Genomic DNA, 57,671 nt, shown 5'->3' with positions numbered 1-57,671 from the left:
CCTTTTCAGATGGTTCCAACAGTTATTATGTGTGTTTATCTCAGTGCAAACATACCTATAGCTATAGCTTGTGTATGGATTAGTAATCCCATTACATGGTTACCAATATATTTTACTAATTATATTTTTGGTAGTTTTTTGCTTGGGTTGAATATTAATGTGGTAGATTGGCGCGCTTATGCAAATTATGTAATGCAAAATATTGATCAGTTTTGGCGACCGTTATATTTAGGTAGCGTTATTGGGGGATTAATATTAGGAGTAGCAGCTTTTCTATTAGTTTATTTAATTAAGTTCTTGAGAAGAGGTTAGCCTTTTTTTTTTATAAACTTACCAAAAAGTCTTTGTAATAGACCTTTTTGCTTATCATTAGGTTCTTCAATAGAGGTGAAATTTTGTTTTTTCTTTAAAATCTTTACTTCTACTTCTTGTTCTTCTTCAGATTGAGCAGCATCGTCATTTAAATTTTGTACATGGTGATCCTTTATATGAACATATTCTTTATCTTTTATCTCTAGGTTTTCACTTTCATAAGATAGTTCAAGATCAGCTGTTTTAGGAACCTCTGATGATTTGGTTGAGAATTTATTTGGTTGGATTATATAAGCACCATTCTCATTTTTCTTGATAAATCCTTGTTCTGTCAATCCTCTACGATACTTGTAAATCGTACTTTTAGATACACCAAAACTATCTGCTAATTTAGCAGGACTTGTATTGTTTTCTATAGCTTTTAATATAGCTTTCTTAATATCTAGTTCTTTTGAAGCAGGGATTCTCATATTATGTAGCAACTCATCTGTATCTAAGGGGTTATTATAACGTAGCTTTTCATCTTATACAACTTGTCCAGCGGCCCAACCAGAAGCCCAAGCCCACTGAAAATTATAACCTCCAAGCCATCCTGTAACATCAACAACTTCACCAATAAAGTATAGGCCTTTAATCTTGTTGGATTCTAATGTTTTTGACGATAGTTCGTCACAGCTAATACCGCCTAGTGTTACCTCTGCAGTACGGTAGCCTTCCGTAGCCTGAGGATATATAGTCCACTCATGTAACTTTGCATGAAGAGTATTTATATCATTAAAAGATAAATCACAGGCTCTTTTATTTAGTATGCCATCATCAAAAAAAACAGCAACAAAGTTTTTAGGAAATAGTTCTGATAATATGTTTTTTATAATTGATTTTGATCCTTGTGCTTTTTTTTGACTCAAGAATTCATTGATATGTGTATTCGGTGATAGATCAATTTTGATAGGTTCTCCAGTATTCCAATATGATGATATCTGTAAGATAGCTGGTCCGCTTAATCCTTTATGTGTAAAAAGGATATTTTCATCAAAATGTGTTTTATCATTAGATACTCTGCAGAAAATAGAGATTCCTTTTAATTGAGTAAATTTCTTCTGATCTTTTTGATTGAAGATAAAAGGTACTAAACCAGCTCTTTGAGAGTTTACTTTTAGCCCAAATTGTTTTGCTATTTTATAGCCAAATCCTGTAGCTCCCATTGTGGGGATTGATAAGCCTCCAGTAGCAATAACAAATGATTGAGATGTATAGTTATTATCCTGTGTAGTAATATGAAATAGCTCATCTTGTTTCTTTATACTTGTTATTGAAGTATGTAGCTTTATCTGAGCATTATATTTTTTACATTCATCTAAGAGCATATTAACTATATCTTTGGCTTTATTATCACAAAAAAGCTGACCTAAAGTTTTCTCATGGTATGGTACATTATAATCACTTACTAAGGATATAAAGTCCCATTGAGTATAGCGAGATAGGGCCGATTTCATAAAATGTTGATTATCAGCTATATATCTATCAGAAGCGATATTGTAGTTAGTAAAGTTACAACGTCCGCCACCAGACATAAGTATCTTCTTACCAACTTTATTAGCGTGATCTAGTACAAGTACTAAACGGTTTCTTTTTGCAGCTTCAATAGCACACATAAGCCCAGCAGCACCTGCACCGACTACTATCACGTCGAATTTACTATTTGGTATAGTCATTATAGAAAAATATACTTTATTTATAGTTATATGAAATAAAGTATATCAGTTGTTTGAATTTTTTAGGAAAAAGAAATAAAAGAAAAGTATTAATATCTACCTTGTTGGATCATTGCTTCAGCAACTTTTTCAAAACCAGCTAAGTTAGCACCAGCAACTAAGTTGTAGCCAAGGTTATATTTGCTACTAGCAAACTTACAAGCATGGAAAATATTTGCCATGATTTGTTGTAGTTTAGCTTCAACTTCTTCAGCTGTCCAAGATAAACGTGCTGAGTTTTGTGACATTTCTAAACCAGAAACAGCAACACCACCTGCGTTAGCAGCTTTACCTGGAGCTAGGTTTATACCTTTTTTCATTAGGAATTCGATCGCTTCGTTAGTTGTAGGCATGTTAGAAGCTTCAACAACGTACTTAACGCCAGATTCAATAAGTTTTTTAGCTTCTTCAACATCTATTTCGTTTTGAGTTGCCGCAGGGATAGCAATATCAGCTTTTACACCCCAAGGCTTCTCACCTGGGTGCCAGCTAGCATTAAACTCTTTAGCATAGTCTTGCATAGTTTTCTCACCATTACGGATTTTTAGCAAGAACTCAATTTTTTCTTCAGATGTGATACCTTCAGGATCATGAACAAAACCTTTTGAACCAGAGATAGTAACAACTTTACCACCTAATTGAGCAACTTTCTTACATACACCCCAAGCAACGTTACCATAACCAGAAGTAACTACAGTTTTACCATCCATAGTTTCACCGTCATGCTTAAGCATTTCATCTAAGAAGAAAACAGCACCATAACCTGTAGCTTCTGGGCGAATTAAGCTTCCGCCAGATTCAAGAGATTTACCAGTTAATACGCCGTTTTCAAAAGAGTTTCTTACTCTTCTATACTGACCATACATATAGCCAATCTCTCTACCACCTACACCGATATCACCAGCAGGAACATCTCTATCTGGACCAATATGACGTTGAAGTTCCATCATGAAGCTTTGGCAGAAGTTCATGATTTCTTGGTCAGTTTTGCCTTTAGGGTCAAAGTCAGCACCACCTTTACCACCACCCATAGGAAGTGTAGTTAGGCTGTTTTTGAAAACTTGCTCAAAACCTAGGAATTTGATAATTCCAGAATATACGCTAGGGTGGAATCTAATACCACCTTTGAAAGGGCCAATAGCACCATTGAATTGGTATCTGAAACCTCTATTTACTTGAACATCACCATTTCTATCAGTCCATGGTACTCTAAAAGAGATGCCTCTTTCAGGTTCAACCATACGAGCTAAGATATTTTCTTCAATATACTTAGGGTTTTGTTCTAATGCTGGCTTAAGAGTAGAGAATACTTCTTTCACGGCTTGAATAAATTCTTTTTCGTGACCATCTCTTTTTTCTACTTCAGCAATTACGCTATCAATGTATTTTTGAGCATTCATTTATGCATCTCCTTTGTGATTTGAAGTTTATGAGAATACTTATAATATAAAAAATCTCTTTACATTAAGTAAAGAAACTTAATATATAAACATTCTATTTTGTATAGTGCAATTTCTAACTTAATTAGTTTATTAACTAACCAAGCCTTATTAGATAAGATTGTATAATATTTTCGAGGTAATAAAAATCAAATAATTAAATTTTAGGTGTAAAAAAATTGTAAATTATACATTATTATTTAGTCTTGATTATTTGATATGATTTTTGTTAGACAGGTAGCAAGTGAAAATATAAATACACTTTTAGCTCTTATCTACAGAATTATTGATTTTTATAAATATATTTTGACGTCTAAACCTTTTCTAATAGCGTTCCAAAATTATTTTAAATTTAGATATTAAAGAGGATTAGGGTGACATATCAAGAATCGCTTAAATTGATAGAAAAGGCTCAGCAACTTATAGTTGTAGTAACTGATGATTGGCAAAATACTCAAGCTAGGTTATGGTTCTTTAATAAAGATAATCAAAATTATTGGTTGCCGATTAAGTTAGCTATTCCAGCTGTGATTGGTAAAAAGGGTTTAGCATGGGCAGATAAGTCATTGCAAAAAATAGTAGATGCTCAGTTAAAGGTAGAGTCTGATAATAAGTCTCCAGCAGGGGTTATGAGAATTGGTAAATCTTTTGGTTTTGAAAATAAAGAGAACAATGATAAAAATTATATTCCCGTGAAAACAGGGATAGAGTGTATAGATGATAGTAATTCAAAATATTATAATCAGATTATTAACATTAATGAAGTAGAGAAAGACTGGCAATCATCTGAGAAAATGTCTGAGATAATTTTGTATAAATATGGTGTTGAGATCCAGTATAATAAAAATCCTACTAAGCCTAAGAAAGGGTCTTGTATTTTTATGCATGAGTGGAGATCTCAAAATATAGGTACAGAAGGATGCACTGCTGTGTCAGAGAAAGATATTAAAGGTATTGTACAATTATTAGATTATGGAAAATATCCAGTATTAGTCCAGTTACCTCAAAAGATTTATAATAAATTGCAAGAGTTATGGAACTTGCCGAATTTGCCTCAAGGAAATTAAAATGAAAGATTACCTTATTTTTGATAATAAAAAATTACTAGATTATATACAAAAGAACTGCCTAAAAACACCTTGCTATATCTATGATACCCAATTGTTAGAAGATACTTTTTATAGGGCAAAACAGGCATTAAATAGAAGCTTTAAAGATGCAGAGATTCACTATGCAATAAAAGCAAATCATAATCGTGAGATTATTAATTTTGTTAAAAAGCATGGTATGGGTATAGATTGTGTAAGTGGTGGTGAGATAAAAAGAGCTTTAGAGTGTGGAGTTGATCCTAGTCGTATAGTATTTGCTGGAGTGGGTAAAGCAGATTGGGAAATCAATTTAGCTATTGATTCGGATATCTTTATTTTTAATTGTGAGTCAATACAAGAAACAGAAGTTATAAATGAGATTGCTAGAAATAAATCAAAGCAAGTAAATATTTGTTTGAGAGTAAATCCAAATATAAGTGCTCAAACACATCATTATATTAGTACAGGAGAGTTTGATGATAAATTCGGTATTGCGTTTGTAGATGTTCTTAAATGGTTAGATGAGGATTTTGCAAATCTTAAGAACATTAACTTAGTTGGATTACATTATCATGTAGGCTCACAAATTTTAAATCATCAAGTTTTTCAATCTTTAGCTATTACAGCAAATAAACACGTTAAACAACTACGGCTAAAAGGAATTGATATCAAGCATATTAATTTTGGTGGTGGATTAGGAGTTGATTATGATAACCCTAAAGAGAATATTATTGCAGATTTTGAAAGTTTTTTTGAGAGCTTTGCTAATTTTTTTGAATATTGTGATGATGTGAAATTGCATTTTGAGCTAGGTAGGTCATTAGTAAGTCAGTCTGGAATACTTTTATCACAGGTGTTATTTAATAAAACAACCCAAGAAACGAACTTTCTTATAATTGATGCTGGAATGACTGAACTAATTAGACCTGCTCTTTATCAAGCTCAACATAAAATAGTAGGACTAGTAAATGATACACCTAATAAAGAGCGCTACCATGTTGTTGGGCCTATTTGTGAGTCAAGCGATGTTTTTGCTAAATACTATCCATTACCCAAATTAAAAAGAGGTGATCTAATAGCTATATATTCAGCAGGAGCTTATGGTAAAGTATTGGCCAGTGAGTATAATTTAAGACCAGAAGTTAAAGAATATTTTATATAAGGTTAATATTATTATGAGTTTATCTAATAAGAAAATTTCTATATTATCGTTAACGATGTTAAACATCTCAGCGATAATTAGTTTAAGTTCTATTGCATACATGGCAACGATTGGTCTACAAAGTATTTTCTTTTATCTAATTGCTGCAATTACATTTTTACTACCAACATCATTAATATGTGCAGAACTTAGTAGTATGATTACACAAAATAACGGTGGGGTGTTTAGCTGGGTTAAGGCTGGCTTGGGTGAAAAAGCTGGTGTGCTTGCGATGTGGTTAGAGTGGTTTAATAATGTAGTGTCATTTCCTAGCTCTGTAACGGCATTAGTTGCGACCTTTGCTTATATTGGTTTTCGAGGTTTTGCTGAAAATACTCATACGAGTTTTTCATTTTGGCTAGTAATGGTTGCGGTCTTTATCGCAATAAGTTTATTTAACTGCTTACCTTTAAGAAAGGTTGTGATACTTAATATCGTGGGTGCTGTATTTGGTATGATAATTCCAGGAATACTGTTGATATTGGGAGCTATCTACTTTGTTGTATCAGGACATAGTAATTTAGAGTATCATGGCGTGGGTGATATTCTACCAGCCTTTTCTCTAGGTACTTATGCTCTTTTAGTTAAGACTTTATCCTCATATTCAGGTATCCAGTCAGTAGCTTTCCATATGACAAATATTGAAAAGCCTGAGAAAAATATTCCTAAGTCAATATTGTTAGCGACAGTGATAATTGTTTCTTTAACTATTTTAGCAACTGTTGGGTTAGATATTATTATTCCTGTAAAAGATGTGAATGTTTTAAATGGTTTAATACAAGGCATTTCACAGGTTCTAAACATAATTGGGCTAGGTGATGTTAAACCTTTAATAGTGGTGATGATAAGTATAGGGATGTTGGCGGCTCTTAGTACATGGGTACTAGGTCCAGCTAGAGGTATGCAAACAGCAGCAGAACAGCAATTATTTCCAAAGATCATGGCAGGTAAAAATAGATTTAATATGCCAGTTAATATGCTTGGAATCCAAGTCTGTATAGTTATTGTGCTATCAACGGCATTTTTAATAATGCCATCAGTATATGCAGCTTTTGCCTTGCTAGTTGCTATTACGTCGCAATTTACAGTAGTTGCTTGGATTATGGTATTTGTCGCAGCTATTCGACTTAGATTTACTCAACCAGAGACACATAGAGTGTTTTATATTGGTAAAAGAGGTTCTAATTGGTTATTGGTAACTATATCCGTAGTAGCAATATTTATGTGTGCATTAGGCTTTATACTTGGGTTTTTCCCTCCAGGGTTTTCTCATGTCACAGATATCCTTCGTTATACTTCGATTTTAGTTGTTGTGGATATAATAATTATCGCAATTCCACTTGTATGGATTTGGTTGCATAGAAAAAGGATTGCGTAGAAATTTGTAGAATTATTTAGAGTGAGGGTATAAATATGGCTTCAGACCATTGTTTTACTCTTTAATAAGTTTAGCAATTTGAGAAATGATTTTATTATTATTTAACCAATTAAAGTGACCAGCCTCCATATGTTGTAAATTGATTTTATTTAAATCAATATAGTCATCTAAATAATTACATATAGTTGATTTAACATAATGAGATTCGGCAACTTCATAAGTATCAATGACTTGCTTAGTAGCACTAGGATTTCTTTGTAAATCAAAACCTTCAACTTCATTAGCCTTAATAAAATTGATTCTTGTATTTTCTAAGTTTAGATCCGATACATTTGGGCTATAATGATAGTTTATTTCATCTTCCAAATGACATTTTAGTTCTTTAAGGTTAGTCGAGTTGACGACTTTCTTAAAATTAAAGTATGGATCAATAAGAGTAATACTCTCAACAGAAAATCCTTTTCTTAAGAGATTTAGGGCTACTTCAAAGGCTAAAGTTCCGCCAAAGCTCCAACCAAATAATATATAGGGTCCTTTAGGGTTTATTAATAACATTTCTCGAACATATGACTCAGCAAGGCTTTCATAAGTTATTCTTTCTTGGGCCGTGCTATTAAGTGCACCGGCATATAGATAATAATTGTTAAAAAGTGTACATCTGTAGTCATCTAGCTTTGTAACAATATTGTTTATATAACTTTCTGCTCCACCATCACCTGGAGGTAAGAAGAATACTTGTTGAGGTTTATCTTTATTAAACTCGATAAATTTTTCATAATCAATAGAATCACTTTGACTAAAATATGTATTCTTATGATTTATATTGTTAGAGCAGAATTCCATAATCTTGATAACATTAGATTTTAATGTATCTATAAATCTAGCTGAATAATTTAACTCTAAAGCAGATTCAATATACATACAAAGACAATCATTTTGATCAATTAAAGCATTAATGCTTATAGTCATCGGCTCTTTATTATCTGGGTGAATAACCTGTCCGACATCTTTTAGAGATATTTTCCAATCTGTTTCGGATTCATTTTGTAGCTTCCCTAAGTAGTTAAAGACTATAGTAGGTAGTTCATTATTTGGTAAAGCATTCTTCATATATTTGAAAATACCATATCCAATACCATTATTAGGTATATGTCTTAGATCTTCTTTGACATTTAATATAGAGTTAGCAAGGCTGTTATTATCTATATTGACTTTAAACGGAAATTGAGTTGTAAACCATCCTATAGTATTACTAACATCTATTGATTTATCTATTTGTTCACGACCGTGACCTTCTAAAGTCACTAAATGTTTACTACTATCGCCAAATATTTCTCTCATAGTTAAGCCTAATGCTACTAAGAGTATTTCATTAGGCTTTGTTTTAAATAGTTTGGCTGAGTTAGAAACCAGCTTTGAAGTATCTTCTGAACCTAATTTAAAACTAAAATGCCTATGCTTTTCAATAGTATTTATAATAGGCATATTACATGTGGCTCTATATAAATATCGCCAGTATTCAATTTCGTTCTTATGCTTGTCAGCATATGTATTCATAGTATAAACCCATTGATGGTAGCTACTGGTTTTTTTAGTTAACAATTCTTCCTGATAATATAGGGTCTTAAGATCTTCAATAAATATATTCGCAGAAACAATATCTGTTATAAGGTGGTGTAAAGATAACCAAATGAAGTTGTCTTTGCTAACTGTATCTTCAATATAGGCAATATTCCATAATGGTGTTTTTTCTATATTAAAGTTAGTTTGCCATTCTGTCATTTGATACTCTAAACTTTTACTAGTAGTATCATTTATATAATGTTTAATATCAATATCATTGATTTTTTCTAGATATTCTTGATTCCATTTTTGGTTTTCATCTTGTATAAATCTTACTCTGAGAATATCATGATGATTCACTAGCTTATGCAATGCTAACTTTAATTTATCCAAATCTAAATTAGGCGTTTTTACTTTATACGCTTGATTCCAATAATGTATGTTATTAAAGTTTTGTTTAAAAAACCATGACTGGATTGGAAGTAAGTCAAACCTACCTTTCAATATTCCTTGCTCAGAAATAGTGCTATAGTTTTTTTCTGAATTATTTTTTAGATGTTTTGCAAGGTTTTTAAGTATCTTATATTCAAAAATATCTTTAACACTACACTCAAGTTCTAACTTTCTTAGCTTTGAGCTTAGTTGGATACTCAAAATTGAATCCCCACCAATTTTAAAGAAGTTATCATTTATGCTAACTTTTTCAATATTTAATATTTCTTGCCAAGTTGAGCATAATAATGTTTCTAATTTATTTCTTGGTGCTTGATACTCTTCTGTATCGATATTTTTAGGGTCTGGTAGGGCTTTATGGTCTACTTTACCATTAGTTGTAAGTGGAAGCTTATCAAGTTTTATAATAGTACTTGGAACCATATATTCAGGTAGTGTCTTAGATAGTTCTGCTAATATGCTATCTTCAGTTAGCTTAAAGGAGCTGTCTGAGACATAATATCCTACAAGATATTTAGTATTTCGTTGCGCATGACTTTTTGCTAGTACTATAGACTGCTTAATTCCATTTATATTTAGAATTTGACTTTCTATCTCACCAAGCTCTATTCTGAATCCACGAATCTTAACCTGGAAATCATTTCTACCGACATATTCGATATTACCATCAGGTAACCATCTTACTAAATCACCAGTTTTGTATAGTTTGGTATAACCATTAGCAATATCAGCTTCTGTAGCAAATGGATTATTGATAAATTTCTCATCTGTTAGGTCTTGTCTATTTAAGTATCCTCTAGCCACACCAACACCAGCTATATGTAGTTCACCAGTAACACCTATAGCAACAGGCTTAAGGTTGGAGTCAAGAATATAAGAGCGAGTATTACTTAAAGGTTTTCCTATAGGCATATTCTCTCTTCTAGATTTATAGATATGTTGTATACATGTTACAGTCGCCTCTGTTGGACCATATGCATTAACTAGATTTATTTCTGTTGTATATAGTCTATTTGCTAGTTCAATTGGAAGCATTTCAGCACCCACAATTATTCTTTTTAAACCTCCTAAATCTTTGTTATTCAGTGAGTTTATAAAAGAAGGAGTTAGATCTACATGAGTAACATGATGCTGATGAATTAAATCTTTCAAAGGTTGTTTTAATTCGGTTATATTTTCTCCTAATACTAGTTTTGATCCTGAGGCTAGACTTAGTATAAAATTCTCAACAAAAACGTCAAAAATATATGAAGCCAGTAATAGTACAACCTCATCATCACTAAATGATAAAGACTCTCTTTGAGCAAAAAATAGATTCACAACTGATTTATGTTGAATCATAACGCCTTTAGGAAGTCCAGTAGTACCGGATGTATAAATAACATAAGCTAAGTTATTAGGTTTGGTATTTAAATTAAGAGATTTATTATCTTGTTGAGATATTATATCTTGATCGATGATAATGCTATGTATATCAAAGTCATTGAAAGTGTGTTGTATATGCCTTTGGGTTATTAATACAGAAGCATTAGTATCATTGATGATATGCTTAGCTCTTTGTTTAGGAAGTTTAGGATCAATAGGAACATAAGCAGCACCAGCTTTGATAACAGCTAATATGCTAATAACAATATCTAAGCTTCTATTAAGGCAAAGAGGTATTAATGTATCAGCTGTAAGTTCTTTATTGTTGATATGTTTATATTGTTGTCTTATATATCTAGCTAGTTGATTTGCTTTTTGATCTAGCTGCTTATAAGTAAGCTCTTGGTTATCATATACAACAGCGATATTGTTAGGGGTTTTTTCAACTTGTTGTTGGAAGAGATCGGTTATAGTTTGCTGTGTTGGATAGTTAGCATCTGTATTATTCCAACCATATACTATTGTTTGGTATTCTTCTTGAGTCAGTAACGTTAACTGATTATGACTCTTGTTAATATCCTGGCCAATTTGGTTTAATAATAAGATTAATTTATCAAGATGCTGTTGAGCTTTACCTTTGCTTAATATTTCATCAGAGCTACTTAAGTTTATTATCAGCTTATTATCATGTTCATATCCCATTATTCCAATAGGGTAGTCAAGTTTTTCAATAGCCTCTTTAAACTGAGCATCTAGCTGGTATTGTTTTTGAGGTTTTTTCTCAGGTACAGGATAATTTTCAAAAACAAATAAACTATCAAATAATCGTTGAGATCCATCTTGTAAAGAAGATAAATCAGCGTATGAGTTATTATTCATATCGATAATATTTTTATGGATAGAATTTAACTGCTCTTTAATACTCAAATCATTATCCCAATCAATAACTAAAGGTAAAGTGTTAATATATAATCCAACACTGTTTTCTATACCTTCAATAGGGATATCCCTACCAGATATTGTTGTGCCAACAATACTTTGTTTATCTTGAGTATATATTGTTATAAGTTTGTGCCATACAAATTGAAGTATGGTATTTAGTGTTATCCCTTGTGTTATACAAATGTCTTTTAATTTGCTATATAGATCTGCCTGAATAGTTATAGATTGTGTATAAGGTTTTTCAAGAGAGTGGACGCTTTTTATATTCTTATTTTTATCTATAAGAATATTTAGGTTGTTTGGTTCAATGTTTAAGAGTTTATCTTGCCAATACTTATTAACAAGGTCTTTATTTTGTTGAATATATAGCTGAGCATTTATATAAGAGTTATCAGGAGTTATGGTTAGATCATTATTAAGACAGATATTGATATAATATTGATGTACTTGATCAAGTAAGATAGGTGTACTCCATCCATCATTTATTATATGATGAACTGACTTTAATATTGTATAGTGTTCTTGATTTTGTTTTATGATATATATTCTTAGAGGAGTTGGTTTTGTTAGGTCAAAGGCTTTTTTCCTATCTTCTAGCTGAATATCTCTAATGATACGATCTTTATTTTTAGATTGTGTAAGATCTATAAAGTGATGCTCCAGAACTCCTTTATTATGTATTATTTGAATTAATTCTTCTTCCCAATTAAAGCAAGTTCTTAAGATAGGGTTTGTTGCTATTGCAAGATCCCATGCTTGTATATATTTTTCTATATTAAGTTGTGATTTGTAATCAAACATTAGCTGGATTCTATAAGCATCATCATCTTTTTGAGATAAGCTATGGTAGATAAATCCTTGTTGTAAACTGTTAGTAGGTAAAATATTTTCAACATTATCAGAGTATATTCTATCAAATAGATCAATACTTAAATTGATATTGTAGTCACTAGGAGTAAAGAAGCTTTGATTCTGTGAAACAATAGTAGATGTATGCTCAATAACTTTTTGCAAGTTGTTAATTAAGCTTTCAGCTATATTATTTGTAATTGAACTTCCAAGCTTAGTAGCTACATTGAATTTCAATTGTCCTTTCGAGATCAAACCATTGATGTTTATGAAGTTATAATCATCGTTATCTAGATGCATGCTTAGTCCACTATTTTCTGCGACTACTTGCCAGTTACTATTCTTGTTATCGAATTGTCCAAGGTAGTTAAAGCTAATAGGTGGTAGTTTGGTATAACTTTCAACCACCCCAAATCCTATACCTTTTTCAGGGATAGATCTTAGGTTTTCTTTAATGAACTTGATACTATCTTGAACACTACCTTTAGTTTCAAGAATAACTGGATACATAGTTGTGAACCATCCTACTGTGTGGTTGATATCTATATTGTCAGCTATATTTTCTCTACCATGTCCTTCAAGTGTTATAGCATTAGTAGATTGCTTAGCCCAGTCTTCTAATGTATAGGCTAATGCAGTAAGTAATAAGTCATTTATCTCTGTATGATATGCTTTATTAGCTTGTTGTAATAGTATTTCAGTATAGTTTTGATTTAATGAGACATTGGTAAATGAGATTGGTTGTGATTTAATATCATATTTTGGAGTTTTTGATATGATGTTAAGCCAGTATTCGTTATCAGTTTTATAGTTACTAATAAGTCTAGAATATTGTCTAAAGCTGGTTGCTTTAGATAGTAATTGCTCTTGGTTATAAATACATTTAAAGTCTTCGGCTAATATTCTCCAACTAACTCCATCAACTATTAGATGATGTAATGCAAAGTAAAGTCTTGCACTACCATCTTCATACCCATATAAATATCCAACCTTGAATAAATCACCATCCTGTATATCAAAGTTACTTTGCCATGAAGTAAGAGTAGTTTCGATATCTTGTTGAGAAAGGTTAGATATATCTAGAGTTTTGATAGTAGGTATTTGTATATTTTTTTGATACAACTGAGTATAAGTTCCATCAGGTTGTTTTATAAATCTAGCTCTTAATATGTCGTGGTGTTTAACAAGCTCAGCTAATACATTAGGTATCTTTTTAATATCTAGTATAGGAGTTTTAATAATGAAAGACTGATTCCAATGATTATACTTTTTAAACCTATCAAGGTTTACCATATCGAAGAACCATTTTTGTACAGGAAGAAGGGGGATATTACCTTCTAATATTCCTTCTTCTTTAAGAATATTTTGTTTTTGTTTAGTTTTGGATATATGTGATTCAAGGTTTAAGATATTACGATTATCAAAAATATCTTTAACACTACATTCAAATCCTAATTTTCTTAGCTTTGAGCTTAACTGGATGCTCAATATTGAGTCGCCACCAATTCTAAAGAAGTCATCTTTTATACCGATATTTTCAATATTTAATATTTCTTGCCATATAGTACAAAGCTGCTTTTGTAACTCTGTGGAGGCAGCAAGATAGTCATTTTTGCTTATCTCTAGAGATGGTTCAGGAAGAGCCTTGCGATCTAGTTTACCATTTACAGTTAATGGCATTGATTTAAGGTGAATGAATATGTTAGGGATCATATAGTCAGGAAGGGTTCTAGATAATTCAGTTATTAGGTATTGATCATCTAGTTTTGAATCACAAGCATAATAAGCTATTAATGATTTTATATTTTGTTTTTCACTGACAAGCACACAAACTTGCTTAATCCCATCGATATTGTTTAATTGGTTTTCTATTTCACCAAGCTCGATTCTAAGTCCACGGATCTTAACCTGGAAATCATTTCTACCGACATATTCGATATTACCATCAGGTAACCATCTTACTAAATCACCAGTTTTGTATAGTTTGGTATATCCATTAGCAATATCAGCTTCTGTAGCAAATGGATTATTGATAAATTTCTCATCTGTTAGGTCTTGTCTATTTAAGTATCCATTATCTAAATCTACAGCCCCTAAATATAATTCTCCTAGCACTCCTACAGGAACAGGTTGACTATTTTGGTTTAATATATATGTTTTTATATTATCTATTGGTTTACCAATAGGGATAATAGTATCATCTAAGCCAATATCATTGAAAGATGTAACATCTATCGCTACTTCAGTAGGTCCATATAGGTTATTTAACTTAACCTCACTAAATAGTTTTTTAAACTCTTTTGCAACACTAACAGATAAAGCTTCTCCACTAGTAAAAACATCTTTCATACAAGTATGAGATATTTCTATAGAGTTAACATAAGATAAGAATGCAGATAGCATACTAGGAACAAAGTGTAACTTAGTTATATTATTACTAAGTATTAAGTTATATAGGTACTGAGGATCTTTATGTCCTTCTGGCTTTGCTATGTGTAATTGGCTAGATGATATTAGTGGCAATAATAACTCCCATACAGATACATCGAAGATATAAGGTGTTTTTTGTAAAACATTATCATCGGTGTTGAAATTATATTGACCCCTTTGCCATACTAACCTATTAACTAATAATCTATGTGTGATAACAGCACCTTTTGGTAGTCCAGTAGTACCACTTGTATATATAACATATGCTAAATCTGTTGAATTATTATATGGTTTTAGGTTTGAGCTATCTTCATGGGAATATATATAATTATCCTGATTAGTCTCTAAATCGAGAGATATTAACTTAGCATTTTTTACTATCTCGATTAATTTATTTGCTATATGGTTTTGAGTAATAACTATTTTTGCATCAGTATCTGTCAGTATATGTTTAAACCTTTCAGCTGGGTACTCAGGATCCATAGGTACATATGCTCCTCCTGATTTCATAACGCCTAATATAGCAATAACCATCTCAAAACTTCTTTCCAAACATAATGGAACTAAAGTATTTGCTTGAAACTTTTGCTTGGTGATATTTTTATATTGTTTACGTATATATCGAGCTACCTGATTACTTTTTTCATTAAGTTCTTTGTATGTAAGTTTTTGATCTTCGAATACTAAAGCTATATTATTTGGATTCTTTTCTACCTGTTCTTCAAATAGCTTATGGAAAGTTTTATTATTCGGATAATCAACAACTGTTTGATTCCAATCATATACTATTTTTTGGTATTCTTCTGGGCTTAAAATATTATAATTTAGTAATTTCCTATTCTTATCTAATAGTTGTTTTAAAATTAATCTATAATGTTGAGAGAATGCTTCTATAGTTTCTCTTTTGAATAAGCTTGTTGCATACCTTACCTCTAATAAGAATTCCTCGTTTGAATCATTGACAAAAAATTCAATATCAAATTTAGAAATATTGTATTCAGGGGTGGTTACTTTAAATAAGTTGTTCTCAATTGGAGCAAAACTCTGTAGACCAAACATCACCTGAAATATAGGGTGCTTACTTTGATCTTGTTGGACATTTAATTCAGCAATTAGTTTTTCTAATGGTATGTTTTGATATTTTTGTACTTTTGCAAGGTTGTTTTGGACTTGTTTTATAAGATCTTTACTTGTTTGCTCAGGATCTATAATTTCTCTTAATACAATACTATTGGCAAAAAAACCTATTAAATCGTGAAGTTGGCTATGATCACGTCCAGCAACGGGAGTCCCTATAACTATATCTTTTTGGCTTGTGTATTTATGTAAAAGTATAAAAAAACCGCTAAGTAAAACAGAGTATAGAGAAGAATTTTCATCTTTAGCTAACCTCTTTAACGAGTTTGATATTTCTATCCCTAAATTAAGTTCGATTAAATCACCCTGATAACTGATTTTTGAAGGTCTTGTGAAATCTGTTTGTAAATTTAAAGTTTCATAATTTGATAATTTCTCTTTCCAAAAATTTAAGTATTTTGCTAACACATCTTTACTTAAGTACTTCTTTTGCCATATTGCAAAATCATTGTACTGTATAGAAAGTTCTGGTAAGTCTAATGAGCTAGATTGGCTAGTGTAATATTTAAGATGTTCTTTGAACTCTCTCAGAAATATATCAATAGACCATCCATCAGAAACTATATGATGAAAGTTTATTAGAAGTTCTATTTGACCTTCTTTATGATATAAAGAAGCTCTAAAAGGCAGATCATTGCTAAGATCAAAATGTCTGTTTATATCACTTTTAAGTTGTTGAGCTAAGTTGTCAGTTGATGAACTATATTCATCTATAATAATAGCTTTATCAGAATACCTTTGAAAACTACTTCCTTTATCATCTTGTTTGATTTGAGATGTTAGAACTTTATGTCTAGAAGCTATTGATACTATTGATTTCTTAATGGCATTTGTACAAATGCTATTTTTAAATATTAATAATAAAGGGATATGATAAGCATTAGTTCCAGATTCATACTGCTCTATAAACCATAGTTTTTCTTGAGCATATGAAAGGATAGCAGAATCTTTATTTAGTTTTGGAATGGTTGTATTCCTAGTAGTTTTACTTTCTAAAAAGTTAGCTAGTTTAGATATTTGTTTATGTGTAAGAATATCGGCTAAACTAACTTCCCTAGATAAATCACTTGCAATTTGAGATGCTAACTTCATTGCCAGTATGCTACTACCGCCTATTTTGAAGAAATCATCAATAATTCCTATCTTGCTTACACCTAAAATATTCTCCCATATTTTACAAAGTTTTTTCTCTAGTTTAGTCGTCGGTTTTTTATATGAAGTTCCGATAGGCTGATCTATATCAGGCAAGCTTTTACGGTCTAATTTACCATTTACAGTTAATGGCAGATTATCTAGTCTTATAAGAGCATTAGGGATCATGTAATCAGGTAAGTACTCAGCTAGAGTTTCTTCTAATACACCATCATTTAATTCTTTTGCATTCTCTGTTGTATAATAACCTACCAAATATAACTCTTTTGTTTGTGCATTTTGTTTTGCAGTTACTACACTTTGTTTTATTTGAGGCAAGTTATTTAAAACGGCTTCTATTTCTCCTAATTCAACTCTATAGCCTCTGATTTTAATTTGAAAATCATTTCTCTCAATATATTCGATGTTACCATCAGGTAGCCACCTCACACGATCTCCAGTTTTATAAAGGTGTGTATAACCATTTAGCTTATCTTCTTTAGATGCAAAATTATTATTAATAAACTTTGAAGCAGTTAGAATATCGTTATTTAAATAACCTCTAGATAGACCAGCCCCACCAATATATAATTCACCAGTCACACCTACAGGTACTGGTTGAAGATTATCGTCAAGTATATAAACTTTTTCATTATCTAGAGGCTTACCTATAGGTAGTATTTCTCTTTGAGTATATTTCGTATTTAAGAATATTGCAGTACTACATACAGTGGTTTCTGATGGTCCATAGGCATTTATTATTTCTATACCATTGCTTAAGATATTTTCAGTATCTTTTGCGTATATTTTTTCGACACCTGTAAAAATAGTTTTTAAGTCTTTGAGTTTATTTTTTGCTAAAAATAAAGAGAGCTCTTTAATATAAAAAGGAGGTATATAAGCAAACTGTATTTTTTTTGAGTCTAAATATCTAAAGTAAGATATAGGGTTAAGCCTAGTTTCATCATTTAATATATGTAACTCTTTAGAGAAACAAATACTTGAAAATATCTCAAATACAGAAACATCAAAGAAATATGAAGTCCATAATACAGTTTTTTTTGCATTAGAGAACAGTGTTTTATCAGATAATGTTTGGATGATATTTTTATGTTCAATCATTACCCCTTTTGGAGTACCTGTGGTTCCTGAAGTATAAATCACATAAGCTAAACTTTTAGGATTATTAATAATATTTAGGTCAGAACTATCAATATCCAAGTTAGAGAAAATGTCAATTACATAGGTGGTAGTTATTTGCTTGATTTTTACTATTAAAGCTTTTTGTGAAACAATAAGCTTCGCTTGAGTATCAGAAAAGATGTGCTTTAGTCTTTCTTTAGGAGCATTAGGATCGATAGGTACATATGCGGCACCTGCCTTTATGACCCCTAATATAGCAATTACTGTTTCTAAGCTTCTTTCTAAGCATATAGGGATTAGTGTGTCTGGTTTGATTTCTTTATTTGTAATTTGTTTATATTTTTGTCTTATATATCTAGCTAGTTGATTACTTTTCTCATTTAACTCTTTATAAGTTAGCTTTTGATTTTCAAAAACCAAAGCTATTTTACTTGGGCTTTTTACCACTTGTTGTTCAAAGAGCTCTTGTAAGGTTTTATTATCTGGGTAATTTTGAAGAGTCTTATTTTTGTTATATATAATATTTTGATACTCTGAACTATCTAGTAAAGAGAATTCTGTTAAATTTATAGATCCATCATCTAAAAGAATATTTACAAGTTTATCAAAAGAGTTTTTAACTAATTTAATAAATCCTTCAAAAAAAATATTTTTTTTGCAGATAAGTTTAAATTTTAGATTTTCTGGTGAATATTCGTCATATAATAGTGCTAAGTCACTAATAGATTCATCCGACCATGACATGTTCACTGGTTTGATGTTGAGCTTATCTAATGAAAACTCCAAAGAGTTTAAATTTGCCTGCCCCATGCTAACATTTAGAGAATTATCACTAATTTCATTTTTTAGCTTTCTTTGATCACTTATAATATTACTTAGAGAGTAGTCTTGGAATTTTCTTGTTAGTTTACGTTGGTTCTTTAGGCTTTCTAAAAGCTCATTAAATGTGGTTATCTTCTCCAAGTTTATTTTTAAAAGGATATTGTTTACAAAACATCCTGTTACATTTTTAAAACCTTTTGGGCGAGTATCTACTGGATAGCTTATTAAAAAGTCTTTTTGGGCGCTAAGCTTCGAAACTATCAGAGCATATATCGCTGAGATAAGTATAAATGGAGTAACTTTATAACTTCTTGCTATAGATTTAAATTTTTTAGTCTTTATCTCATCAAAGTTGAAAAATAAATAATCTGCAAGGTTGTCAGCTTTCTTATTTATATTGCTCTTATAAGGTAGGCTAACATTTAGAGGCGTATCACCGATAAACTCTTCCCAGAAACTTTTTGCTTGTTTATTAAAATCGTCTGTTAATATTAACTTTTCTGCGGCAACAGCTTCGGTAAAAGATTCAAGATTATATGAAATTTCTTTATTAAAGACAATATTATTATAGTTTTGGGAGATTTGATTTACTATTTGTACTTGGCATGTAGCATCTTGAATAATATGATGGGCTGAGGTTAATATAAAATAGTGCGTGTTTTTATCAATTTCTATAATATAAAAGTTGTTTAAGACATCTTTTGTTAGATCAAATTTTTTATCTAGTAATTCTCTTAATATTTCCTCAATATTTTTTCTAGTATCATCTTCTTTAAGAGTTAGTTCTATATAGAAATCATCTATACTGTAATCTCCGTAAAAACATTTTTCACCATTTTGAGAGTACCTGGCATGGAAAACCTCATTATCATTAATAAACTTTTGACATGCTTGTTTTAAAGAATCTTTTTTGAGATTGCCTTTGATTTTGTATACTAAAGAAAGGTTGTATTTAGTGCTGATAGGGTCAATTGCCCACTCTAAGAAGAATCTTTTTTGGTGATATGATATTGGTAAAAATTTTTTCATATAAAAGTTTCCTAAATCTAATATGTCCCATAATACATACTACATGATTTTGTCTTTTATATAACCAAATATAATTAAACATTGATGTGCAATTTTGCAGATAGTTGAATTTAATCTGATATTTTTTAGAGTTATTGTGGTTTTAAAAATATAGTAATTTATTTTAAGATAAAACTCTTCTTATACACTTAAGACATTGATTCTAACCTTAATAAAAGCACTTTCTTCTCTAATCCGCCAGTATAGCCACCAAGCTTACCATTAGCATTAATCACTCTATGACAAGGTATGATTATAGGTAGCAGATTTTTACCATTAGCATTTGCAACAGCTCTAAAAGCAGTTGGTTTGCCGATATTTATAGCTTCTTGCTGATAACTAATAGTTTTTCCATATGGGATTTTTAGTAATTCTTGCCAGACTTGTTTTTGAAACTCTGTACCTGTTAGTTTAATTGGGATAGAGAACTTTTTTAACTTTTTACTAAAATATTGATCTAGCTCAAACTTGACCTTTTCTAAGATATTATTTTTCTGAAAGCTTAACCTTGCAGAATATGCTTTAAGGAGTTTTTCTATTGATTGAATTTTTGAGTCTTTTATATGACAGCAAGTATACAGATATTCATTATCAGCTATGGCTATTATTGTTCCAATTGGAGTCTTTATTTCTTGGATAAAAAAATTGTTTTTAAAGTTGTCTTTGTTTATTTTCTTCAAGGATTCTTTAAGTTTATCTTCTAACATACTTTAAATTATCTAAAGATTTTATAGTTAGATAATAATTAAATTTATATAGATAATCTAGCTTATATGAGTTTCATGGAATATTTATCATTTGATTTAACCAAGTTCATACTTATCATTTTATTGTAATAATCCTTTTAATCTTATCAGTCTTTCAATTAAATAGAATCTATACTATATTAGTTATTGTAGGCAGTAGTCTATCGTTGTTGTGAATCTTATAAGTTTGAAAAACATAAGGAACAAGTAAATGAAAAAAATATTAAATAATATATTTATAGCTTACGTGAGTGGTTTGATTAGTGCATGTGTTTTGTACTTTGCTTTTACCTATGCAAAGCAGCAAGGCATATTACTTGATGACACTTTTAAATATACTCTATATCGTTTGATGGTGTGGGGAGGCGTTTGGTCAATACTTTTTGCTTCACCTGTGCCTAAAAACATATTAATTAAAACGGTGATTATTGGAGCAGCCGTAATCCTTTTCAACTTTTTAGTACTTATGCCACATGCTGGTCAAGGATACTTTGGTGTTAATGCTGGCGATGAAGTAATTAGAATGAATATAGTTTTTAACTCTGCATGGGCTTTAGTTGCAGGATTTATATATAGGGTTGTTGTTATCAACGAAGTTTAGTAATCAATAACTTAGTATCTTAACTCATCTTGTCTGGATGTGCTTTTTTCACTTTATATCATTAAAATAGCGTTAATAAATATTGCTATTTAGTTTTATCTAGTTGTAAATAATTGTCTATATAACTTGTATTTATTAAAAGAGTCCTTATATCTAGTATTAGGATATTTATAGTAATTATGTGTGGCATCTTTATAAAGGTGGTGCGCGACTTAATTTAGGAGTTATATAATGGCAGATTATTATTCATTACTAGGGGTGAGTAGAGATGCCTCAGAAGCTGATCTAAAAAAAGCATATAGAAGATTAGCAAAGAAGTATCATCCTGATGTTAATAAAGAAAAAGGCGCTGAAGATAAGTTTAAGGAAATCCAAACAGCATATGATGTTTTAGGAGATAAAGAGAAAAGAAAGCTTTATGATACTTATGGGGAAAACTGGGATAAAGTTCAGCAAGGTGGTTTCGGCGGTGGTGGCCCTGGTGGCGGCTTCTCTCAAGGTGGAGGCTCTCAGAGCTTTAATTTTGAAGATTTAGGTGATATCTTTGGAGATCTTTTTGGCGGCGGTGGCGGAGCTCGAGGTTTCGGTGGAGGTCAACCAAGAGCTAGAAAGGGTGAGGATATAGATATATCATTACGCCTAAATGTTGAGGAAGCTATAAAAGGCGGTAAGAGATCAGTTTCTTATAGTTATCAAGAAGCTGGAGCTAACGGTATGCCTACTATGCAACATAAGAATGTTGATGTAAATATACCAGCTGCGATAGGTAATGGTAAGAAGCTTCGCGTAAAGGGTAAAGGTAGTACTGGTGTTGGTGCAAATGCTCCAGCAGGTGATCTGTATATAAAAATAGAAGTAGTGGATTATAAAAATTATAAAGTTGATGGTAATGATGTTTATGAGCATATAAATATTGCGCCATGGGAAGCAGCTTTAGGTACAACCCTGGAAATTGACACTCCTTATGGTAAGAAAAAAATGAAAGTCCCTGAAGGAAGTCAATCAGGGCGTAAAATGCGTATAAAAGGAAAAGGTCTTGGTACAGGAGATTTTTATATAGTTTATGATGTCAAGCTACCTCTTGCAGATACCGATGAGAAAAAAGAATTTTACAAGCAAATGCAAGAAAAAATGAACTTTGATCCAAGGGCTTAATTACTTTCTTTGCAGCCTTCTCCTATTTCCAAATTCAATTATAAAATAACTTGTAAGTATTAATATACCGCCAATAATGGTCGATAAATATATTTTCTCATCATTAATTACTCTACCAAAAAAAGTAGCAAAAATAGGTTCAAATGAGAAAATTACGGCTACTTCTGCCATGCTTAGATATTTTTGATATGTGTTTTGTAGGTAATAGCACACAATCGTTGTGATTGAGCAGAAAATTAAAGAGATTACCAAAATATAATTAAACTGTAAATACATGGAATGTATATCTGAAATAAGAGGAATAGGTATGCCAAAAATAATTTGTAAAACTATAAGTAAGCGTAAATCTTTGAAGATTTCAGTATCTTGGTTTTTTCTAGTTTCATAGCTTAGATAAACTACAGATAGTGCATAGACTAAAGCGCATAGTATTGACCAAAGATATCCTATAGTAAAGTTATCAAAGCTAGCTCCAGAAAGAGCATATATACCAACTAAAGATATAAACGATGCTAGTACACTATAGATGGTTAAACGATCAAGCTTAAAGATACTACCAATAAAAGGGATCATAATGACACTGAGAGCTGTGAGAAATGCAGATTCACTTGATGATACTGTGTATAGGCCATGAGTTTGGAAGTAAAAACTTAAGCCTTCTAAAGATCCAAAAATGGCTCCAACCTTTAGTAGGTATTTTTTATGCTTAAAGTTTGATTTTATGATGATAGGTATAAAAAATAGTAGTGAAAGGCCAAGTCTAAATGCTACAAATAATCCAGGTGAGATATAAGCTAGAGAAATTTTAATAAGAGGAAATGTTGCTCCCCAGAATATAGTAACTACAAAAAGAGCTAGCATTGCTTTTCGTTGAAGACTCATATAAAAAATTTTTTAGAAAAAATATGTAGATAGTTTGCAGAGATTTTACATTAAGATCAAGGAGTAAATTGCATGATATTTATTACCACAATAAGTTAAAAATATGTCTGATGATAGTTGTTATTTTTTTGATTGATAAGTTCGTTTATTTACATCGAATAATTAAACTTGCTATAATCTAATGTTTTTGAAATTAAATTAGTAAAAGGCATTTAATGAAAGAAGTCTCAGTTGTAAAGCAAATAGGCGCAGTAGCTATAATAGCAGGAACCGCAGTAGGAGCAGGAATGTTAGGTATTCCATTTGCTGTCGCTGCAGTAGGGTTTAATTATGCTGTAATGGCTTTATTTTTAGTTTGGATAATTATGTATGCAACGGCTTTATTAATTGTTGAGGCAAATATATCTCAGCCATTAGGTACAGATATGGATTCAATAGCTAGTAATATACTAGGGAAGGCTGGTAAAGTATTGAATTTAGTCTTTTATTTATTACTGTTATATTCATTACTTACTGCTTATATATTCATGGGTGGACAGCTTTTTAATTCGTATATATTTAGTTGGGTTCATTTAGAAAATATTAATTTAGCAAAAATCTTATTCTGTCTAGTTTTTGGATTCTTTATATATAAAGGGATTAGCGTGGTTTTTAGAGTTAATGAGTTATTTTTAAGCCTAAAAATTTTAGCATTTATTTTATTTATAGTTTTTGTAGCACCTAGTATAAAAAGTGCTCTCTTAGAGAGTGACTCGTTAGGTGAAGGGTATATTTGGTTTGCGATACCTATTCTTGTTACTTCTTTTGGTTTTCATATTGTTATACCTGCTATTAGGAATTATTTTGAAAATGATAAGGTCTTTAAGAGAACCATCGCAATAGGAGCACTTACACCACTAGTTATTTATTTAGTATGGGTCGTTGCTACTTTGGGAACTGTTAGCTTATATGGTCATGGAGGCTTTATTGAGCTTAGTAGAACAGGTAAAACACTTGCCGCAGCTTATCAAAATTTAGGTCAGCATAGTTCATTAGTTTTTATAAAATTATTTGAGAATTTTGCGATTATTACATCATTTTTGGGTGTTGCTTTAGCGTTATTTTCTTTCAATAGAGATTTATATAGTATAAATATAGATAAAAAAGTAAAAAGAGCAGTGGTCCTTGCTATAACTTTAGTGCCACCATTGATATTCGCAATGTATTTTGTAAATAGCTTTATAGCAGCTTTGGGATATGCAAGTATATTCGTTGCAGTCTTGCTAATAATCCAGCCAGCTATGATGGTTTGGGTAGTTAGATCAAAAGAATCTAGAAATACTCTTGTTAGTAAGGCGTATTTGCTGGTAATATTATTAAGTGGTGTTAGTATTATAGGATTGCAATTATTGGTAGCCTTTGATAGATTACCACATATATAAATTTCATTAACTTTTAAATCTTTAAATTATTTCTATGAAGAAACCTAGCTTTGATATTAAAAAGAAACCTAATACAGCAAATAAATCTACGAATTATAAGTATAATAAAACACCTAGTGTAGAAAGCTTTAGCGCTGAAAAGTTAAACCAATTTTCTGAAGAGTTAGTTGAGTTATTTAAACTTATCCAAGCCGTTAGATACGATAGAGTAAATCTACAAGAGGAATATAATCAGTACCGTCTAAAATTAAACAATGATAGAATGAATTTAGAATCTGAAGTTATAAAAATAAAAAAACATTATGATTCTAAAATATCAGCTTTGCAGGAAGAGTATAATTCGGTAAAATCTAATAATATTAATGAGCTAACAAAAGTTAGACAAAGCTAATAAATTACAAAGTTAATCGGACAGTCGCGCTTTTATTAAGTGAGGAAAGTCCGGGCTTTATAGAGCAAGATGCCAGATAACGTCTGGGGGGCGTGAGCCTACGGAAAGTGCAACAGAAAATATACCGCCTTAATCTTTTTAAGGTAAGGGTGAAAAGGTGTGGTAAGAGCGCACCGCGCTGGTGGTAACATTCAGTGGCATTGTAAACCCCATCTAAAGCAAGACCAAATAGCGTCACTAATGCGTTGCTCGCGCAGTGGCAGGGTAGGTCGCTTGAGTTTACTGGTGACAGTAGGCCTAGATAAATGACTGTCTATTACAGAACCCGGCTTATAGATTAACTTTGTATTTTTTTATAAAAAAGTGGGTATTTATGCAAGTTATTGACTCTAAACTTTTAGATAGTGATGGTCGTATAAAAGACGAGCTATTAATATCTGAGCTTAAAAGTTTTTATAGTGATGAAAAGTTTGAAATCATAGCTAAAGCATTAGATCTTCTAAAAGCTAAAAATGCAGAATCAGTACGACATCCCACAGGAATAAATTCTTTTTTATATGCTATTGAAATGGCATATGTACTCTTTAGAATTAAGGCTGATGAAGAATCAGTTTCAGCGGGTATACTCTATGAGTTATATAACTTTGGAGATCTTACGGATGAGGAGGTTGAGCAAGTAACTAACTCTACAGTAGTTAAAATCCTACAAGGTACGCGTAAAATGTCGGCAATTAGAATGTATCGTTCAGATAATATTTCTCTTGAACAAATTGATACATTTAGAAAAATGCTACTGACAATAATAGAAGATGTTAGGATTGTATTAGTTAAGATTGTTGATAAGTTATGTACTATTCGCCATCTAAAATCTTTAAATGATAAGACTCAACGTGTTATTGCTCGAGAAACATTAGATATATATGCACCTTTAGCAAATAGGCTTGGTTTAGGCGCTATCAAGTGGGAACTTGAAGATAGGGCGTTTTTCTTTTTAGAGCAAGATAAGTATAAAGAGATTGCTAAGGATTTAGGAGTTACCCGTAAGCAAAGAGAGAGCTTCTTAAATGACGTGATAACTAGGCTAAAACAGGCTTTGAAAAAATATAGTTTAGATGATGCAATCCAAGGAAGAGTTAAGCATATATATAGCATATATAAAAAGCTAAGAAAGAAAAATTACAAAAGCCTTGATGATTTATATGACATTACAGCAGTAAGAGTTATAACCCATAATATAGATGAATGTTATAAGGTTTTAGCTGAAGTTAATAATCTTTTTTCTCCAATACCTGAAGAGTTCAGTGATTATATAGCAAATCCAAAGCCAAATGGTTATAAATCTATACATACTGTTGTACATTGCCAAGATCAGAATATTGAAGTTCAAATTAGAACTCATAAAATGCACGAAGAATCAGAGTTAGGATTTGCTGCGCATTGGCGTTATAAAGAAGGTGTTAAATTCGATGCATCATATGAGGCTAGAGTAGCATGGTTAAGGTCTCTTCTTGAGTGGGAAAGAGAAATTAATGATGATGATAGTGATATTGCTAAAGAACTTAATAGTAGGCTCTATATTTTCACTCCAGCAAATGAGTTGATTGATTTGGCAGAAGGATCAACGGTTTTAGATTTTGCATACTCTGTGCATACAATGGTTGGACATCGTACTAAAGGAGCTAAATTAAATGGCAAAATAGTACCTTTAACAACCAAACTCAGTACAGGAGATAAAGTTGAGATCTTGACTCACAAAGAACCTAATCCAAGCAAGGATTGGGCATCTGAGGGGCTAGGATATTTATCTTCAGCACGCAATAGATCTAGAGTTATCAAGTGGTTTAATGAGCAAAATAAAGAAGATAATATTGCTCTAGGAAAAGATAGGCTTCTTAAAGAGCTTAAGGGCTATGATCTTAGAGAGATTGATTTTGTGGAAGTTGCATCTAAGTTTAATATGAAAAGTAGCGATAGTCTATTTGCATCTATTGAAAATGGTAATGTAAGAATAAATAGTATTATCAATCATATTATTGATACATATTCAGCAGAAGAAAAGCTCATTAAAAAGAGATCAAAATTAGTGGCTGGTAGGCCAAAGGTCTCAAAAGTCTTAGTTTCAGGCTTTGATGGGATGAAATATGAGTTAGCTAAATGTTGCCAACCTACTTATCCTGAGCAAATACAAGGTTATATGAGTGTATCTAAGGGAGTTATGGTGCATACATCGAACTGCCCCAATTTAAGCCATTTAAAAAAGAAGAGTCCTGAGAAATTCATACATGTAGAATGGGAAAAAGATTAGTTTTTTATGAACTATGTGCTTTATTATTTTGTGACTGGGCTAGCCAGCCGTTTCTAACAAAAAATGTAACCTCATTTACTGAATGAATATTCATACCATTTGAGGTTTGCCCTGCAATACTTAACTCAATTTGTCCTGGTGTTGGACGAGGTATCTGCCATTGGCCATTTTCAAATGTTGCGGGTATTGTTGCACCATTTGCCATAAATATAGGTTTATCATCAGCTGAGATTGCAGGAGTAGTAACTATTGGGATATGTTCCTCCTTAGTGAAGATATTCGCATCTTGTTTAGGGGATATTATCTTAACATCTAAGTCACTATTTTGATTTTCATTACCTAAAGTTTGCATATTTTTTTCAGCTAAAGTTGAGTTTGAAAGTTTCTGTATATCTGATTGATTAATATTTACTTTCTTTGCTGTAGCAACTTTAGAAATATTTTGTTTGCCTTCAGGATTTATAACTGTTGGTTTACCAACTTCTATAACTTTATAATCTATGTCGCCACTTGGCTTTGTTTCTGAAAATACAACATTCCCAGTTTCTGATCTCCAGGAATATACTTGAGATGTCCCGTTATCTGCAAAGGCAGTACTTGAACATGTTACAAATATCAAACTAAAGATTACTTTATTAAATTTTGACATTTATTAGATTTACCTAGTAATAGCTATAGTTTAAGTATATATAAAATTGTGAATAATCAAAAGTATTTGTAAATTAATTCTATCTACCGAAGACTTGTTTTCTGTTAAAATTAGTTTCTTGAGATGAGTTTATGGTTTTGTGATCTTTAGTACTACCTCTGACAGAGATACTAACTGGTCCCGGGTTAGGTCTGTTGACTTTCCATACACCGTTTTCAAAGTGAGCTGGGTATGGTATTCCATTTATAATGAAAATAGGATGATCTTCCGCTGTAAGAGTTGGCTCTAGTACTATTGAAAGTTTTTCATTATGAACAAATCTATTCTCTCCATTTGCAGGGGAAATTATTTTTACATTTAAAACACCATTTGATTTCTTATTATTATCAACAGAGTTTGTGCTTGTTTGTTCTTGGATATACATGTTGTTTTGCTTAAGTGAAGCAAGTTGTTGCTCTGCAGGAGACTTCGAGTGGACTTGATTTTTAAAGTGTACGCCAACCTCTTCATATTCTTGTTTAAAAACAGGAGCTGATTGTGAAAACACAGTACTACCATCTTTTGCTTTCCATGTGTAAATAGTGTCATTTGCATAACAAAAATTTGCGACAAGACTAGTTAGTGTTAGTGTCAAAAAAAATTGATAATACTTCATCTTAGCTCTTTAATTTAAAAAAACTTTATATTTATCATTATATATGTTTTTATATTAAAATCTATGAAGTAGGTTCTTTATAACTATTGGAGAAATATGATTACTTTAAACTATGTCATTTATGATTGTATAGCAAATATCTGTTTACTAGCATTTGCATTTTCAGCTCTTAGAAGTATCAGGTTTGCTTGGATTTTAGTTTTTGCTAGTTTGGTAATAAAGGTTTTTATTTATGGTAAATATGGTTTAACAAGTTCTTTTATATATTTATCTGCTCAGATGTTTACGGCTATCTTTGCAGGAGTTATTTGGCTTAGAGAGCCTAAATATGCTCCAGTAACAAAACAAAAAAAATTAGTAGCCGTGGTTGTAACGTTAGTTGTTTTACTTATATGGGTAGGAGTTATGTATAAGTATGTAAATCCATTCATACTTAACTATAAAACTTTATTTGGTTTTGATTACTTGTGCTATATGTTATTTGTAGTAGGTGCTATTTTGTTGGCTCTTAGAATGTCTATAGGTTTATTATTCACCTCTGTAGTATTTATAAGTTATGCGGTAAGTTATGGTAACTCAGCAATTATTATGAAATCAGCCCCTACAAATTTCCAAGAATTTATTCCTTATTATTGGGTTTCAGCTATTAGTTTATTTATTGCAGGTATCTTGCTTGTGGCTTCTTATACGGATGTAAAGAGAAATAAAAACCTATAAACTGTAAATATCAAATCGATTTGTTTTTCCCTTGAGTTGGGAAGAAGGTTTTTTATTATAGAGAAATTCAGCATTTATAGGTCTTTTGACAATTACTTTATTTGCTTTTTGTGTTTCTAATATATTTTTTAAGAGTAGTGTATTTTGGTCTTCATCATTAAATGCAACTTCATGTAACACTTGCATTGCTTGTTTAACTTTTGCACTTTTTCTACGTGGAGGAAACATTGGATCAACATATATACAATCATATGTCTGTTCAGTATTTAGAATATGCTTATTACTATCTAGATTAAGTAAAGTGATGTTTTGAGCTATATGTGATATTGATTCAGTTTTACAAGCTCTGTGTAAGGCGTCACAAAGAAGTAGATAGATATAAATATCTTTTTCTATAGATATAACTTGATGTCCTCGTGCAGCTAGAGTAAAAGTATCTCTACCTAATCCTGCTGTGGTATCTAAAATTTTTAATTTTTCTTTTGATCGACCTTCAACTGCTTGTACAACACTACACTTTTTTGATTTTGGATCTATTCTATTGGCAATTTCATTACTATTAAAATCAATAAATAACTCTTGGGTTTTATTTGAGAGTCTTAGTATCCCAGCATCACAGTAAAGATATTTATCTGCTTTTGACTGGTTATATTCAAAGTTATTTTCTATAAGCCAATTAATATGCTCTACTGTTGCTTGATCAAGAGTATTTACTGTCATTATTTTTTCTTTGCTCGAGGGTGAGTACTATCAAAAACATCTGCTAATTGTTGGAAGTTTAGATGTGTATAGATCTGTGTGCTAGATATATCAGAATGACCTAATAAATCTTTTACAGCAAGTAAGTCTTTAGATGAATCTAATACATGACTAGCAAAAGAGTGTCTAAGCATATGTGGATGTATATGTTTAGTAGCATATTTTTGAGCAAAGATTTCTAATCTTTTTTGAATAGATCTGTTTGTTAGGTGGCTTCCATTTTGGGAGATGAAAAGATAATCAGATTGAGGATTAAACGAGCTTCTAACATCGAGCCATTTCTTTAGGTTTGCTAGCGTTTTAGCACCAAAATATACAACTCTCTCTTTGTTACCTTTTCCAACTACTCTAACACTTTTATCTCCTATATTGATATCTTTGATTTGTATTGAAGATAATTCACTAATACGGATGCCACAACTATATAGAAGGTCAAAACTAGCGATGTCTCTAGCTTCGATGTCATTACATGGTGCTATATCAAGTAAATATGCTAGTTCATCTATATTTATTGCCTTCGGGAGTTTCTTTTCTCCTTTAGGAGCTTTAATTCCAAGAGTAGGGTTTTTAACTATTGCTTCATTATTTAGTAAGAAGTTATAAAAGCTTCTAATAGAGCTAAGTTTACGTTGTATAGTTTTGCTTGAGTTTCCTTGAGCATGAAGTTTTTTTATCCATGTAGAAATATCATTGTAACTTAAATCTATTAAACTTTTCTCACCTAGAGAATTATTTAATTGGATTAGATCCCTTTTATAGTTGTTAATAGTCTCTTTTGAGTAGTTTTTAAGATACAACAGGTTGTCGAGAAAAGTATTTATATGTTCTAGATTTGTCATTTTAAATTACAACGCATAATATAACTATTACACCAGATATAAAAGAAATTAGCCACAAGCTTTTATACCTAGATACTTTATAGTTAAAGTTTTCACCAAGGTTATTGATTTTAAGAGCCATAAGAGAAGGCATAATCATTAAAAGTACAGCAATTGATAAACCAACACATGTCATAGCATATATAAATATGTCAGGATCAAGCTGATTTATAATTAATGGTACGGCAAAGGTTAGAAGTGTGGCAATTGAATAGCCAATAATTTTTTTTGTTTTATATAGTTTATAAGTATCAAGGTTAAAGTGAAATAATGATAAGTTAACACTTAAAAAAGATGTCATAATCGCAACATATGTAAATATATGCAATACAGCTGAAGTGACAGGTGTTTTGACTTTATCACCTAAAGCCATTAGGATATCTCCAATGTTAGCTTTATCAACAGGTATATGGTTAAATATCGAGCCCATAAAGCTTACAGATCCATGTAATGGTAATACTCCTAAAATAGTCGAGACCCATATTATATATAGTATAAGAGGGATAATACTGCCAATTATTATGACTTTTTTAATATCTCTAGTATTTTTGCCAAGATAGTCAGATAAGGCAGGTACAATGATATGAGATGTAAAAGAGGTTGTAAAAACTGGTATAGCAATAACTAGAGATACTCCAAGATCGACCGGAGCAACAAATAAGTTTTTTGCCTGTATATATTTATTAAAAACAACACATAATATGACTAAAACAAGTATTTTTAAGATTATGAAAAATCTATTAGCATAATCAACAAACCTTGTTCCAAGCACTACAATACTTCCAAAAATAATTACAAAAAGTAAAGAAGATATATTTTCATTAATATCTGGGAATGTTGTAGATAGTGATGATGCAGCAGCAGAAATATAAGCAGTACTTATAAAATACATCAAAACAAGAAAAGCTATGCTAGCAATAACGCCGCCAGCTTTACCTAAATATTTCTCTGCAATCGTTTTAAAACTACTACCATAAGGCATGGAACAAGAAATATCGGCTATAACAATAGCCGTGTAGGTCATTATACTCCATATAAGAACTATGAGTATAGAACCAATTACAAAACCAAGTTTTGCTGTGATTATAGGTAAAGCTAAAATGCCACCACCAATCATGGTGCCAACAATAATCATTATAGATCCTAGAATCTTAATAAAACTGTTTTGTGAATTATCCATTTGAGAAATATCTTAGTAGTAGTTGTTTTAGTGAGTAGGTTGCTCAGATTGTTGCTCTTTTTTCTGCATGTAAATAGCATCAAAATTAATTGGCGCTAAATTCAGGGGTAAGAAACCTCCTTTCATAATTGAAGAGTCAAGAACTCTCTTAGCATAGGGGAATAAAGTATTCGCACAATATGTATTAAGCACGGATTCAATTTGATCTTCTGGCATATTTGTTATTGTGAATATTCCTGCTTGAGTAACTTCAACGATATATACATTTGCATCATTATTTTTTGTAGTTACTGTGATAGTTAAATCAAGCTCGAAGTTCTCGTCATCAAGCTTTTTTGTATTTATATCAATATTGAAGTCAGAGTTAGGATTCCACTGATCTTTGAAACATTCTGGTGAATTAAGAGTTTCAAGAGATGTATCTTTTGTGTAAACTTTTTGAATTAAGAATGAAGGTTGATTTTCATTGTTTTGCATAGTTTTTCCTAGAAAATTTATAAGTTATAACTTGGAAATTATAACAAATTGAAGATAGTTATATAATATTAAAATTAAAAAATTATTTCATTGGTCTTAAAGATGGTGAAAAAGATACTTCATTTAGCATTTTTTTGGCGTTATTGAAATTTTTTGGGTTAACTCCTAACTGCTTTAAAGAAATATTAGTAACCTCCTTGGAATTGAATGATTTTACTTTCCATTGTTGTGCAATTTTAAAGTAAGTATTTTTATATTTTGTAAAGCGAAATACTCCTATCTCACCTATTTTGGGATTGCTAATCGTTCTACCACAGTAGATTATCATTATTAGATTATTTTTGCTCCCAGGTAGAGCTTTTGCATTCATATTCTCTTTTCTACAGTTTCTCATTAGTTTGGCAATAGAATAAATTGTAAATTTATCTAGATTGATATTCTTTTTATATTTACCGTAACTATATATTGCATTTATGGAGTATTTTTCTGTCCAGCTTTCAAAAGTTTGGCCAGTTGGTATTTCAGTAGTAGTGAAAATAGGACCATGTTGATTATTTTTGGCATGGCCTATTAGACCTGAGCTAAACCAACTTGGATAAGGATAAGTGACACTGGCATCAAATATATCCATACCTTGAATTTTAACCTGTCCTTTTTTCATTCCCATAAAATCTTTTGGGGTAGAGCATGAAGAGGTTATTAAAAAAAGTAATAAAAGAGCTATTCTGAGCATTTTGTGAATGTGAGTTTTTAGTTATAGAGTATAAATAAAGAATAGCTTTTTTAAAGAGATTTCTTTAGTTCAAGAAGTATATTCAAGGCCTCGACGGGAGTTATGTTATTGATATCGATATTATCAAGCTTTTCTCTTAATACATCTGGTTGATTTGAACTTTCAAGATCAAGAGATGTTTGAGGCTGGTTAGAGTCTATTACTATAGATTGTTTGTTTTCAAGTTTGTGTAGGTTTTGCTTAGCAGATTTTAGAACATCTAAAGGGATGCCTGCTAGTTTAGCAACTTGTATTCCATAAGATTTCTTTGCAGCACCTTCTATAGCCTTATGCATAAAGTAAATATTGTCTTTATACTCTTTAGCTTCAAAGTGGATATTTTTTATATTTGAGTATTTATTTACAAGTTCAGTAAGCTCAAAGTAATGAGTAGCGAAGAGCGTGAAAGCACCAATTTTAGCAAATTTTTCAGCACAGGATTCTGCTAATGATAAACCATCAAAAGTACTAGTTCCTCGACCTATTTCATCCATTATTACTAAGGAATTACTTGATGCATTATTTAAAATATAAGCCGTTTCAGTCATCTCAACCATAAATGTAGATCTACCACTTGAGATATCATCAGATGCACCTATTCTTGTATATATTGTATCAATGTCACATATATCTGCATGGCTTGCAGGTACAAATGAGCCAAGATGAGCTAAGAATATTAATTGAGCAACTTGGCGCATATATGTCGATTTGCCACCCATGTTAGGGCCAGTGATTATCTCTAAAGTATGAGTATCTTTTGTTAGCGATGTATTATTTGGAATAAATGGTTCATCAGTATTTTGTTCTATAGCAAGATGACGAACTTCTTTAAGGTCTAATTTACCATGGTTGTTAAAGTTAGGTTGTCTAAGATTGAGTTTGATAGCTCTTTCAGCGAAATTGGCTAGCACATCTATTTGAGCAATATTTTCTGCTGTTTGTTGAATTTGGCTATAATACTCTAGAACCTTCTTTAGTAGAGAATCATAAATTAGTTTTTCTCTAGCTAGGGCTTTTTCTTTTGATGAAAGGATTTTATCTTCAAAATCTTTTAACTCTTCTGTGATATAACGTTCACTTGCTTTTAATGTTTGTCTTCTAGTGTACTCAGCAGGGACTTGATCTGCATATTGCTTAGACAACTCTATGTAGTAGCCATGTACTCGGTTATAACCAACCTTAAGAGTGCTAATGCCAGTTTTTTGTTTCTGTAATTGCTCAAATTTTAATAGAAAATCATAAGAGTTATCTTTTATGCTTTTAAGTTCATCAAGTTCTTTATCAAAGCCTTCTTTAATGACGCCACCATCTCGAATAGTTACAGGAGGGTTTTCTATAATAGCTTTATCTAAAAGCTCAACTAATTCATCAAGTTGATATATACCATTATTTAAATTTTGTACTTCTTTAATTTCTTTCTCAGATAAAAGCTTTTTGAGGTCTGGTAGTTGTTTAAGAGAACTCTGAAGAGATACTATATCTTTAGGCTTTACAGTTCCTAAAGCAACGCGCGAAATTATTCTTTCAATATCATTAATGTAGCTAAGCACTTCTTGAAGTTTTAAGAAATGATGATTTTCTTTAAAATTTTCAATGATACTATGACGTAAGTGTATCTTAGTTAGATTTTTCGTAGGGTTTTTAAAATATCTTCGTAGTAATCGGCTACCAAGACTTGTTTTACACTTATCAATAATATTTAATAAGCTACTTTTTGAATTGCTATCAAGTTCAAGGTTTATTCTGCTATTAATGTCTATATTAAGTGTTTGTTCATCTTCATTAAAACTAATGTCTGTAATATGCCTAGGTGTATTTTTTAGTGTTGTGGCAAGATATCCAAGTATTGAGCCTATAGATACTATCTGCTCAGTTTTGTACTGTTTTAAAACATTAGTTGCTATGCTTACATCAAGAGAGTCTGAGATATGTTTTTTTGCTTCAAAATTACTAAAGAACCACTCTTCTAAGACTTTAAGAGGTTTTTGAAATATATCTTGTTCTTTAAGCTCTTGAGAGTTCGTGATAATCTCTTGAGGAGAAAGTTTTAAGACTTCGTTCTTTAGTTCAATTAAATTGTTTATTTTGTTTAATAAATATATTTTACCTTGAGTATAGTTAGTATAAGCTAAGTGATATTTGTCATTTTTTACATAAATACTTAGTAGTATACTATCTGTATTTGTATCTAAGAAAGCTTCTTCTGAAACTGTTGCTGGAGTTATTATCCTTACAACATCTCTCTCAACAGGACCTTTTGAACTATTCGGGTCGCCTATTTGTTCACATATAGCTATAGAAAGTCCCTTTTTGACTATTTTGGCAATATAGCTTTCTGCTGCATGATAAGGTACACCTGCCATTGGTATAGGATCGCCATTAGATTTACCACGAGCAGTAAGAGTTATATCTAAAAGATCAGCCGCTTTCTTAGCATCATCAAAGAATAGTTCATAAAAATCTCCCATACGGTAAAATAGCAGGATATCTTGATATTGTGCTTTGATTTTTAGGTATTGTTGTATCATTGGTGTATGATGAGAAATATCTTGCATAAAACTTAATTTAGAATATTTTGTATGGGAGTGATTATATTACATATATCTGATATAACAAACTTTGAAAATCATTCACTGCTATCTTTTTTATTTTATTAAAATACTTTAGAATATCTGTAGCTATTTTTATGAATTGATTTGCATTTGAAAGGAGAAAATAGAAAATGAATTATTTAGACTTTGAGTCAAAAATTAAAGAGGTTGAAGATAAAATTACATCTTTATCTCATGTCTTTGAAGATGAAAAGACAGAGAATGAGCTTAAAAAACTTAATAAGAAAAGACTTGAATTGATGGAGTCAACTTACTCTAAACTTACAGATTGGCAGGTAGTTCAGTTATCGCGTCATCCGGACAGACCGTATTTTAAAGATCTTTTACCATTAGTTTTTACTGATTTTCAAGAGCTTCATGGTGATAGAGCATTTGGTGATGATTTGGCTGTTATTGGCGGTCTTGCAAAGCTAAACAATGTTCCTGTAATGGTTATAGGGCAAGAAAAAGGCCGTGATACTAAGAGTAAAATCAAGCATAACTTTGGTATGATGCATCCTGAAGGATATCGTAAGGCTTTACGTTTAATGAAGTTGGCAGAGAAGTTTAATATGCCTGTTATTACTTTCATTGATACTCCAGGTGCTTATCCAGGTATCAAAGCTGAAGAACGTGGTCAAAGTGAAGCTATCGCTAGAAACTTATTTGAAATGAGTGCACTAAAAGTCCCTGTGATTTGTACGGTTATTGGTGAAGGGTGCTCAGGTGGTGCTTTAGGTATAGGTGTTGGTGATAAACTACTTATGCTTCAATATAGCTATTTTGCGACAATCTCTCCAGAAGGTTGTGCTTCTATCTTACATAAAACAGCTGAGAAAGCTTCTGAAGTTACACAAATGATGAATATAACTTCTGATCGTCTAAAAGAGCTTGAGATTGTTGATGGTATTATTCCTGAGCCTTTAGGTGGAGCTCATAGAGATTATGAATCTACAGCTGCTAATATTAGAAAAGCTTTAGCTATTGAGTTAAAAGAGCTATCAGCGATGTCTGTTGAGCAAAGAAATTCAAAAAGATATGATAAATTGATGTCTTTTGGTCGATTTAAGGAGGCTTAGTTTATAAGCTAAAATGATTTATGAACTTACAAGTGACAAAATCACAAGCAGGGTTTGGTATTGTAGAATCAATGCTAGCTGCAATGATTTTGTTATTTGTCCTTTCTTCAGGTTTTCTTCTTTTAAATAGTGTCTTAATTAATATAACTCTTGAAAATAAAAAAGATGAGATTGCATCAATTCTTGATGAGAGGGTAAATATCTATCGTCTTACAGGAGTCTTCGATGATTCTAAGACTGAAGATGGCATAGAATTCAAAAAAACAGTAGTCCTTAAAGTAGAAAAGCAAGCAAAGCCTAAAAAAGAGAAAAGGTCTGTGGATAGATTTAATTCATATAGTATTGCAGATATCAAAAAAATGGCTGAAAAAGCCGATAAAAAACAGCAAAAAGAAGCTTCAAATAATGTCAAAGTAATCTACAAGTTAGTTAATATAGCCGCTTTTGACGATACTATGGGTGTCGCTGATAGAGTCAAAATTATACAGCGAGAGGTAGAGCAAAATGATAGTCAGAAAAAAGAATAGAGCATCTGGCTTTACCTTGCCAGAGCTAATGGTATCAATGGTTATAGCGGCTATAGTGATGACTATGGCTATTGGTATTTATATCAATATGAAGCAACAATATACAAAGCTTAATGAAAAGCATAGAATAAATGCTGACCAATTGATGGTTAAGCAAATATTTTATAATGCTATAGGCCATGCCGGCTATATCACAAAATATGGAGATTTGCACCAGGACCTTGTGGATAACTCCGGGGATAACCTTGAAGATATCTTTGGTAAAATGGGGACTATTGCTATAGGTAAGGCTCCTCTTGAAGGAGTTTCAAGTTTACCAGAAGGTTTGAGTTTGTCTGATGAGGCTTGTCAGCAACGTAAGGCTGATCAGGATAATTTAAAAGGTATGAGTCTTAATAAAGAGATACATTGTGTTGAGCCTAATACTGATTATCTTGTAATTCAAAGAAGTAGTTTAAATTCTAGTTTAAAAACAAATTCCTCAAACAATATTTTTAAAGTAAATGATTTTCAAAAAGATATATCTCCAGAAAGAGATATCTCAATCGATGATTACTTAGTTTTATGTAATGCCTTTGAATGTGATTTAGTTAAGGCTGGAGCTATAACAGGAGATTTTGTTTCAACAACCACGCGTATTGAAAATAAATTTAAAGTCGGTGATTATGTAGGTAAGTATGTTTTAGAGATTTTCTTTGTCGCTGATAGTGGTAAAAAAAATAAAGATGGGAAGGAATTATACTCACTATATGAATATATAAAACAAAACTCAAATGACTCATCAATGTACGAGTTGATAAGTAATGTTAGTGATTTAAAGATTGCATATGTTTTAAACTCTGATGTGCATAGAGGAAACCCGGAGTTAAATTGGCAAGAGATAGAGAAATCTCCTATTAATGTAAGAAGCGATACAATTGCAGCATTAAAGATTTCTTTTAAGGTCTCTGATCAGCCAACTAGTAAAATATTTTTGGTAGGAGATGCATAGATGCAAAGGCTACATAAAAACTTCAACTCTAAGAATTCAGGTTCAGCTCTATTGATGGCATTAATATTCTCATTTGTAGTCATGGTGTTATTAACAGGACTTTTATACACTTTTAAAATGGGGTTGCTTACTACAAAAAGTATTATTAAAAATAGTAATGAAAAAGTACTCGGTGAAACCTATATATTAAATGCCAAAGACGATATTGATTTTACAAAATCAAATAAGTTTGTAGTGGGAGATAGCAAATTTAAGGTAATTGTTAATGATGATGATATTTCATCATTTTTTCCTAAAGGTAATAATGCTGAACTTTTTCAATCACAAGAGTACAATAGTTATAATGCGATATATGAAGCATCTAACTTAGGTGCAGCAGTAGATCTAAAAGAGAGAATTATCTATAACGCATTAAGTGCAAATCTATATCAAAATTTTGGTGGGGAATATATAGCAATAAATGTTCCAATGATAAATACTGCAGCTATTACTGACTATAGAGCAAGAACCTATCGTTTGTCTAATGATGGGACAATGAAAGACGCGTACAAGGGCTTTATTGGCTTTATTCAAAAACAAAATAAACAGATAAATATATTCACAGAAAAAGTTAAAATAGGCGTTCCTATCCCAGATTCGATGGGTGTTAATTATAAAGTAAAGGTTGGCTGGAATTTAGAAAAGGGAAAATGGAGCTTATATTTACTTCTATATGACACAGATAAGCTATTTACTACTCATTTCTTATTAGATGATATCTTAAATGAAGATGTTAAAGGCTTAGCGCCTGATAATGAGGAGTTAGGAAATGATATTGGTCAATGGCGAGCTGTAATTCAAAAAGGTAGTAGAGGGTCATCAGGAGGTCAATTTCTTAAAGATAATATCTTTGATGTTGCATGGTATTTTGATGAAAATGATGAACCTCCTCAATTGATGTTAGTTCGAAAGGCTTATAAAAAAAAGGGTAATAGAGAAGTACTTGAGGTTTATTCTTCAAGGTATTCAAGAACAAATGAGAACTATACTCTTAAATTAGTAGATACATTAGCATTTAAAGCAAAATTAAGCGATAAAAATATTAAGCTTTTAGTCCCAGATACTGCTAATAATCTTAATGCAAATATGATCCTTATCTTCCATCCCAATAGCCAAAGTAAAAATCTTATGGGTGTGAGTGATTTTAACTATAATGGTGATCATAGAGTTGGTAAGAGCTTAGATACCTATATTGATGGTGATACATTTGGAAATCCAGTTATAATTTCAAAGGATGAGAACTCTATGTATATTGTAACTTTTGAACCAAACAAAATTCATAGATATGAATATGTCAAAGGTTATGGAGGTTTTGAACCTTTTGACTATGGTTCGAATGGTTTAGAAAAAGAGTTTGATTTTGCGGATACTGATAATGTCATATCATCACCAGATAACTCACAAGATGAAGAGCAATCAGGAGATATAATTCAGTTGATTGTACCAAAATTTGGTTATTTATTTGTTTTTACAAATAGTAAGGTGATTCAATTAAATTCTAATTTAGAGGAGCTTCAGGAGGTTCCAATTAGTAGTTTTGAGTCGCCACAACTTTTAGCTGATTTTGATGCTATTAAAAATACTGTAAATAAGATTTATATCCAGCCGAATGCATTAATTTCAAAGGTACAAGAAATTAGAGATAATCTTGGTGATGAGGATGAGCCTAAAGATGAGAATGAGATAAATGATCAATTTCAGACTCAGGTAGATAATTCTGAAAACAATGAAAACAATGAAAAGAATAATGATGAAGATATTGCTGGTGAATCAGTATATTTAGATAGCAAATATCTTTATCCGTTAGGAATAGTTAAAAAGGTAATAATATGAGTATATTGGATAATGTAAATACTGAAAAAAGAAATCAAAGAAGCTTTAATCTTGATTCAATGTCTATTTCAGAGTCTGTTAGTTTAATGATAGATGAAGAATATAATGTTATAGAAGCTCTAAAAGAACAACATGAGAATATAGTAAAAGTAATTACACAAACCTCACAAGCTTTGAAAAATGGAGGAAGAATAATATACGTAGGTGCTGGAACAAGTGGTCGCTTAGGTATATTAGATGCTGTAGAGTGTCCGCCGACTTTTAGTGTTGATTATAATACTGTTGTTGGTCTTATAGCTGGTGGAGAAAAAGCTTTTATTGAAGCTCAAGAGGGTGCTGAAGATAATCCTGAATTTGGTAAGGAGGATCTAAAACAAATAGGCTTAACAAGTAAAGATATTGTTATTGGGATAGCTGCTAGTGGTAGAACTCCATATGTTATAGGAGCTCTAGAATATGCTAATGATATTGGAGCTCAGACAGTAGCTGTAAGTTGTACAAAGCAAGCTAAAATATCTCAATATGCTACACTTCATGTAGAAGCTGTACCTGGTCCAGAAGTCCTGACAGGCTCAACAAGGTTAAAATCTGGAACTACTCAAAAGCTTATATTAAACATGATATCTACATTATCTATGGTATCTGTTGGAAAAGTATATCAAAACTTAATGGTGGATGTGAAATCTACAAATGAAAAGCTTGTTGAGCGATCAAAAAGAATTATATGTGAAGCTACAGGCGTTGAGTATGATATAGCCCAAGATTTTTATAAGAAAGCTAATAAATCAGTTAAATTAGCTATAGTTATGATACTAAATGATTGTGATTATAAACAAGCTTTGGCAATATTAAAGAATAACAATAATTTTATAAAAAGCTAAAATGAGAGTATTGATATTATTTATAGGTGTTTTGATTAGCTTGGATGCATATTGTGCTATTTACCAAACACAGGAGAATGGTGTTCCAGATTTTTCTAATATTAAGTCAAAAGATGCAAAAAAGCTTAATATGCAAAGTGATCCTGTATCTGTTGTAAATATGAATAATGTCTCAAAAGATTTATATCAAGCACGTAAATATAGATCACAAGGCCCTGATTATTATATCCCACGAGGTCAAGATACTCTTCAATCATCTTTTCCAGAGCAATATACGGATAATTATTATGATTTTTATGGTCGTAATCATCATTATGAAAGTTTAATGTCATCAACTGAGAGCTTCCAAAATTATGCTTGGGATGGCGCAAATAATTCAAGATTACGTACTAATTATTAAATAGGGTTTGTTTTGTTATTCAAGCAGATCTTGTTAGTTTTATCATAAAAGAGGATATATGAAAAAAGTATTTTTATATACGGTGATATCTTTATTTTTAGTGCTATTACTAGTTTTTATACTAATGTATTTTGAGATAGGTAATAGGCACTACAAGAAGAAACAGTGTGAAGATATAGCTAAGAATATGAATACTGTTTCAAAGTATGAAGATGGAATTTGTTTTTTAAAGATGAATAATACTTATATTCCTAAAGGAATGATAAAAGAGATGTTTCTATAGTGCGTAAAGTCTTATTAATTAGTTAAATATTTTTATACAAAGGATATATTTTTATGAAAAAGGTATTTTTATATACAGCTGGCCTTGCTTTAGCTGTTTCAAGTTTTGCAGATGAGTGTCATCCGCAAATAAACTCTAATGATCAAAACTTTGTAGTTGGTTATGGTAGTTTAATGAATGATTCTTCAAGAATGAGAACGAATCCAAAAGCAAAAAATGTTTACCCAGTAGAAGTTAAAAACTTTGAGAGAGTTTGGGGATTAAGGGCTGGAGGTTCATATAGAACAACAGCTCTTTTAGTTGTACCAAAACAAGGTGCGCATTTAAATGCAGTTTACTATCCGGTTAATTCAGATGGGATGAAATCAGCTGATAGTAGAGAAGTTCATTACTGTAGATATAAAATCCCAGCGAGTGATATACAGTCACTAGGCTTAAAAAATCTACAAAAAGGTACTTATTGGATATACGCACAGCAACCAAGTGCAATTAAAAAGCCTAATAAAGAATATCCAATTATTCAATCATATGTTGATTTATTTATAACAGGTTGTATGCAGGTTCAAGATCGTTATTTAATAAAAGGGTTTGTTAAAGAGTGTATCAAAACAACAAAGGGCTGGAATAATAATGCTTGGATTAATGATAGGGTTAATCCACGTAGGCCGACTGATTCCACTCCAGGAGCAATCCAGGTTGATAACTATTTAGTGAAGTATCTTGGTAAAGCCTACTATAATCATAAGTATGAATAATTTAGACTTATTGATTTATGGTATTTGCAGGTTTCTTGGCAAGGTTAGGAGGGTAGATTTTATTTACGACCACTTTTAATGTTGACCCTTGAGCTAATATTGAAAGGATCACAACAGTATATGTAAGACTTACGATAACATGACCTTCATCTGGTAGTGAAAGTGCTAATGCAAGAGATATACCTCCTCTTACACCAGACCAAGCAACTAACAGATTATCTTTTACTGAACCCTTAGTTAATTTTTTATCAATAACAGTTATTGGAATTGATATACTAATTAATCTTGCAAAGGTTACGATAAATATACCTGCAACACCTACCCAAAAAGCTCCCATATTAAATGGAATGCTAGTTAATTCTAAACCAATGAGTATAAATAAGAATGAGTTAAGCATATTATCAATAACCATCCAGAAGTTATCTACTTTATCAACTTGCTCAGGATAGCTCTTTTTAGATTCAGATAGGTTATTGCCAATAAATAGACCTGCAACAACCATGGCAATAGGTCCTGATACTTGTAAACTATGTGCAATTACATACCCCATGCTAGCTACAGCAAGTGTGACAAAAATAGATGTCTCAGAGTCTCTATTAGTTTTTAAAAAAATAAGAGCTACTTGAGCAAAAATATAGCCTAAGATAATACCACCACCTGCTTCAGTAGCAATTTGTTTGGTAATTAACCAGACATATGTATTAATACTACTATGACTGTTTATAGCATGACCAAATTCTCCACCACTGCCAAAGAAGAAAATATTTGAAAGAACAACAAAAAGTACAATACCTGTCGCATCATTAAATAATGATTCTCCAACCACACGAGTTTTTATATGTTTAGGTATAGATTTATTACCGGCTAAGGTACTAATTACTGCTATTGGATCTGTTGGTGATATTAATGCACCAAAAACTAAGCAATAGCCAAAACTAATATTAAAATTAACTAGTAGACATAAACCATATATTAATACTGCAGTGGTAATAGCTGATAGTAGTAATCCAATACTTGCTAAACCAAAGACGGCCTTAAGTTCTTTCTTAAGATCTATCATATTAAAGTGTAAAGCATTAGCAAATAATAAAAATGATAACATTCCGTCTAATACTGTTTTTTTGAAATCAAAGCTTGATAATGCCACTACAAGAAAATTTGTATCACTTAGCATAGATGCGCATAATGCAGAGAATGTTATCGAGAGAATTGTTAAACCAATGGCTTTAGGCAGTTTTAAAAATTTAGTATTAATATAACTCATTAATGCTGCTACAACAGTTAATAAACTAAATAAAAAATATTCACTCATAAATATTATTCCTTTATAGGCCGCAGCTATACTCCCAGCTACAGGCTTTTGATAGCTCTTCTAAAATATTATTTTGTATAAAAAAATCATCCTTTAGATCATTAAATTTATGCTTATTAAACATAAAATTATCTATTTCATTTTCTAATTTAACTACTTTATTTATATCTTGTTTAGATATGTTCTTAAACTCATTTTGGGTCATATGAATGCAAGGTTGACACTCTAAACTATGGTATCCAGGCTTAAATGGTAAGCTTTGGGTTAGCTTTAAGATATCATCATATTTTTTTTCTAAAAGAGGGTATTGCAATGCCCTATAGTCATATCTTTCTTCTTCATCAAGGTTTTTTAATAATTGTGATACTTTTGATAAATCCTTACGATGACTTAGTAATATATTAGCCTCACCATCAGGATCAAGTTCATCAATCTTATTTAGCAGTACTATTCCTTTTAGGAAGCCAGCACACCAACTAAATTGTTGTGATGGGAACTGTTTACGTGCCAAGACTAACTCTTGAAAAGTATTTTCTGATTTTAGATGATAGTATTTTATATTTTCTTGCTTAAGCCAGTTAAAAACTACATCTAAATAGTCATTCCAACCATCAGCAGCAAAGCCAGTATCCACAGATAAAATACAGAAATTATCTCTTAAATTCTGCTTTGCCCAACATATTAAACCTAAAGAATGTATGCTGTAGTTAGCAATAATTATATTATCTAACTTTTGCATATGTCCTACATCCCTATAATGTCTTTAATTTCTTTAAGTTTATTTATGGCACAAGGGCGAACTTTGGCAGCTCCTTGAGAAAGTATATCATCAACAACTTTAGGGTTGTTTATATAGTATTCGTACTTTTCACGTGCATCAGCTAGATATTCATTTACTTTCTCAAATAAGATTTGCTTTGCATCTCCCCAGCCAAGACCGCCAGCTAAGTATCTATCTTTTAACGAAGCAATTTCTGTATCAGAAGCGATACTTTTATATATTGAGAATATTGTACAATTATTAGGGTCTTTTTTCTCTTCAGGTAACTGAGAGTTAGTAATAATTTTCATTATTTGTTTTCTTAGTTTTTTCTCTGTTGAGAATATTTGTATAGTATTGTCATAGCTCTTTGACATCTTACGGCCATCTAGACCCAATATGGTTTGGCTATCTTCATTTGTAAAAGCTTGAGGAGCCTTAAGAGCCTGTTTTTTGTAGATATGATTAAAACGATTAGCGATATCTCTTGCAATCTCAATATGTTGGATTTGATCTTTACCTACAGGAACTAGGTCTGCATCAAACATAAGAATATCTGCAGCCATAAGAACAGGATAGTTAAATAATCCCATAGTTATGCCTTTATCAGGATCAACATTTTCCTCTTGCATATTTTGATCTACTAGAGCCTTATATGCATGAGCACGGTTTAATAAGCCTTTTGATGTGGTAGTGCTGATAATCCATGTTAGTTCCATGATTTCAGGGATATCAGATTGGCGATAAAAAGCAGCTTTTGCTGGATCAAGTCCAAGAGCAAGCCAAGAAGAGGCAATCTCGTATATATACTGTTGACGCAACTTTTTATCCCATAATTTAATTAAGGAATGTTGATCAGCAATAAAATACAAACATTTATAATTTTTATTTTGAACCATTTCTATCGCTGGTTTAATTGCGCCTATATAGTTCCCTAGATGTGGAGTCCCTGATGGAGTAACTCCAGTTAAAATAATTTTCTGTGACATTTTAAGATTCCGTATTATAAAAAGAAACATTAATTAAAGCTTTTATTACAAAAGAAATTTTAGCATATTAAGATTTTTTTAATAAGGAATTTATGAAAAAAAGTGGAGCGGGAAACGAGGCTCGAACTCGCGACCCCAACCTTGGCAAGGTTGTGCTCTACCACTGAGCTATTCCCGCTTGAAACTATGGCACACCCAAAGGGATTCGAACCCCTAACCGCTCGGTTCGTAGCCGAGTACTCTATCCAGTTGAGCTATGGGTGCAAAAGTGAAATGTATTATAAATACTTGTTTTTAATTAGTCAAGTTAGTTATGTCATTAATTGTTTCAATTAATTTATTTTCTAACTCTTGATCGCTTAAATTTGTGTTATCAATTGTATAGTCAGCGATTTTCTCTCTTTCATTATCTGAGATTTGAAGGTTTATAAATGCAACAGCTTGTTGTCTATCTTTGCCATCACGTTCCATAAGTCTTCTAATCCTAGTCTCTAAATCCGCTTTAATAACGATTACTTTTTTTAGATAATCATAATGACGAATGTTATATGGACCTAAAAGAGGAATATCTACGATTGTCATAGCAGTTTCAGATTCTCTGACCTGCTTTTTTATCTCTCTATTGATAACTGGGTGTAGATAATCTTCCAGCCACTTCTTAGCTTCTTTAGATTCAGTAATGATAGCACGTAGCATAGCTCTATTTATTTGCTTATTTACGACTATATCACTACCAAATTTTTCTGTGATATTTTTGATCACAGATGCTTTTTTGGTGATTTCTCTACTTATAGTATCAGCACAAACTACATTTAAATCCATTTTTTCTTTTAGGATTTTTGTAGCTGTTGACTTGCCGCTAGCTATACCGCCTGTTATACCAATTGGAAAAGTTCTTATTACACTCATTACATTAATAACTTAAGTAAACAAATTATTTGAGGTCAAATTTTAATATTTTTTTTATAAAAAGTCACATTTTTTTGATTAAAAAAGCTTTTAACTTTAAAATACAGCTAATTTCTTAGCTTATTAATAGAATATTTTGATATTAGAAAAGATTATTTTAGATAGAATTAGAACAACTGGTCAGATTTCATTTAGAGAATTTATGCAACTGACTCTTTATTATCCAGAAATTGGATATTACTCAGGATCCAAAGATAAAATTTCTCCTCAAGGAGATTTTGTAACGGCAACAACTCAAAGCTCACTTTTTGCTAGAACTTTTGCAAGACAGTTTGCGCTAGTGTTGTCCGAGCTTGGTAGTGATGCTCATATTATAGAGTTTGGTGCAGGTAATGGTAAATTCGCTACAGATTGTATGGATGAGCTATTGAAGTTAGGAGAATTGCCAGACAAATATATAATAATTGAACTGAGCAATGATCTTAAATTAAGACAACAAGAATATATAAAAGAAAATATACCTGATTTATACGATAAGTTTCTTTGGTTAAATGAATTGCCTAAGCAAAAAGTAAAAGCTGTGGTTTTTGCTAATGAAGTTTTAGATGCAATGCCTGTTGATATCTTTACATCTAGAGAGGGGGAGGTCTTTCAGCAGGGAGTTACACTTAAAAGTGATGATAGTTTTGAATTTATGGATATGCCAAAGAATGATAATCGATTTACTTCAGAGATTAATAGGGTCTTGGGAGATGGTATAACTTTTGCAGATGGTTATACAAGTGAAATTAATACATGGATACGTCCCTGGGTTAAAGCATTAAAAGATAGTATCTCTCAAGGTATCGTTTTTTTATGTGACTATGGTTATCACCGAGCAGAGTATTATTCTAAAGAAAGGACTATGGGCACCTTAGCTTGCTATCATCATCATAAAGTCAATTTTGATCCATTTATTAATATTGGTGAGCAAGATATTACAGCTCATGTTGATTTTACAACAGTTGCTGAAGCAGCAACAGAAGTTGGTTTTGAACTTGATGGCTATATGACTCAAGCAAATTTTCTAAAAAGATCAGGCATATCAGAGGTTTTTACAGAGCATTCTAAAGGTCTAAATCAAAAAGAGCAGCTAAGATATAATAATGATATAAAAGATCTTCTTTTAAATGATAAGCTTGCTGAGGTGTTTAAGGTTATAGGCTTCTCTTTGAATTTTGACTTTATCTTAGAATCTTTTGATAATGATGATAATGTCGATTATTTATTGTAGCTGGATGATTTTTCAGAAAATAGAGTTTTTTTAAGTGCTTTATTCTAAAATAATCAGGATAAAAACTTGCTCTTAATCTGTTGATTAGAAGTGTATGTATCTTGTATCCTAAATATATAAACCCCAAAGCACTCGAATATTTTACGCTAGAAGTTCTTTACAGATCAGTTCAGTCAGAACAAAGGTTGGAAATTTTTTACAGGTTGATAAAAAACAAGAACCTCAGTTAGAGAGTGGTGACAAGGTTTTTAATTTGGACCTAAATGAACTTGTTTTTTTGTTGTTAATGTGAGCCGTGTCTTTAGGTATAACTATAGAAATGCGTTATATAGTTGATGTTGCTTATCTATTGACTTATAATCAAACAAATAAGTTTTTAATTTCGTTAATATTCGATTAATTCGGAGGACAAAGGATGTCGGATTTCACTAAAGATATTGATGCTTTGGAGACTCAAGAATGGCTTGAGGCTTTTGAAGATGTCGTTAAAAGAGAAGGTGTTGATAGAGCTAAGTTTTTATTTGAACAGCTTTTAACTAAAGGTTCTGAGCTAGGTATACAAAGTGCTTACTCTACAGCTAAAGTTAAGAATTATGTTAACTCTATTGATGTTAGCGAACAGCCTAGTTACCCAGGAGATATGGAGCTAGAGGAGAGAATAGAAGCTGTAAATAGATGGAACTCTGCAGTTATGGTTGCAGCAGCTAATAAAAAAGATGGTTCAATAGGTGGCCATATTGGTACTGGTGCTGGAGCAATGACTCTTTATGAGGTTGGTTTTAACCATTTCTGGAAAGCTCCAAATGATAATCATGCAGGTGATTTGATATTCTATCAAGGTCATCTTTCTCCAATTGTGTATGCGCGTTCATTTTTAGAAGGTAGAATAACAGAGAAGCAGTTAGAAAACTTTAGAAGACAAGCTTTTGATGGTGAGAATGCAGTATCTTCTTATCCACATCCTCATTTGCAACCTACATACTGGCAGTTCCCAACAGTTTCTATGGGCTTAGGTCCACTTCAAGCAATTTATCAAGCAAGATTTATGAAGTACTTAGAAGCTAGAGGATTAGCTGAAACTGCAGATCGTAAAGTTTGGGCTTTTTGTGGTGATGGTGAGATGGATGAACCAGAATCAATGGGTGCTATCACTAGAGCTGGTAGAGAAGGTTTGGATAACCTTATTTTTGTGATTAACTGTAACCTACAGAGATTGGATGGTCTTGTGAATGGTAATGGTAATATTGTCGAAGAGCTTGCTAATTCATTTATGGGTGCTGGCTGGGATGTTATCAAAGTCCTCTGGAGTAGTGATTGGGATAAGTTATTACAAGATCCAAAAGGCGGTAAGAAATTAGCGCAAAGATTAAGTGAACTTAATGATGGTCAGTTCCATACGATTAAAGCTCATGGTGGTGCAGAATGTCGCAATGTCGTATTTAGTGGAGATGAAGATCTAGAAGCTTTAGCTAAGGATATGTCTGATGCTGATATTGCTTCTCTTCGCCGTGGTGGTCATGATCCATTAAAGATCTATGCTGCTTATAAAAAAGCAATAGAAACTAAGAATGCTCGTCCAATACTTATCTTACCTATGACTGTTAAAGGTTATGGTTTAGGTGAGTGGGGTGAATCAAAAAATATTGCTCATAATGTTAAAAAGCTAGATACAGATGCACTTGAGCATATTAAAAATAGATTTGATGTTCCAGCAACAAAAGATGATGTTGAGAACTATAAGCTTATCAAACTAGATGAGAATTCTCCTGAGATGAAATACCTTCACTCTAAGAGAAAAGATTTGGGTGGTTATATTCCTAAGAGATTAGAAAATAATCAAGCTCTAGAAGTTCCTGGTTATAAAGAGTTTGCTAAGAATTTATTAGATGATAGTGGTGATAGAGAGTTTTCTACAACAACTGCTTTCGTTAGAATATTGTCTCACCTAGCAAAAGATAAAAAGATTGGTAAACATATTGTACCGATCACAGTTGATGAATCACGTACTTTTGGTATGGAAGGCTTATTTAGACAATTGGGTATATATAATCCACAAGGTCAACAGTATGTACCAGAAGATAAAAAGCAAGTTATGTTCTATAAAGAAAGTAAAGATGGACAGATTTTGCAAGAAGGTATTAATGAGCAGGGTGGTTTAAGCTCTTGGTTAGCTGCAGCTACTTCTTACAGCGTGCATAAAGTACCTATGATTCCATTTATGATCTACTACTCAATGTTTGGATTCCAAAGATTTGGAGATCTTGCTTGGGCTGCTGGAGACTCTATGGCAAAAGGTTTCTTGCTTGGGGGGACATCTGGTCGTACGACAATTAATGGTGAAGGCTTACAACACGAAGATGGTCATAGCCATATTCAAGCTGGACTTATTCCTAGCTGTATATCATATGACCCTACATATGCTTATGAATTGGCGGTGATCATGGGTGAAGGCCTTAAGAGAATGTATGTAGATGGCGAGCATGTTTTCTATTATATTACAGTAATGAATGAGAATTACTCTCATAGAGCAATGCCAGAAGGTTCTCAAGAAGGTATTCTTAAAGGTTTATATAAGCTAGAGGACAATGAACCTGCTGATAAGCACGTGCAATTAATGGGTTCAGGTACTATCTTAAGAGAAGTTGAAGCAGCTTCTAAGATGCTAAAAGAAGAATATGGTATAACTTCTAATGTTTGGAGCATGACTTCTGCAAACGAGCTTTATAGAGAAGCTAAAGATGTAGCTAGAACAAATATGCTTCATCCAACGGATAAAAAGAAAGAAAGTTATATTGAGCAGTGCTTTAAAAATGAGCAAGGTCCAGTTGTTGCATCTACTGATTATATCAAGTTATATACTGACCAACTTAGAGAATTTATCCCAAGTACATTTGTAAGCTTAGGTACAGATGGGTATGGTAGATCTGATAGCAGAGCAGCTTTGCGTAGCTTCTTTGAAGTAGATAGATATCATGTGGTTGTTGCTTCATTATATGCTTTACATTTAGATGGTAAGGTTGAGGCTAGTGAAGTTAAAGCAGCAATTAAGAAGTACAATATAGACCCAGAGCGTGTAGCTCCATTTTATAGCTAATCGGTAAGGAGATATAAATGTCTATAGAGATAGTTAAGGTTCCTGATATTGGGGATTATGATAGTGTTGATGTGATTGAAGTGAATGTCGCTGAAGGTGATGTTATTGCTGAAGAAGATTCTTTAATTACATTAGAAACTGATAAGGCTAGTATGGAGGTCCCATCTCCAGTAGCTGGCAAAGTTGTTAAACTAACTGTAAAAGTTGGTGATAAAGTTTCAGAAGGTTCGGCAATTATGGAAGTTGAACTAGAAGGATCATCTGATACTGCAACAGAAGAAAAACCCGCACAACAAACAGAATCAGAATCAGCTTCATCAGGTGCTACTGAGACCGTTGATGTTAAAGTTCCTGATATCGGCGATTACGATGCAGCTGAGATTATTGAAATATCTGTGAAAGTAGGCGATGAAATTGCTGAAGAAGATTCTTTAATTACATTAGAAACTGATAAAGCTAGTATGGAAGTCCCATCATCTGCTAGTGGCAAAATTACTGAAATAGCTGTAAAAGTTGGTGAAAAAGTTGGTGAAGGTGATTTGATACTTAAAGTTGAAAGTGGTGCAAGTCAATCAGCTTCTGCTTCTACTCAAGAACAAGCTCAGCAGTTTTCAACACCTGCACAAACTTCGGAAGAAGTTGTAGATGTAGAGGTCCCAGATATTGGTGATTATGATAGTGTTGATGTTATTGAGGTATCGGTAGCTGTTGGTGATAAAGTTGAAGAAGAAGACTCTTTAATTACATTAGAAACTGACAAAGCTAGTATGGAAGTACCATCTCCAGTAGCAGGTGAGGTTACAGAAATTATCACAAAGGTTGGTGATAAAGTTTCTCAAGGTAGCTTAATTTTAAAAGTTAAGACTCAGGGATCTGCTTCTGTAGCAGCGCCTCAGCCGGCTAAGCAGGAAGCTCCTAAACAAGACTCTAAGCCTACTTCGGCGCCAGCACCAACTCAAAATAGTGTTAATGAGTATGCAGTAGATAACTCAAATGCTCATGCTTCTCCAGCTGTTAGAAAGCTAGCTAGAATTTTAAATGTTGATTTAAGCAAGGTAAAAGCTACAGGTCGTAAAGGTCGTGTAACAAAAGAAGATTGCTATAACTATATTAAGCATGCTGTAACACAAGTTCAAACTGGTAAAGTTGCTGCAAGTGGCAGCGGTTTAGATCTTTTAGATGATCCTGTTGTTGATTTCTCTAAATTTGGTGAGATTGAAACTCATCCTTTAACTCGTATTAATAAAATTAGTGCGAAAAACTTACATAGAAACTGGGTGAAAATTCCTCATGTAACTTTCTATGATGATGCTGATGTTACGGACCTTGAAGAGTTTAGAAAAGCTAAAAAAGGATTCGCTGAGAAAATGGGTGTGAAAATCACTCCATTGTCATTCTTAGTAAAAGCTGCAGCAGTAGCTTTACAAGAATTCCCAAGAATGAACAGTTCACTTTCGAATGATGGTGAGAATTTAATTCTTAAGAAATATTATAATATTGGTTTTGCAGCGGATACTCCAGCAGGACTAATGGTTCCTGTTATCAAAGATGCTGACAAAAAAGGCATTATTGAAATATCAAAAGATATTATGGAACTAGCTGGTAAGGCTCGTGATGGTAAGTTAGGTTCTAAAGATATGTCTGGAGCTACATTTACTATCTCAAGTATTGGTGTGCTTGGTACTACGGCGTTTACACCTATTATTAATATGCCGGAAGTGGCTATTATGGGTGTATCTAAAACTGCAGTTAAGCCAGTTTGGAATGGTAAAGAATTTGAACCTAGAACTATGTTACCTTTATCTATGTCAGCTGATCATAGAGTTATTGATGGAGCATTAGCTGCTAAGTTCTTAACAAGATATAGTCAGATTCTTTCTGATTTGCGTGAAATCATAATGTAAATGTAAACACGGAGTTTTATAAAATGAGTGATATTAAAACACAAGTTGTAGTTTTAGGTAGTGGTCCTGGTGGATATAGTGCAGCATTTAGAGCGGCTGACTTAGGATTAGAGGTTGTTTTAGTAGAAAGATATGAAAATATTGGAGGTGTGTGTCTAAATGTTGGTTGTATTCCATCAAAAGCACTTCTTCATATTGCTAAAGTTATCAATGAAGCTAGACACTTAGCTGCTGATGGTATCATCGAAATGGGTGATATGAAAATCAATAAAGACAAAGTTCTTAAGTATAAGAATGATGTTGTAAGTAAGCTTACTGGTGGTTTAAAAGGTATGGCTCAGATGAGAAAAGTAAAAATCGTACAAGGTTACGGTAAATTTACATCTGATAAAGAGCTTGCTGTAGAAGCTGCTGATGGTAAGGTTACAAAAATCACATTTGATAATTGTATTATTGCTGCTGGTTCTAGTGTGATTAACTTACCATTTGTTCCAGAAGATGAGAGAATTATCGACTCTACAGGTGCTCTTGAAATGAAAGAAATTCCTGAGACTATGCTTGTAGTTGGTGGTGGTATTATTGGTCTTGAGATGGCGCAAGTTTATTCTGAACTTGGTACTAAGATTACAGTTGTTGAGTTTGCTGATCAACTTATGAACGGTGTTGATAAAGATATCGTTAAAGCTTATGAGAAAATGAACAAGAAGTATGAAGTTCGTCTAAAAACTGGTGTTACAGCTATGGAAGCTAAGAAAGATGGTATCTATGTAACAATGGAAGGTGAACATCCTGCTAAAGAAGAGCGTTATGACAGGGTTCTTATGGCAATTGGTCGTAAGCCAAATGGTAAATTGATCGATGCAGAAAAAGCAGGTGTTAAGGTTGATGAAAGAGGCTTTATCTCTGTAGATAAACAGCTTCGTACAAATGTACCACATATTTTTGCAATTGGGGATATTGTTGGTCAACCTATGCTTGCTCATAAAGCTGTACCTGAAGGAAGAACAGCTGCTGAAGTTATTTCTGGTTTAAATCATAGTTTTGATCCTTTAGTAATTCCTTCAGTTGCTTATACTGATCCAGAAGTTGCTTGGGTTGGTGAAACTGAGACTTCTGCAAAAGCTAAAGGTATTAAGTATGAAAAGGGTGTATTCCCATGGGCTGCTAGTGGTAGATCACTAAGTATTGGTAGATCAGAAGGTATGACTAAAGTTCTATTTGATGAAAATCATAGAATCATTGGTACTTCTATTGTTGGTACGAATGCTGGTGAACTTATTTCTGAAGCGGCACTTGCTATTGAAATGGGTTGTGATGCTGAAGATATCGCTCTTACAGTTCATCCACATCCAACTCTCTCTGAGAGTTTAATGATGGCTACAGAAGTGTTTGAAGGTACTGCAACAGATCTTCCTCCTCAGAAAAAGAAAAAATAAATTCTAATTTTCTTCTCAAATTATTTAATTCTAGAAAATCTACCTTAAAATATATCAAAAAATAAATTTAACTATGTCTACAAATAACTGGAAAAAAGCTCTGAAGGAGTCATTTCACTCTCCTTTGGAGCTATTAAGTTTTTTAGAAATAAATAATGATATTGCAAAAGTTTCGTTTAAAGCAGTAAATCATTTTAAAATGATTGTTCCAAAATCTTTCGCTAATAGAATGGAAAAAGGCAATATTAATGACCCATTATTAAAACAAGTCTTGCCAACTGTAGATGAAGAAGTCATAGATAGTAATTATAGTAGTGATCCGCTAGATGAAAGAAAGTATAATAAAATCCCTGGATTGTTACATAAGTATCATGGAAGAGTTTTATTAATTGCTCACACAAGTTGTGCTGTCCACTGTAGATATTGCTTTCGTAAAGAATTTGACTATAAAGATAATATTCCTGGTAGAAAAGATTGGCTTAAAACTTTTGATTATATAAGAAATGATCCAAGTATTGAGGAAGTTATTTTAAGTGGGGGAGATCCTTTATTAAATAATGATGATGTTCTGGAGTTCTTTTTAAATGAGATAAGAGCAATACCTCATATTAAGAGAATAAGGATTCACACAAGAATACCTGTTGTCTTGCCAGAAAGAATAACTGAAACTTTGCTAGATATTTTTTCTAGGTGCGAGCTAGATATAGTACTTGTAGTACATGCAAATCACCCTAATGAGATAGATGATGATATTACTAAACTATTAAGAGGTATAAATAAAGTTGGAGTTATTGTTTTAAATCAAAGTACAATGCTTAAAGGTGTCAATGATGATCCAGATATATTATATGCATTAAGTACAAAATTGATTAGAGCAAGGGTTATTCCTTATTATATACATTTGTTAGATCCTGTTTCCGGAACTAAGCATTTTGATATTGATAATGCTAAAGATATTATGAAAAGGCTTTCTGAGATTTCATCAGGCTATATGGTGCCTATATTAACTAGAGAAGATCCTGGATATCCTTCGAAGCAATGGGTTTCATTTCATAGATAGGCTGCTATGTTTAAAACTAATACGTGATCAAATACTTTATCAGTAAGCTGTTGCTTAATTCCGTGGACAATCTTGACAGAATGATGTGCACTTTTATATAGTTTTAGCTGTATATTTTATATAAATGTGGATAACTTTTTAAAAGTAGATATCTAAAGTATACGATTATCTAAGATAAAGGTATTGAGTAAGTCGTAATTTTTAATTTATCAATATATTAAATCATGGGTAAATAATTTATCTATACCCTTGATTTAAATATAGTTTTTGTGAATATAAAAAATTCTTTTAGCGCTGAGCTAAATTTGTAACAGCTATTATTGTAGTTTATATTTTTCGTATAAGAAATAAAGGCTGATGCTAAGTATGATAATGATGCTAATACATATTGAAAATATAAGAAACTGTATCTTTTGAGTTGTAAGGGAAACTAAGAAACTTAGGAGTGCTCCCCCTGCAACCTGTATAGTTCCATAAATACTGCTAGCTACTCCCGTATGTTTTTTAGCCTCGGATAGTGCTAATGTGGTTATGTTTGATGCAAGTAAACCAAATCCAAAAACATATATGATTCCTCCGAGTATGATAAATATAAGGTTCAAAGATAAAATGACAGCTAGCCAATATAATAATCCAGATAAAAGAATAAAACCTAAACCAAATGAGATAATAGTTTTAATTTCTAGATGTTTTGACAATATTGTATTGCAAAAACGACTTCCCAAGCTTCCTATAACCAGCATAAAAAGAACGTATGAGACTTGAGTTTCTGTGAGCCTTAATTGTATATGCAATACATAGGGAGATATCGTTAGGAAACAAATATATCCTCCAAAAATTATTGCAGATATTATGTTTAATGTAATAAACCTGTAGTTTTTAATTACCTGTAGATAAGATTTTGTAGCAAGTTTGATAATTGAAACATTATGTAATTCTTTAGCTGTTTCTTTAAAAGAAAAAATACAAATACTAATAAGAGTAATATATAATGCTATTTGTGCAATAAACATGGATCTCCAACCAAAGTGTAAGGTTAAGAAGCTTCCACACATTGGTGATACTGCAGGAGCAATTGCTACAATTAAAGAAAACAGAGCATATTTTCTGCGTAACTGGCTTTCGTTAGGAAAAATATCTTTTATAATGCTTCTTGCTAACATCATTCCTCCAACTGATCCTATTCCCTGGAAAATTATACCAGTAGAAAATAAAGAGAAGTTTGTACTTATAGAAAGAGTAATGCTACCAATTAATGACATGGTTAAGCTTGTCAGCAGGACTAATCTTCTACCATATTTATCAGAAGTTGTACCTGCTATCAGTGAAGCTATACAGCTTGTCAAAAAGAATAGAGCAATAGTTGATTGCATTTGGTGATGGTTAGCATAAATACTTTTTTCTATAATGGGCATTACTGATAGATATATATCAGATATAAAAAAGTTAGCCATTGAAATTGTTATTGTGAGAATGTATATAAATCTAGTATTCATGATGTTTATTTATAATATTGCTGTTATAAACTTATGCATGTATTATAGGATTGTTGTTTTATACATAATATAACAATTTAGACTATTTATGCATAAATGTAGACAAATGCTTTGTGAATTGTATTATATCTTAATTAAATATCATATTGATCTTTTACTAAATTAGGTCTGAAGTACAATACTTATTATTTAGACTTGTTAAGTCCTAAACAAAACTATTTAATATTAGCTTGTACATTTTAAAAAGTATTCTTAATTTTATTGTTCTTGTTTAGTATTTTCATCTAGCTAATTTATGATCTTATGTAAATTTCATTTTTATATTAACAAAAGAACTTTTTATTATGATTTTATTTTAAATAAATAATAGATATTTATATTATATTGCGTATTTGC

Annotated in this window: 42 protein-coding genes, 2 tRNA genes and 1 other RNA gene (1 of these 45 running past the window's edge); 24 read left to right on the top strand and 21 right to left on the bottom strand. The window is 31.7% G+C overall.

Annotation, left to right across the window (positions count from 1 at the left end; all coding sequences use genetic code 11):
• A protein-coding gene (locus tag F3D62_RS10205; protein ID WP_150468146.1) for a DUF2062 domain-containing protein crosses the window boundary here: on the top strand, nucleotides 1-312 show its 3' portion. 171 nt of this gene lie to the left of the window's left edge; 312 of the gene's 483 nt are visible here — the last part of the coding sequence; its start codon lies off the left edge, out of view; it ends in the stop codon at nucleotides 310-312.
• On the opposite strand, the gene F3D62_RS10200 is transcribed toward F3D62_RS10205, so the two are convergent.
• The 3 genes from F3D62_RS10200 to gdhA form a co-directional block, all read right to left on the bottom strand.
• Complete coding sequence (locus F3D62_RS10200) at nucleotides 309-782, bottom strand: replication/maintenance protein RepL (protein ID WP_150468145.1); 474 nt, start codon at nucleotides 780-782, stop codon at nucleotides 309-311. The genes F3D62_RS10205 and F3D62_RS10200 overlap by 4 nt on opposite strands.
• A 54-nt stretch (nucleotides 783-836) precedes the next feature.
• Nucleotides 837-2,027, bottom strand: a complete 1,191-nt coding sequence (locus F3D62_RS10195; protein ID WP_150468144.1) for an NAD(P)/FAD-dependent oxidoreductase — start codon at nucleotides 2,025-2,027, stop codon at nucleotides 837-839.
• Between the two features lie 89 nt (nucleotides 2,028-2,116).
• On the bottom strand, nucleotides 2,117-3,466 hold the full coding sequence (gene gdhA / locus F3D62_RS10190) for an NADP-specific glutamate dehydrogenase (protein WP_150468143.1): 1,350 nt from the start codon (nucleotides 3,464-3,466) through the stop codon (nucleotides 2,117-2,119).
• Between the two features lie 461 nt (nucleotides 3,467-3,927).
• Here gdhA and F3D62_RS10185 point away from each other — a divergent pair, with 461 nt between their 5' ends.
• Genes F3D62_RS10185 through F3D62_RS10175 form a run of 3 tightly spaced genes read left to right on the top strand, consistent with a single transcriptional unit; the run spans nucleotide 3,928 to nucleotide 7,172 of the window.
• Nucleotides 3,928-4,572 carry a L,D-transpeptidase gene (locus tag F3D62_RS10185; RefSeq protein ID WP_224732679.1) on the top strand — a complete coding sequence of 215 codons (645 nt, stop codon included), beginning with the start codon at nucleotides 3,928-3,930 and terminating at the stop codon, nucleotides 4,570-4,572.
• Between the two features lies 1 nt (nucleotide 4,573).
• Nucleotides 4,574-5,755, top strand: a complete 1,182-nt coding sequence (gene lysA / locus F3D62_RS10180) for a diaminopimelate decarboxylase (protein WP_150468141.1) — start codon at nucleotides 4,574-4,576, stop codon at nucleotides 5,753-5,755.
• A 13-nt stretch (nucleotides 5,756-5,768) separates the two neighbouring features.
• Nucleotides 5,769-7,172, top strand: a complete 1,404-nt coding sequence (locus F3D62_RS10175) for an APC family permease (protein ID WP_150468140.1) — start codon at nucleotides 5,769-5,771, stop codon at nucleotides 7,170-7,172.
• A 54-nt stretch (nucleotides 7,173-7,226) separates the two neighbouring features.
• On the opposite strand, the gene F3D62_RS10170 is transcribed toward F3D62_RS10175, so the two are convergent.
• Together F3D62_RS10170 and F3D62_RS10165 are read right to left on the bottom strand one after the other, a co-directional pair.
• The gene (locus F3D62_RS10170; protein ID WP_150468139.1) at nucleotides 7,227-20,036 is read right to left on the bottom strand and encodes a non-ribosomal peptide synthetase; all 12,810 of its coding nucleotides are present in this window, start codon (nucleotides 20,034-20,036) and stop codon (nucleotides 7,227-7,229) included.
• Nucleotides 20,037-20,224: 188 nt separating this feature from the next.
• Nucleotides 20,225-20,782 carry a methylated-DNA--[protein]-cysteine S-methyltransferase gene (locus F3D62_RS10165; RefSeq protein WP_150468138.1) on the bottom strand — a complete coding sequence of 186 codons (558 nt, stop codon included), beginning with the start codon at nucleotides 20,780-20,782 and terminating at the stop codon, nucleotides 20,225-20,227.
• Nucleotides 20,783-21,032: 250 nt separating this feature from the next.
• Between F3D62_RS10165 and F3D62_RS10160 the strand changes: the two genes are divergently transcribed.
• Together F3D62_RS10160 and F3D62_RS10155 are read left to right on the top strand one after the other, a co-directional pair.
• Nucleotides 21,033-21,422, top strand: a complete 390-nt coding sequence (locus F3D62_RS10160; RefSeq protein ID WP_150468137.1) for a membrane lipoprotein — start codon at nucleotides 21,033-21,035, stop codon at nucleotides 21,420-21,422.
• Nucleotides 21,423-21,653: 231 nt separating this feature from the next.
• Nucleotides 21,654-22,577: a DnaJ C-terminal domain-containing protein gene (locus F3D62_RS10155; protein ID WP_150468136.1), complete on the top strand. Its 924-nt coding sequence runs from the start codon at nucleotides 21,654-21,656 to the stop codon at nucleotides 22,575-22,577.
• Here F3D62_RS10155 and F3D62_RS10150 read toward each other — a convergent pair whose 3' ends face one another.
• Nucleotides 22,578-23,459, bottom strand: coding sequence for a DMT family transporter (locus F3D62_RS10150; RefSeq protein WP_150468135.1), 882 nt, complete (start codon nucleotides 23,457-23,459; stop codon nucleotides 22,578-22,580).
• A 215-nt stretch (nucleotides 23,460-23,674) separates the two neighbouring features.
• Between F3D62_RS10150 and F3D62_RS10145 the strand changes: the two genes are divergently transcribed.
• The 4 genes from F3D62_RS10145 to F3D62_RS10130 all read left to right on the top strand — a co-directional run bounded on the left by F3D62_RS10145 (nucleotide 23,675) and on the right by F3D62_RS10130 (nucleotide 27,576).
• Nucleotides 23,675-24,880, top strand: coding sequence for an amino acid permease (locus F3D62_RS10145; RefSeq protein ID WP_150468134.1), 1,206 nt, complete (start codon nucleotides 23,675-23,677; stop codon nucleotides 24,878-24,880).
• A gap of 34 nt (nucleotides 24,881-24,914) precedes the next feature.
• The gene (locus tag F3D62_RS10140; protein ID WP_150468133.1) at nucleotides 24,915-25,271 is read left to right on the top strand and encodes a hypothetical protein; all 357 of its coding nucleotides are present in this window, start codon (nucleotides 24,915-24,917) and stop codon (nucleotides 25,269-25,271) included.
• Nucleotides 25,272-25,279: 8 nt separating this feature from the next.
• Nucleotides 25,280-25,620: RNase P RNA component class A (gene rnpB, locus F3D62_RS10135), an RNA gene on the top strand.
• A 24-nt stretch (nucleotides 25,621-25,644) separates the two neighbouring features.
• On the top strand, nucleotides 25,645-27,576 hold the full coding sequence (locus F3D62_RS10130; RefSeq protein WP_150468132.1) for a RelA/SpoT family protein: 1,932 nt from the start codon (nucleotides 25,645-25,647) through the stop codon (nucleotides 27,574-27,576).
• A 4-nt stretch (nucleotides 27,577-27,580) separates the two neighbouring features.
• Here F3D62_RS10130 and F3D62_RS10125 read toward each other — a convergent pair whose 3' ends face one another.
• Both F3D62_RS10125 and F3D62_RS10120 read right to left on the bottom strand, forming a co-directional pair.
• Nucleotides 27,581-28,225 (bottom strand): DUF4124 domain-containing protein, encoded by a 645-nt coding sequence (locus F3D62_RS10125; RefSeq protein WP_150468131.1) that lies wholly within the window; start codon nucleotides 28,223-28,225, stop codon nucleotides 27,581-27,583.
• 79 nt (nucleotides 28,226-28,304) lie between these two features.
• The gene (locus F3D62_RS10120) at nucleotides 28,305-28,880 is read right to left on the bottom strand and encodes a DUF4124 domain-containing protein (protein ID WP_150468130.1); all 576 of its coding nucleotides are present in this window, start codon (nucleotides 28,878-28,880) and stop codon (nucleotides 28,305-28,307) included.
• Between the two features lie 96 nt (nucleotides 28,881-28,976).
• Here F3D62_RS10120 and F3D62_RS10115 point away from each other — a divergent pair, with 96 nt between their 5' ends.
• The gene (locus tag F3D62_RS10115; RefSeq protein WP_150468129.1) at nucleotides 28,977-29,597 is read left to right on the top strand and encodes a hypothetical protein; all 621 of its coding nucleotides are present in this window, start codon (nucleotides 28,977-28,979) and stop codon (nucleotides 29,595-29,597) included.
• Here the strand turns inward: F3D62_RS10115 and F3D62_RS10110 are convergent.
• The 6 genes from F3D62_RS10110 to mutS form a co-directional block, all read right to left on the bottom strand.
• The gene (locus F3D62_RS10110) at nucleotides 29,592-30,317 is read right to left on the bottom strand and encodes a class I SAM-dependent methyltransferase (RefSeq protein WP_150468128.1); all 726 of its coding nucleotides are present in this window, start codon (nucleotides 30,315-30,317) and stop codon (nucleotides 29,592-29,594) included. The genes F3D62_RS10115 and F3D62_RS10110 overlap by 6 nt on opposite strands.
• Entirely contained in the window at nucleotides 30,317-31,195 is an 879-nt protein-coding gene (gene xerA, locus F3D62_RS10105; RefSeq protein WP_150468127.1) for a site-specific tyrosine recombinase/integron integrase, read from the bottom strand. The genes F3D62_RS10110 and xerA overlap by 1 nt, the downstream gene beginning before the upstream one ends.
• Before the next feature lies 1 nt (nucleotide 31,196).
• Entirely contained in the window at nucleotides 31,197-32,414 is a 1,218-nt protein-coding gene (locus F3D62_RS10100; RefSeq protein WP_150468126.1) for an amino acid permease, read from the bottom strand.
• A gap of 27 nt (nucleotides 32,415-32,441) precedes the next feature.
• Nucleotides 32,442-32,891, bottom strand: a complete 450-nt coding sequence (gene secB, locus F3D62_RS10095) for a protein-export chaperone SecB (RefSeq protein ID WP_150468125.1) — start codon at nucleotides 32,889-32,891, stop codon at nucleotides 32,442-32,444.
• Nucleotides 32,892-32,973: 82 nt separating this feature from the next.
• A complete protein-coding gene (locus F3D62_RS10090) occupies nucleotides 32,974-33,552 on the bottom strand; it encodes a hypothetical protein (RefSeq protein WP_150468124.1) in 579 nt (192 codons plus the stop codon).
• Nucleotides 33,553-33,674: 122 nt separating this feature from the next.
• The gene (mutS, locus tag F3D62_RS10085) at nucleotides 33,675-36,218 is read right to left on the bottom strand and encodes a DNA mismatch repair protein MutS (protein ID WP_150468123.1); all 2,544 of its coding nucleotides are present in this window, start codon (nucleotides 36,216-36,218) and stop codon (nucleotides 33,675-33,677) included.
• 167 nt (nucleotides 36,219-36,385) lie between these two features.
• Between mutS and F3D62_RS10080 the strand changes: the two genes are divergently transcribed.
• From F3D62_RS10080 to F3D62_RS10045, 8 genes are read left to right on the top strand one after another with little or no spacing between them, the layout of a single operon-like run.
• Nucleotides 36,386-37,333: an acetyl-CoA carboxylase carboxyltransferase subunit alpha gene (locus F3D62_RS10080; RefSeq protein ID WP_150468122.1), complete on the top strand. Its 948-nt coding sequence runs from the start codon at nucleotides 36,386-36,388 to the stop codon at nucleotides 37,331-37,333.
• Between the two features lie 20 nt (nucleotides 37,334-37,353).
• Nucleotides 37,354-37,860 (top strand): pilus assembly protein, encoded by a 507-nt coding sequence (locus F3D62_RS10075; protein WP_150468121.1) that lies wholly within the window; start codon nucleotides 37,354-37,356, stop codon nucleotides 37,858-37,860.
• Nucleotides 37,838-38,851, top strand: coding sequence for a PilW family protein (locus tag F3D62_RS10070; RefSeq protein WP_150468120.1), 1,014 nt, complete (start codon nucleotides 37,838-37,840; stop codon nucleotides 38,849-38,851). The genes F3D62_RS10075 and F3D62_RS10070 overlap by 23 nt, the downstream gene beginning before the upstream one ends.
• Nucleotides 38,852-40,723 carry a hypothetical protein gene (locus F3D62_RS10065; protein ID WP_150468119.1) on the top strand — a complete coding sequence of 624 codons (1,872 nt, stop codon included), beginning with the start codon at nucleotides 38,852-38,854 and terminating at the stop codon, nucleotides 40,721-40,723.
• Nucleotides 40,720-41,604 carry an N-acetylmuramic acid 6-phosphate etherase gene (murQ, locus tag F3D62_RS10060; RefSeq protein ID WP_150468118.1) on the top strand — a complete coding sequence of 295 codons (885 nt, stop codon included), beginning with the start codon at nucleotides 40,720-40,722 and terminating at the stop codon, nucleotides 41,602-41,604. The genes F3D62_RS10065 and murQ overlap by 4 nt, the downstream gene beginning before the upstream one ends.
• Before the next feature lies 1 nt (nucleotide 41,605).
• Entirely contained in the window at nucleotides 41,606-42,004 is a 399-nt protein-coding gene (locus tag F3D62_RS10055; RefSeq protein WP_150468117.1) for a hypothetical protein, read from the top strand.
• A gap of 58 nt (nucleotides 42,005-42,062) precedes the next feature.
• Complete coding sequence (locus tag F3D62_RS10050) at nucleotides 42,063-42,287, top strand: hypothetical protein (RefSeq protein ID WP_150468116.1); 225 nt, start codon at nucleotides 42,063-42,065, stop codon at nucleotides 42,285-42,287.
• Nucleotides 42,288-42,340: 53 nt separating this feature from the next.
• The gene (locus F3D62_RS10045; protein ID WP_150468115.1) at nucleotides 42,341-43,042 is read left to right on the top strand and encodes a gamma-glutamylcyclotransferase family protein; all 702 of its coding nucleotides are present in this window, start codon (nucleotides 42,341-42,343) and stop codon (nucleotides 43,040-43,042) included.
• Between the two features lie 7 nt (nucleotides 43,043-43,049).
• On the opposite strand, the gene F3D62_RS10040 is transcribed toward F3D62_RS10045, so the two are convergent.
• The 6 genes from F3D62_RS10040 to coaE all read right to left on the bottom strand — a co-directional run bounded on the left by F3D62_RS10040 (nucleotide 43,050) and on the right by coaE (nucleotide 47,012).
• A complete protein-coding gene (locus tag F3D62_RS10040; RefSeq protein ID WP_150468114.1) occupies nucleotides 43,050-44,354 on the bottom strand; it encodes a cation:proton antiporter in 1,305 nt (434 codons plus the stop codon).
• 13 nt (nucleotides 44,355-44,367) lie between these two features.
• Complete coding sequence (locus F3D62_RS10035; RefSeq protein ID WP_150468113.1) at nucleotides 44,368-45,093, bottom strand: hypothetical protein; 726 nt, start codon at nucleotides 45,091-45,093, stop codon at nucleotides 44,368-44,370.
• A gap of 5 nt (nucleotides 45,094-45,098) precedes the next feature.
• Nucleotides 45,099-46,103, bottom strand: coding sequence for a tryptophan--tRNA ligase (gene trpS, locus F3D62_RS10030; protein ID WP_150468112.1), 1,005 nt, complete (start codon nucleotides 46,101-46,103; stop codon nucleotides 45,099-45,101).
• Nucleotides 46,104-46,206: 103 nt separating this feature from the next.
• Nucleotides 46,207-46,281: transfer RNA gene (locus F3D62_RS10025), tRNA-Gly, on the bottom strand.
• 9 nt (nucleotides 46,282-46,290) lie between these two features.
• A tRNA-Arg gene (locus tag F3D62_RS10020) sits at nucleotides 46,291-46,367 on the bottom strand.
• Nucleotides 46,368-46,397: 30 nt separating this feature from the next.
• A complete protein-coding gene (gene coaE, locus F3D62_RS10015) occupies nucleotides 46,398-47,012 on the bottom strand; it encodes a dephospho-CoA kinase (protein WP_150468111.1) in 615 nt (204 codons plus the stop codon).
• 136 nt (nucleotides 47,013-47,148) lie between these two features.
• On the opposite strand from coaE, the gene F3D62_RS10010 reads away from it, so the two are divergent.
• The 5 genes from F3D62_RS10010 to epmB all read left to right on the top strand — a co-directional run bounded on the left by F3D62_RS10010 (nucleotide 47,149) and on the right by epmB (nucleotide 55,779).
• Nucleotides 47,149-48,285, top strand: a complete 1,137-nt coding sequence (locus F3D62_RS10010; RefSeq protein WP_191092598.1) for a class I SAM-dependent methyltransferase — start codon at nucleotides 47,149-47,151, stop codon at nucleotides 48,283-48,285.
• 415 nt (nucleotides 48,286-48,700) lie between these two features.
• Complete coding sequence (gene aceE / locus F3D62_RS10005) at nucleotides 48,701-51,379, top strand: pyruvate dehydrogenase (acetyl-transferring), homodimeric type (protein WP_150468110.1); 2,679 nt, start codon at nucleotides 48,701-48,703, stop codon at nucleotides 51,377-51,379.
• Between the two features lie 17 nt (nucleotides 51,380-51,396).
• The gene (gene aceF, locus F3D62_RS10000; protein ID WP_150468109.1) at nucleotides 51,397-53,283 is read left to right on the top strand and encodes a pyruvate dehydrogenase complex dihydrolipoyllysine-residue acetyltransferase; all 1,887 of its coding nucleotides are present in this window, start codon (nucleotides 51,397-51,399) and stop codon (nucleotides 53,281-53,283) included.
• 23 nt (nucleotides 53,284-53,306) lie between these two features.
• Nucleotides 53,307-54,719 carry a dihydrolipoyl dehydrogenase gene (gene lpdA, locus F3D62_RS09995; protein WP_150468108.1) on the top strand — a complete coding sequence of 471 codons (1,413 nt, stop codon included), beginning with the start codon at nucleotides 53,307-53,309 and terminating at the stop codon, nucleotides 54,717-54,719.
• Nucleotides 54,720-54,792: 73 nt separating this feature from the next.
• The gene (epmB, locus tag F3D62_RS09990; protein WP_150468107.1) at nucleotides 54,793-55,779 is read left to right on the top strand and encodes an EF-P beta-lysylation protein EpmB; all 987 of its coding nucleotides are present in this window, start codon (nucleotides 54,793-54,795) and stop codon (nucleotides 55,777-55,779) included.
• A gap of 317 nt (nucleotides 55,780-56,096) precedes the next feature.
• Here the strand turns inward: epmB and F3D62_RS09985 are convergent, their stop codons facing one another.
• Entirely contained in the window at nucleotides 56,097-57,233 is a 1,137-nt protein-coding gene (locus F3D62_RS09985) for an MFS transporter (RefSeq protein WP_191092597.1), read from the bottom strand.
• Nucleotides 57,234-57,671: the final 438 nt, after the last annotated feature.

Source organism: Francisella sp. SYW-9, assembly GCF_008711465.1.
Lineage (GTDB): Bacteria > Pseudomonadota > Gammaproteobacteria > Francisellales > Francisellaceae > Francisella.
The sequence above is the reverse complement of the archived record's forward strand: the minus strand, read 5'-3'. Positions and strand labels throughout refer to the sequence as shown.

What these genes read in the sequence shown, in the direction of transcription:
- F3D62_RS10200 (WP_150468145.1), bottom strand. Translation starts at nt 782, where the DNA reads ATGAGAATCCCTGCTTCAAAAGAACTAGATATTAAGAAAGCTATATTA.
- F3D62_RS10195 (WP_150468144.1), bottom strand. Translation starts at nt 2,027, where the DNA reads ATGACTATACCAAATAGTAAATTCGACGTGATAGTAGTCGGTGCAGGT.
- gdhA (WP_150468143.1), bottom strand. Translation starts at nt 3,466, where the DNA reads ATGAATGCTCAAAAATACATTGATAGCGTAATTGCTGAAGTAGAAAAA.
- lysA (WP_150468141.1), top strand. Translation starts at nt 4,574, where the DNA reads ATGAAAGATTACCTTATTTTTGATAATAAAAAATTACTAGATTATATA.
- F3D62_RS10175 (WP_150468140.1), top strand. Translation starts at nt 5,769, where the DNA reads ATGAGTTTATCTAATAAGAAAATTTCTATATTATCGTTAACGATGTTA.
- F3D62_RS10170 (WP_150468139.1), bottom strand. Translation starts at nt 20,036, where the DNA reads ATGAAAAAATTTTTACCAATATCATATCACCAAAAAAGATTCTTCTTA.
- F3D62_RS10165 (WP_150468138.1), bottom strand. Translation starts at nt 20,782, where the DNA reads ATGTTAGAAGATAAACTTAAAGAATCCTTGAAGAAAATAAACAAAGAC.
- F3D62_RS10160 (WP_150468137.1), top strand. Translation starts at nt 21,033, where the DNA reads ATGAAAAAAATATTAAATAATATATTTATAGCTTACGTGAGTGGTTTG.
- F3D62_RS10155 (WP_150468136.1), top strand. Translation starts at nt 21,654, where the DNA reads ATGGCAGATTATTATTCATTACTAGGGGTGAGTAGAGATGCCTCAGAA.
- F3D62_RS10150 (WP_150468135.1), bottom strand. Translation starts at nt 23,459, where the DNA reads ATGAGTCTTCAACGAAAAGCAATGCTAGCTCTTTTTGTAGTTACTATA.
- F3D62_RS10145 (WP_150468134.1), top strand. Translation starts at nt 23,675, where the DNA reads ATGAAAGAAGTCTCAGTTGTAAAGCAAATAGGCGCAGTAGCTATAATA.
- F3D62_RS10140 (WP_150468133.1), top strand. Translation starts at nt 24,915, where the DNA reads ATGAAGAAACCTAGCTTTGATATTAAAAAGAAACCTAATACAGCAAAT.
- F3D62_RS10130 (WP_150468132.1), top strand. Translation starts at nt 25,645, where the DNA reads ATGCAAGTTATTGACTCTAAACTTTTAGATAGTGATGGTCGTATAAAA.
- F3D62_RS10125 (WP_150468131.1), bottom strand. Translation starts at nt 28,225, where the DNA reads ATGTCAAAATTTAATAAAGTAATCTTTAGTTTGATATTTGTAACATGT.
- F3D62_RS10120 (WP_150468130.1), bottom strand. Translation starts at nt 28,880, where the DNA reads ATGAAGTATTATCAATTTTTTTTGACACTAACACTAACTAGTCTTGTC.
- F3D62_RS10115 (WP_150468129.1), top strand. Translation starts at nt 28,977, where the DNA reads ATGATTACTTTAAACTATGTCATTTATGATTGTATAGCAAATATCTGT.
- F3D62_RS10110 (WP_150468128.1), bottom strand. Translation starts at nt 30,317, where the DNA reads ATGACAGTAAATACTCTTGATCAAGCAACAGTAGAGCATATTAATTGG.
- xerA (WP_150468127.1), bottom strand. Translation starts at nt 31,195, where the DNA reads ATGACAAATCTAGAACATATAAATACTTTTCTCGACAACCTGTTGTAT.
- F3D62_RS10100 (WP_150468126.1), bottom strand. Translation starts at nt 32,414, where the DNA reads ATGGATAATTCACAAAACAGTTTTATTAAGATTCTAGGATCTATAATG.
- secB (WP_150468125.1), bottom strand. Translation starts at nt 32,891, where the DNA reads ATGCAAAACAATGAAAATCAACCTTCATTCTTAATTCAAAAAGTTTAC.
- F3D62_RS10090 (WP_150468124.1), bottom strand. Translation starts at nt 33,552, where the DNA reads ATGAAAAAAGGACAGGTTAAAATTCAAGGTATGGATATATTTGATGCC.
- mutS (WP_150468123.1), bottom strand. Translation starts at nt 36,218, where the DNA reads ATGCAAGATATTTCTCATCATACACCAATGATACAACAATACCTAAAA.
- F3D62_RS10080 (WP_150468122.1), top strand. Translation starts at nt 36,386, where the DNA reads ATGAATTATTTAGACTTTGAGTCAAAAATTAAAGAGGTTGAAGATAAA.
- F3D62_RS10075 (WP_150468121.1), top strand. Translation starts at nt 37,354, where the DNA reads ATGAACTTACAAGTGACAAAATCACAAGCAGGGTTTGGTATTGTAGAA.
- F3D62_RS10070 (WP_150468120.1), top strand. Translation starts at nt 37,838, where the DNA reads ATGATAGTCAGAAAAAAGAATAGAGCATCTGGCTTTACCTTGCCAGAG.
- F3D62_RS10065 (WP_150468119.1), top strand. Translation starts at nt 38,852, where the DNA reads ATGCAAAGGCTACATAAAAACTTCAACTCTAAGAATTCAGGTTCAGCT.
- murQ (WP_150468118.1), top strand. Translation starts at nt 40,720, where the DNA reads ATGAGTATATTGGATAATGTAAATACTGAAAAAAGAAATCAAAGAAGC.
- F3D62_RS10055 (WP_150468117.1), top strand. Translation starts at nt 41,606, where the DNA reads ATGAGAGTATTGATATTATTTATAGGTGTTTTGATTAGCTTGGATGCA.
- F3D62_RS10050 (WP_150468116.1), top strand. Translation starts at nt 42,063, where the DNA reads ATGAAAAAAGTATTTTTATATACGGTGATATCTTTATTTTTAGTGCTA.
- F3D62_RS10045 (WP_150468115.1), top strand. Translation starts at nt 42,341, where the DNA reads ATGAAAAAGGTATTTTTATATACAGCTGGCCTTGCTTTAGCTGTTTCA.
- F3D62_RS10040 (WP_150468114.1), bottom strand. Translation starts at nt 44,354, where the DNA reads ATGAGTGAATATTTTTTATTTAGTTTATTAACTGTTGTAGCAGCATTA.
- F3D62_RS10035 (WP_150468113.1), bottom strand. Translation starts at nt 45,093, where the DNA reads ATGCAAAAGTTAGATAATATAATTATTGCTAACTACAGCATACATTCT.
- trpS (WP_150468112.1), bottom strand. Translation starts at nt 46,103, where the DNA reads ATGTCACAGAAAATTATTTTAACTGGAGTTACTCCATCAGGGACTCCA.
- coaE (WP_150468111.1), bottom strand. Translation starts at nt 47,012, where the DNA reads ATGAGTGTAATAAGAACTTTTCCAATTGGTATAACAGGCGGTATAGCT.
- aceE (WP_150468110.1), top strand. Translation starts at nt 48,701, where the DNA reads ATGTCGGATTTCACTAAAGATATTGATGCTTTGGAGACTCAAGAATGG.
- aceF (WP_150468109.1), top strand. Translation starts at nt 51,397, where the DNA reads ATGTCTATAGAGATAGTTAAGGTTCCTGATATTGGGGATTATGATAGT.
- lpdA (WP_150468108.1), top strand. Translation starts at nt 53,307, where the DNA reads ATGAGTGATATTAAAACACAAGTTGTAGTTTTAGGTAGTGGTCCTGGT.
- epmB (WP_150468107.1), top strand. Translation starts at nt 54,793, where the DNA reads ATGTCTACAAATAACTGGAAAAAAGCTCTGAAGGAGTCATTTCACTCT.
- F3D62_RS09985 (WP_191092597.1), bottom strand. Translation starts at nt 57,233, where the DNA reads ATGGCTAACTTTTTTATATCTGATATATATCTATCAGTAATGCCCATT.